Annotated in this window: 56 protein-coding genes (2 of these 56 cut by a window edge); 28 read left to right on the forward strand and 28 right to left on the reverse strand. The window is 69.1% G+C overall.

Annotated features, from left to right (window positions below):
* The 3 genes from AVR91_RS34615 to AVR91_RS34625 all read left to right on the forward strand — a co-directional run.
* Nucleotides 1-294, forward strand: the 3' portion of a protein-coding gene (locus tag AVR91_RS34615; RefSeq protein WP_063275816.1) for a cysteine synthase family protein. Its footprint begins 762 nt before the window's first position; the window shows 294 of its 1,056 coding nt (coding positions 763-1,056); its start codon lies off the left edge, out of view; it ends in the stop codon at nt 292-294.
* Nucleotides 291-1,481 carry an ATP-grasp domain-containing protein gene (locus AVR91_RS34620; RefSeq protein ID WP_063275815.1) on the forward strand — a complete coding sequence of 397 codons (1,191 nt, stop codon included), beginning with the start codon at nt 291-293 and terminating at the stop codon, nt 1,479-1,481. The genes AVR91_RS34615 and AVR91_RS34620 overlap by 4 nt, the downstream gene beginning before the upstream one ends.
* A 67-nt stretch (nt 1,482-1,548) precedes the next feature.
* Nucleotides 1,549-2,454: an SDR family NAD(P)-dependent oxidoreductase gene (locus AVR91_RS34625; protein WP_063275814.1), complete on the forward strand. Its 906-nt coding sequence runs from the start codon at nt 1,549-1,551 to the stop codon at nt 2,452-2,454.
* 239 nt (nt 2,455-2,693) lie between these two features.
* On the opposite strand, the gene AVR91_RS34630 is transcribed toward AVR91_RS34625, so the two are convergent.
* Nucleotides 2,694-3,260: a hypothetical protein gene (locus tag AVR91_RS34630; protein ID WP_063275813.1), complete on the reverse strand. Its 567-nt coding sequence runs from the start codon at nt 3,258-3,260 to the stop codon at nt 2,694-2,696.
* 64 nt (nt 3,261-3,324) lie between these two features.
* Nucleotides 3,325-3,942, reverse strand: a complete 618-nt coding sequence (locus tag AVR91_RS34635) for a TetR/AcrR family transcriptional regulator (protein WP_063275812.1) — start codon at nt 3,940-3,942, stop codon at nt 3,325-3,327.
* Between the two features lie 82 nt (nt 3,943-4,024).
* Between AVR91_RS34635 and AVR91_RS34640 the strand changes: the two genes are divergently transcribed.
* Complete coding sequence (locus AVR91_RS34640; protein WP_063275811.1) at nt 4,025-4,729, forward strand: SDR family NAD(P)-dependent oxidoreductase; 705 nt, start codon at nt 4,025-4,027, stop codon at nt 4,727-4,729.
* A gap of 99 nt (nt 4,730-4,828) precedes the next feature.
* Complete coding sequence (locus AVR91_RS34645) at nt 4,829-5,392, forward strand: dihydrofolate reductase family protein (RefSeq protein ID WP_063275810.1); 564 nt, start codon at nt 4,829-4,831, stop codon at nt 5,390-5,392.
* Between the two features lies 1 nt (nt 5,393).
* Here AVR91_RS34645 and AVR91_RS34650 read toward each other — a convergent pair whose 3' ends face one another.
* Genes AVR91_RS34650 through AVR91_RS34660 form a run of 3 tightly spaced genes read right to left on the reverse strand, consistent with a single transcriptional unit; the run spans nt 5,394 to nt 8,021 of the window.
* Nucleotides 5,394-6,065: a response regulator gene (locus AVR91_RS34650; protein ID WP_063275809.1), complete on the reverse strand. Its 672-nt coding sequence runs from the start codon at nt 6,063-6,065 to the stop codon at nt 5,394-5,396.
* Nucleotides 6,065-7,183 (reverse strand): sensor histidine kinase, encoded by a 1,119-nt coding sequence (locus AVR91_RS34655; RefSeq protein WP_143254201.1) that lies wholly within the window; start codon nt 7,181-7,183, stop codon nt 6,065-6,067. Before AVR91_RS34655 ends, AVR91_RS34650 begins: the two co-directional genes overlap by 1 nt.
* A gap of 16 nt (nt 7,184-7,199) precedes the next feature.
* The gene (locus tag AVR91_RS34660) at nt 7,200-8,021 is read right to left on the reverse strand and encodes a hypothetical protein (protein WP_063275807.1); all 822 of its coding nucleotides are present in this window, start codon (nt 8,019-8,021) and stop codon (nt 7,200-7,202) included.
* A 154-nt stretch (nt 8,022-8,175) separates the two neighbouring features.
* On the opposite strand from AVR91_RS34660, the gene AVR91_RS34665 reads away from it, so the two are divergent.
* The gene (locus tag AVR91_RS34665; RefSeq protein WP_063275806.1) at nt 8,176-9,648 is read left to right on the forward strand and encodes a multicopper oxidase domain-containing protein; all 1,473 of its coding nucleotides are present in this window, start codon (nt 8,176-8,178) and stop codon (nt 9,646-9,648) included.
* Between the two features lies 1 nt (nt 9,649).
* Here the strand turns inward: AVR91_RS34665 and AVR91_RS34670 are convergent, their stop codons facing one another.
* Genes AVR91_RS34670 through AVR91_RS34685 form a run of 4 tightly spaced genes read right to left on the reverse strand, consistent with a single transcriptional unit; the run spans nt 9,650 to nt 12,233 of the window.
* The gene (locus AVR91_RS34670) at nt 9,650-10,027 is read right to left on the reverse strand and encodes a RidA family protein (protein WP_228708132.1); all 378 of its coding nucleotides are present in this window, start codon (nt 10,025-10,027) and stop codon (nt 9,650-9,652) included.
* Between the two features lie 60 nt (nt 10,028-10,087).
* Nucleotides 10,088-11,347, reverse strand: a complete 1,260-nt coding sequence (locus AVR91_RS34675; protein ID WP_063272328.1) for a hypothetical protein — start codon at nt 11,345-11,347, stop codon at nt 10,088-10,090.
* On the reverse strand, nt 11,344-11,676 hold the full coding sequence (locus AVR91_RS34680) for a hypothetical protein (protein WP_170064578.1): 333 nt from the start codon (nt 11,674-11,676) through the stop codon (nt 11,344-11,346). The genes AVR91_RS34675 and AVR91_RS34680 overlap by 4 nt, the downstream gene beginning before the upstream one ends.
* Nucleotides 11,673-12,233: a YbaB/EbfC family nucleoid-associated protein gene (locus AVR91_RS34685; protein WP_063272326.1), complete on the reverse strand. Its 561-nt coding sequence runs from the start codon at nt 12,231-12,233 to the stop codon at nt 11,673-11,675. The genes AVR91_RS34680 and AVR91_RS34685 overlap by 4 nt, the downstream gene beginning before the upstream one ends.
* A 159-nt stretch (nt 12,234-12,392) precedes the next feature.
* Between AVR91_RS34685 and AVR91_RS34690 the strand changes: the two genes are divergently transcribed.
* Nucleotides 12,393-12,854, forward strand: coding sequence for a GNAT family N-acetyltransferase (locus AVR91_RS34690; RefSeq protein WP_063272325.1), 462 nt, complete (start codon nt 12,393-12,395; stop codon nt 12,852-12,854).
* A gap of 25 nt (nt 12,855-12,879) precedes the next feature.
* On the opposite strand, the gene AVR91_RS34695 is transcribed toward AVR91_RS34690, so the two are convergent.
* From AVR91_RS34695 to AVR91_RS34725, 7 genes are all read right to left on the reverse strand, one after another.
* On the reverse strand, nt 12,880-13,497 hold the full coding sequence (locus AVR91_RS34695; protein WP_063272324.1) for an SRPBCC family protein: 618 nt from the start codon (nt 13,495-13,497) through the stop codon (nt 12,880-12,882).
* A 337-nt stretch (nt 13,498-13,834) separates the two neighbouring features.
* Nucleotides 13,835-14,443, reverse strand: coding sequence for a response regulator transcription factor (locus tag AVR91_RS34700; protein ID WP_228709424.1), 609 nt, complete (start codon nt 14,441-14,443; stop codon nt 13,835-13,837).
* Between the two features lie 58 nt (nt 14,444-14,501).
* Complete coding sequence (locus AVR91_RS34705) at nt 14,502-14,783, reverse strand: DUF6235 family protein (RefSeq protein ID WP_063272323.1); 282 nt, start codon at nt 14,781-14,783, stop codon at nt 14,502-14,504.
* Between the two features lie 129 nt (nt 14,784-14,912).
* Entirely contained in the window at nt 14,913-17,210 is a 2,298-nt protein-coding gene (locus AVR91_RS34710; RefSeq protein ID WP_063272322.1) for an ATP-binding cassette domain-containing protein, read from the reverse strand.
* Nucleotides 17,211-17,359: 149 nt separating this feature from the next.
* The gene (locus AVR91_RS34715) at nt 17,360-17,908 is read right to left on the reverse strand and encodes a dihydrofolate reductase family protein (protein ID WP_063272321.1); all 549 of its coding nucleotides are present in this window, start codon (nt 17,906-17,908) and stop codon (nt 17,360-17,362) included.
* Between the two features lie 33 nt (nt 17,909-17,941).
* Entirely contained in the window at nt 17,942-19,183 is a 1,242-nt protein-coding gene (locus AVR91_RS34720; RefSeq protein ID WP_063272320.1) for a cytochrome P450, read from the reverse strand.
* 16 nt (nt 19,184-19,199) lie between these two features.
* Complete coding sequence (locus AVR91_RS34725; protein ID WP_063272319.1) at nt 19,200-20,348, reverse strand: MFS transporter; 1,149 nt, start codon at nt 20,346-20,348, stop codon at nt 19,200-19,202.
* A 301-nt stretch (nt 20,349-20,649) separates the two neighbouring features.
* Between AVR91_RS34725 and AVR91_RS34730 the strand changes: the two genes are divergently transcribed.
* The 3 genes from AVR91_RS34730 to AVR91_RS34740 all read left to right on the forward strand — a co-directional run bounded on the left by AVR91_RS34730 (nt 20,650) and on the right by AVR91_RS34740 (nt 23,327).
* Nucleotides 20,650-21,678: an ATP-binding cassette domain-containing protein gene (locus AVR91_RS34730; protein ID WP_063272318.1), complete on the forward strand. Its 1,029-nt coding sequence runs from the start codon at nt 20,650-20,652 to the stop codon at nt 21,676-21,678.
* Nucleotides 21,675-22,490, forward strand: a complete 816-nt coding sequence (locus tag AVR91_RS34735; RefSeq protein ID WP_063272317.1) for an ABC transporter permease — start codon at nt 21,675-21,677, stop codon at nt 22,488-22,490. The genes AVR91_RS34730 and AVR91_RS34735 overlap by 4 nt, the downstream gene beginning before the upstream one ends.
* 84 nt (nt 22,491-22,574) lie before the next feature.
* Entirely contained in the window at nt 22,575-23,327 is a 753-nt protein-coding gene (locus AVR91_RS34740; protein ID WP_063272316.1) for a class I SAM-dependent methyltransferase, read from the forward strand.
* A 344-nt stretch (nt 23,328-23,671) separates the two neighbouring features.
* On the opposite strand, the gene AVR91_RS34745 is transcribed toward AVR91_RS34740, so the two are convergent.
* The 5 genes from AVR91_RS34745 to AVR91_RS34765 form a co-directional block, all read right to left on the reverse strand.
* A complete protein-coding gene (locus tag AVR91_RS34745) occupies nt 23,672-24,106 on the reverse strand; it encodes an SgcJ/EcaC family oxidoreductase (protein ID WP_016336918.1) in 435 nt (144 codons plus the stop codon).
* 12 nt (nt 24,107-24,118) lie between these two features.
* The gene (locus AVR91_RS34750) at nt 24,119-25,288 is read right to left on the reverse strand and encodes an acyl-CoA dehydrogenase family protein (protein ID WP_063272315.1); all 1,170 of its coding nucleotides are present in this window, start codon (nt 25,286-25,288) and stop codon (nt 24,119-24,121) included.
* Nucleotides 25,289-25,364: 76 nt separating this feature from the next.
* Nucleotides 25,365-26,765, reverse strand: a complete 1,401-nt coding sequence (locus AVR91_RS34755; protein WP_083737845.1) for a cation:proton antiporter domain-containing protein — start codon at nt 26,763-26,765, stop codon at nt 25,365-25,367.
* Between the two features lie 11 nt (nt 26,766-26,776).
* Complete coding sequence (locus AVR91_RS34760; protein WP_063272314.1) at nt 26,777-28,042, reverse strand: NAD(P)/FAD-dependent oxidoreductase; 1,266 nt, start codon at nt 28,040-28,042, stop codon at nt 26,777-26,779.
* 38 nt (nt 28,043-28,080) lie between these two features.
* Nucleotides 28,081-29,469 carry an NAD(P)/FAD-dependent oxidoreductase gene (locus AVR91_RS34765; RefSeq protein ID WP_063272313.1) on the reverse strand — a complete coding sequence of 463 codons (1,389 nt, stop codon included), beginning with the start codon at nt 29,467-29,469 and terminating at the stop codon, nt 28,081-28,083.
* Between the two features lie 204 nt (nt 29,470-29,673).
* Between AVR91_RS34765 and AVR91_RS34770 the strand changes: the two genes are divergently transcribed.
* The 4 genes from AVR91_RS34770 (at nt 29,674) to AVR91_RS34785 (ending at nt 35,117) form a co-directional block, all read left to right on the forward strand.
* A complete protein-coding gene (locus tag AVR91_RS34770) occupies nt 29,674-31,068 on the forward strand; it encodes an NAD(P)/FAD-dependent oxidoreductase (RefSeq protein ID WP_063272312.1) in 1,395 nt (464 codons plus the stop codon).
* A gap of 19 nt (nt 31,069-31,087) precedes the next feature.
* Entirely contained in the window at nt 31,088-32,473 is a 1,386-nt protein-coding gene (locus AVR91_RS34775) for an FAD-dependent oxidoreductase (RefSeq protein WP_063272331.1), read from the forward strand.
* Between the two features lie 155 nt (nt 32,474-32,628).
* Nucleotides 32,629-33,603 (forward strand): alpha/beta fold hydrolase, encoded by a 975-nt coding sequence (locus AVR91_RS34780; RefSeq protein ID WP_063272330.1) that lies wholly within the window; start codon nt 32,629-32,631, stop codon nt 33,601-33,603.
* A gap of 563 nt (nt 33,604-34,166) precedes the next feature.
* The gene (locus AVR91_RS34785) at nt 34,167-35,117 is read left to right on the forward strand and encodes an NAD-dependent epimerase/dehydratase family protein (RefSeq protein ID WP_063272311.1); all 951 of its coding nucleotides are present in this window, start codon (nt 34,167-34,169) and stop codon (nt 35,115-35,117) included.
* A 143-nt stretch (nt 35,118-35,260) separates the two neighbouring features.
* Here the strand turns inward: AVR91_RS34785 and AVR91_RS34790 are convergent, their stop codons facing one another.
* The 4 genes from AVR91_RS34790 to AVR91_RS34805 all read right to left on the reverse strand — a co-directional run bounded on the left by AVR91_RS34790 (nt 35,261) and on the right by AVR91_RS34805 (nt 40,543).
* Nucleotides 35,261-35,959 carry a class I SAM-dependent methyltransferase gene (locus tag AVR91_RS34790; protein ID WP_063272310.1) on the reverse strand — a complete coding sequence of 233 codons (699 nt, stop codon included), beginning with the start codon at nt 35,957-35,959 and terminating at the stop codon, nt 35,261-35,263.
* Nucleotides 35,956-37,194, reverse strand: coding sequence for a glycosyltransferase (locus AVR91_RS34795; RefSeq protein WP_063272309.1), 1,239 nt, complete (start codon nt 37,192-37,194; stop codon nt 35,956-35,958). The genes AVR91_RS34790 and AVR91_RS34795 overlap by 4 nt, the downstream gene beginning before the upstream one ends.
* Before the next feature lie 6 nt (nt 37,195-37,200).
* Nucleotides 37,201-39,201, reverse strand: a complete 2,001-nt coding sequence (locus AVR91_RS34800) for an ArnT family glycosyltransferase (protein ID WP_063272308.1) — start codon at nt 39,199-39,201, stop codon at nt 37,201-37,203.
* A 154-nt stretch (nt 39,202-39,355) separates the two neighbouring features.
* Nucleotides 39,356-40,543, reverse strand: coding sequence for a cytochrome P450 family protein (locus tag AVR91_RS34805; RefSeq protein WP_063272307.1), 1,188 nt, complete (start codon nt 40,541-40,543; stop codon nt 39,356-39,358).
* Between the two features lie 246 nt (nt 40,544-40,789).
* Here AVR91_RS34805 and AVR91_RS34810 point away from each other — a divergent pair, with 246 nt between their 5' ends.
* Nucleotides 40,790-41,209, forward strand: coding sequence for an enediyne antibiotic chromoprotein (locus AVR91_RS34810; protein ID WP_063272306.1), 420 nt, complete (start codon nt 40,790-40,792; stop codon nt 41,207-41,209).
* A 216-nt stretch (nt 41,210-41,425) separates the two neighbouring features.
* Here AVR91_RS34810 and AVR91_RS34815 read toward each other — a convergent pair whose 3' ends face one another.
* The 3 genes from AVR91_RS34815 to AVR91_RS34825 form a co-directional block, all read right to left on the reverse strand.
* Entirely contained in the window at nt 41,426-42,520 is a 1,095-nt protein-coding gene (locus tag AVR91_RS34815; RefSeq protein WP_063272305.1) for an LLM class flavin-dependent oxidoreductase, read from the reverse strand.
* Complete coding sequence (locus tag AVR91_RS34820; RefSeq protein WP_063272304.1) at nt 42,517-43,515, reverse strand: acyl-CoA dehydrogenase family protein; 999 nt, start codon at nt 43,513-43,515, stop codon at nt 42,517-42,519. Before AVR91_RS34820 ends, AVR91_RS34815 begins: the two co-directional genes overlap by 4 nt.
* Before the next feature lie 167 nt (nt 43,516-43,682).
* Nucleotides 43,683-44,834: an acyl-CoA dehydrogenase family protein gene (locus AVR91_RS34825; protein WP_063272303.1), complete on the reverse strand. Its 1,152-nt coding sequence runs from the start codon at nt 44,832-44,834 to the stop codon at nt 43,683-43,685.
* A 167-nt stretch (nt 44,835-45,001) separates the two neighbouring features.
* Between AVR91_RS34825 and AVR91_RS34830 the strand changes: the two genes are divergently transcribed.
* The 13 genes from AVR91_RS34830 to AVR91_RS34890 all read left to right on the forward strand — a co-directional run.
* Nucleotides 45,002-46,141 carry a steroid 3-ketoacyl-CoA thiolase gene (locus AVR91_RS34830; protein WP_063272302.1) on the forward strand — a complete coding sequence of 380 codons (1,140 nt, stop codon included), beginning with the start codon at nt 45,002-45,004 and terminating at the stop codon, nt 46,139-46,141.
* A 2-nt stretch (nt 46,142-46,143) separates the two neighbouring features.
* Entirely contained in the window at nt 46,144-47,355 is a 1,212-nt protein-coding gene (locus AVR91_RS34835; RefSeq protein ID WP_063272301.1) for a CaiB/BaiF CoA transferase family protein, read from the forward strand.
* A gap of 37 nt (nt 47,356-47,392) precedes the next feature.
* Nucleotides 47,393-48,133 (forward strand): 3-oxoacyl-[acyl-carrier-protein] reductase, encoded by a 741-nt coding sequence (fabG, locus tag AVR91_RS34840; protein ID WP_063272300.1) that lies wholly within the window; start codon nt 47,393-47,395, stop codon nt 48,131-48,133.
* Entirely contained in the window at nt 48,130-48,516 is a 387-nt protein-coding gene (locus tag AVR91_RS34845) for a hotdog family protein (RefSeq protein ID WP_063272299.1), read from the forward strand. The genes fabG and AVR91_RS34845 overlap by 4 nt, the downstream gene beginning before the upstream one ends.
* Nucleotides 48,513-48,977, forward strand: a complete 465-nt coding sequence (locus AVR91_RS34850; RefSeq protein WP_063272298.1) for a 3-hydroxyacyl-ACP dehydratase FabZ family protein — start codon at nt 48,513-48,515, stop codon at nt 48,975-48,977. The genes AVR91_RS34845 and AVR91_RS34850 overlap by 4 nt, the downstream gene beginning before the upstream one ends.
* Nucleotides 48,978-49,011: 34 nt before the next feature.
* Nucleotides 49,012-49,266 (forward strand): acyl carrier protein, encoded by a 255-nt coding sequence (locus AVR91_RS34855; RefSeq protein ID WP_005155526.1) that lies wholly within the window; start codon nt 49,012-49,014, stop codon nt 49,264-49,266.
* A 3-nt stretch (nt 49,267-49,269) separates the two neighbouring features.
* Nucleotides 49,270-50,472, forward strand: coding sequence for a beta-ketoacyl-[acyl-carrier-protein] synthase family protein (locus AVR91_RS34860; RefSeq protein ID WP_063272297.1), 1,203 nt, complete (start codon nt 49,270-49,272; stop codon nt 50,470-50,472).
* Entirely contained in the window at nt 50,469-51,581 is a 1,113-nt protein-coding gene (locus AVR91_RS34865) for a beta-ketoacyl synthase N-terminal-like domain-containing protein (protein ID WP_063272296.1), read from the forward strand. Before AVR91_RS34860 ends, AVR91_RS34865 begins: the two co-directional genes overlap by 4 nt.
* Nucleotides 51,559-52,674, forward strand: coding sequence for a beta-ketoacyl synthase N-terminal-like domain-containing protein (locus AVR91_RS34870; RefSeq protein ID WP_063272295.1), 1,116 nt, complete (start codon nt 51,559-51,561; stop codon nt 52,672-52,674). Before AVR91_RS34865 ends, AVR91_RS34870 begins: the two co-directional genes overlap by 23 nt.
* On the forward strand, nt 52,671-53,525 hold the full coding sequence (locus tag AVR91_RS34875) for a beta-ketoacyl synthase N-terminal-like domain-containing protein (RefSeq protein ID WP_063272294.1): 855 nt from the start codon (nt 52,671-52,673) through the stop codon (nt 53,523-53,525). Before AVR91_RS34870 ends, AVR91_RS34875 begins: the two co-directional genes overlap by 4 nt.
* Before the next feature lie 148 nt (nt 53,526-53,673).
* A complete protein-coding gene (locus AVR91_RS34880; protein WP_063272293.1) occupies nt 53,674-54,471 on the forward strand; it encodes an alpha/beta fold hydrolase in 798 nt (265 codons plus the stop codon).
* Nucleotides 54,468-55,388, forward strand: a complete 921-nt coding sequence (locus AVR91_RS34885) for a thioesterase family protein (protein ID WP_063272292.1) — start codon at nt 54,468-54,470, stop codon at nt 55,386-55,388. Before AVR91_RS34880 ends, AVR91_RS34885 begins: the two co-directional genes overlap by 4 nt.
* Nucleotides 55,385-55,538, forward strand: the start of a protein-coding gene (locus AVR91_RS34890) for a 2-hydroxychromene-2-carboxylate isomerase (protein ID WP_063272291.1). The gene runs 479 nt beyond the window's last position; 154 of the gene's 633 nt are visible here — the first part of the coding sequence; its start codon is at nt 55,385-55,387; the stop codon falls past the right edge of the window. Before AVR91_RS34885 ends, AVR91_RS34890 begins: the two co-directional genes overlap by 4 nt.

The raw sequence follows: 55,538 nt of genomic DNA on the forward strand, positions 1-55,538 counted from the left end.
CGTGAGCACGCCGTGTTCGCCGGGTTGTCCACCGGCGCCGCGTATCTCGTCGCGGGCTGGGAGGCGGCGCGGAATCCGGACCGGACGCATGTGGTGATCGGCGCCGACACCGGGCACCGTTACACGGCAAGGGTTTTCTCCCGGCATCGGGAGGCGGTCGACCCGGCTTCGCTCGCGCCGCGCGAGATCGCGTCGCTGGACGACCTCGCCCTGCCGTGGGCCACGATGGACTGGCGGCGCCGCCGCTTCGGGAAACCCTCGCTGCCGTTGTACCGGAAGGAGCGGGCGTCGTGACCGTCGTCCTGTTGGAAGCACTCACCTTCGGCCTGGGCAGGCTGGCCGACGCGGCGGCGGAGGCCGGGCGGAAACTGGTTCTGTTCACCGGAAACCGCGACATCTACCGCTACGAACTCGGCACGCTCGGGCCGGACAGGGTCGAGGTCGTCGACATCGACACCACCGACATCGATGCCTGCGAAACCGCGTTGCGCGCCATCCCGGACCTCGCCGGGATCATCAACTCGACGGACACCTGGGCGCTGCCGGGCGCGGAACTCACCGCCCGGCTCGGCCTGCCCGGTCCGGACGCGGCCGCCGTCCGGGTGCTGCGGGACAAGGGCGCGGTGCGTGATCTGCTGTACGAACACGGGCTCACCCGCGGCAGGCCGGTGCCCGTCATGGTCGCCGAGGAGCTCGGATTTCCCTTGGTGGTCAAGGACTCTTCGGGAACGTCGTCACGTGGGGTGTGGCTCGTCCGCGATCAGGCCGAACTCGACCGGGCGAGGCTGGAGGCGAAGGAAACGCCGCTCAAGGGGCACCTGATCGCCGAACCGTACTTCGCCGGACCGCTCTACAGCGCGGAAACCGTGACCTGGCAGGGAAGGACGCGGCTGCTCGGGATCCTCTCCCGCCAGCTCTCGCCCGAACCCGTCCGGCGAGAGGAGGCCGCGGCGTTCCCGGTGGCCTTCCCCGAAGCGGAGTACGCCGGGCTCGCCGACTGGATCGGCCGCGTGCTCAAGGCCGCCGGACACGAGCAGGGCTTCGCGCACACCGAATTCGTGCTCACCGCCGACGGCCCGGAGGTCGTCGAGATCAACATCCGGATCGGCGGGGCGATGCTCGGCGAGGCGTTGTGCCGGTCGTTGGACACCAACGTCTATTCCGCGATGATCGCCATGGCGGTGGGCGAGGAACCCGCCCTGCTCACCCAGAAGATCGGGGGAGGGCCGGGGATCGGGTTCGTCCTGGTGTACCCGGCCGAGGAAGGCGTGCTGAAGGGCTGGTCGGGGCTCGACAGGCTGCCCGGCCTGCCCGGCGCGCCGGAGTGGTACCCGACGGCGAGCCCCGGTAACGAGATCCGGCATCTCACCGATCAGCGTTCGTGCACCGGGATCGTCCTCGCCGAAGGGCCGACGGCGGAACTGGCGCTGCATCGCGCGCTCGCCGCGGCGGGCGGGATCAGGCCGGAACTCGATTCTTGAGAGGTCTCTCAGATGGATAGTCCTACTTTCTGTTTTGGAAAGTATGACTATCCATCTGGAGGGAACTGTGGGCGAAGCAGTGGGCAGGCGCGCGGTGCTCGGGGGCGCGGCGGCGGCCGGTGTCGCGATGCTGGCGGCGAACACGGCCACGGCGGGGGAAGACCGGCGGCGGTTCGCGGGTAAGGTCGTGATCGTCACCGGGGCGACGTCGGGGATCGGCCGCGAGACGGCCATCGCCTTCGCCGCGGCCGGGGCCAAGGTCGGTTTCTGTGGCAGGCGGGAAGAACTCGGCCGCGGGGTCGAACGGGAGATCCGCCGCGCGGGCGGGGAGGCGACCTATTTCCGGGCGGACGTCCGGGTTCCCGAACAGGTGCAGGCCTTCGTGGACGGCGTCGCTCGCCGGTACGGAGGGCTCGACATCGCGTTCAACAACGCCGGGATCCACCTCGGCAAGCCGCTGCACGAGATCTCCGTCGACGAATGGGAGGACGTGCAGCGCACCAACGCGCGGGGCGTGTTCCTCTCGATCAAGTACGAGGTGCCGCATCTGCTGAAGGCGGGCGGCGGGGTGATCGTCTGCACCGCTTCGGCGCAGGCCGACCAGACCAGGCCGGGGCACGCCGCCTACACGTCGAGCAAACGCGCCGTGCAGGGTCTCGTGCGCGCGGCGGCGTTGGACTACGGCGCGAAGGGCATCCGGGTGCTGTCGATCGATCCGGGGACGACCGACACCCGGCTGGTACGGCCGCCGGGTATTCCGGACGATTTGTGGGCACGGTTCAAGAAGGCTTGGGGGCCGTTGAACGTCCATGGCCTGCCGCGGATGGGGGAGGCCGGTGAGATCGCTTCGGCGGTCCTTGCTTTGGCGTCGTCGGATTTCGGCTACCTGACCGGGACTTCGGTTCTCGTCGACGGTGGGTTGAACGCCGGGCGGCCGATGGTGATGCCGCCCGGTTTCACTCCGCCCGCCTGAATGGTGCGGTGAGGCAAAGGTGGCGCGCCTTCGGTTCTATTGAGGGGTAAGGCAAAGGTGGCACGTTGCGAAAGCCACTTTCGCAACGTTGAAGGTTGCGAAAGTGGCTTTCGCAACACGTCGCCGACGCGGCCTGATGAGCCACATGGGTCCGGAGATGTGTCGCGAAAGCCACTTTCGCGACGTCTGATGTCCCGAAAGAAGCTTTCGCGACACGAGCGCGAACGGGCCCGGAAAGCCTAAGCGGGCGCGCACTTCTTGGCCTCCGCGGCGGCGGCCATCAGCTCCTGCGTGTCGATTTTGAGCGCCGGCATGAGGTCGGGGGTTTCCGTGATCGGTTTCTGCGTGGCGTCCATCGCCTTGATCGCCGCGTCCATGGCGGCGTCGTTCCCCGACTTCTCCAACTGCCGTTTGCCCGCGGTCGCCGCGTCCCTGGCGGCGGCGTATTGGTCCACAAGGGACTTCCTTACCGCGTCGCCGCCGGGAATCGGCGACGGGGGCAGCGCGGTCAGTTCGTCGACGACCTTGCCCGCGAATCCCGCGCGGATCCCGAGTTCTTCCTTCAGTGCGCCGCGGGTGACTTCCGTGCCCGATCGTTGCTTACTCGCGTAGTCGTTGGAAGCCTTCATGTAGCCGTACACCGCGCCGCATACTCCGTCGAGCCAGGCGACGGTCTTGGCGTCCGGCCCGGCGGGCGCCGAGGACGACGGGGTGGCGGTGACCGTCGCGGGAGCCGGCGGTGGCTCCCCGGAACAGGCCGTCGTCACGAACAGGGTCAGGGCGATGAGCAAGAGTTTCGTCTTCATGGTTTCCCCTCCGGGGTGTACACGCGCCGGAGGGGCGGAGGGTTGCCTTGGTGGTCACCGCCACTCAGTCGCAGCCGCCCATGACGCGGGCCAGTTCGGCGGGCCTCAGCGGGGGCTCCGGCAGCGGGTTCGCGGCGGGCGCTCGCATCCCGTCGAACAGCAGCGCGAGGTGGCGGCGCCACACCTCCGGCCGGACGGTCGCGGTCGCTTCCACGGTGCGCGCGATGCCCCAGGTCACGAAGGCCATGTCCTCGAGGGTGAAGTCGTCGCGCAGGGTGCCGCTCTCCTTGGCGCGTTCGACGATCCGGGTCATGAGTTCGTAGCCGCGTTCGAGATCTTCGGCCTGCGGTGGCCGCGTCGAAGCCAGTTCGTTGTAGCCGCGGTCGGCGGCCTGCAGTTCGCAGACCCGTTCGACGAACGACGTCAAGCCGATCCAGGCGTCGTCGAGGGAGAGCACGTGTTCGGCCAGTTTCGCGACGGTCTCGGTCCGGTCGGCGAACACGGCGTTCACCAGATCCGCCCGCTGCGGGAAGTGGTTGTACAGCGTGCCGATGCTGACGCCCGCGGTCTTGGCGATCTCTTCGAGCGCGACGTCGAGGCCGCGCTCGGCGTAGAGCCCCCGGGCCGCCTCGATCAGCAGGTCGCGGTTGCGCTGAGCGTCCTTCCGCAGGGGTTTGGTCATGACGGCATCGTAGTCAAGTTGAAGGCATCCTCAAGTTACGGGTATAAGTTGAGGAAGACCTCAACTTAACTCTGGAGGACAGATGACCAAGACACTCGCGATCTTCGGCGCCGGGCCGGTGCTGGGACTTTCGCTCGCCCGCCGGTTCGGCCGCGAGGGCTTCCGGATCGCCCTCGTCGCGCGCACCACCGAGAACCTCGACGCGCTCGTCGCCGAACTCGACCGCGACGGCATCGAGGCGAGCGGGTTCGTCGCCGACGTCTACGAGCCGGTCCAGATCGCGTCCGCCGTCACCGCCATCGGCCGGATCGACGCGGTCGCGTTCAACCCCGGCGGCGGGACCATGGGCGAGGGCATCGTGCCGGTGCTCGACGTGGCTCCGGAGAACCTCCGGCTCATCCTCGACCGGTTCCTGGTGTCCGCGGTGGCACTCGTGCGGGCCGTCCTGCCGGATATGACCGAGCGCGGCGAGGGCGCGATCCTGTTCACCGCCGGGCAATCCGGTCTGTACCCGGCGCCGTTCCTCGGCAACGTCGGGATGGCGCAGGCAGCGCTGCGGAACTACTTCCACAACCTGAACGCGGTGCTCGCGGAGAAGGGGATCTACGCCGGGGCCGTCAACGTCGGCGCGCTCATCGAGGGCAGCGTGCCGCACCGGGCACTCACGGCGAGCCCGATGGACTTCGAGCCTGAAGTGATCCACCCGGACGTCTTCGCCGACGCCTTCTGGAAGCTCTACGCGACGCGCGAAGCTCCCGAAGCACTGGTGGGGTCTTTCGGGAGGTGACCGTCATCCCCACGGGGTACGGCCGGATGTACCACTGTGGACGGATGTGTGCGCCCGCCCCCGTGCCCACAATCGGGGAAACGGACAAGGGAGGCCCCGGTGGGGAAGACGATCGTCGACATCAGCCCGTCGCTGGACGGATACGTGGCGGGCGAAGGCGTCGGTGTGGACGCGCCGTTCGGGACCGCGGGACAGCGGCTCACCGCGTGGAGCATGGAGGATCCGGACGACGTCGACAAGGCGGCGGCCCGGGTGATGTTCGAGAACACCGGCGCGTTCGTCATCGGCAGGACGCTGTTCGACGTGGGGATCGGGCTGTGGGGCGAGGACGGGACCTGGGGGATGCCGGTGTACGTCGTCACTCATCGGCCGGGACCCGATCTGGTGAAGGGACCGACCCGGTTCTCTTTCGTCACCGGGGTCGAGGAGGCGCTCCGGCGGGCACACGAAACGGCGGCCGGGCGTGACGTCGTGATCGCGGGCGGGGCTTCGGTCGTCCAGCAGGCGCTCGCCGGTGGCCACGTCGACGAACTGCGGCTGCACGTCGTGCCGGAGATGGTCGGCGGCGGCACCCGCTTGTTCGAAGGCGCGAGCCCCGCGTCCCTCGTCCAGGTGAGCGCGGCCGCGGGCAGGGGCGCGGTCCATGTGACCTACCGGGTCTAGTTCACCGGCCGGGCTCGGGTGGGCTGACCAGGCCGTGCTGATAGGCCATGGCGACCAGCTGAGCCCGGTCGCGCGCGCCGAGTTTGCTCAGCGCGCGGCTGACGTGGGTCTTGGTCGTCGCCATGCTGATGAACAACCGGTCGGTGATCTCCGCGTTGCTCAGCCCCTCGGCGACGAGCGCGACGATTTCCCGTTCCCGCACGGTGAGTTCGGCGAACACCGTGTCGTCCACCGTCGCCCGCGCGGGGGTGACGAGCCGCGCGATCAGCCTGCGGGTCAGCCCGGGGGCCAGCAGTTCCTCACCACCCGCCACCACCCGGATGCCGTGCAGGAGCTGGGCGGGCGCGGTGTTCTTGAGCAGGAAACCGCTCGCGCCCGCGGTGATGCCCGCGACCGCGTACTCCTCGGTGTCGAAAGTGGTGAGGATCAGGACGCGGACCGCCGACAGCTCCGGGTTCGCGGTGATGCGCCGGATGCCCTCGATCCCGTCGGTGCCGGGCATCTGCACGTCCATCAGGACCACATCGGGGCGGAGGCGCTCGGCGAGGGCGGCCGCGGTGGCTCCGTCTCCGGCCTCGCCGACGACCTCCATGTCGTCCTCGGATTCCACCAGCACCCGGAAACCCGCCCGGACCAGGGACTGGTCGTCGGCGATGAGAACCCGGACGGGCATCAGTGGTCCTCCGCACGAGTGGGGAGCGTGACGGTGACCTCGAAGGTCTCACCGGTCCGCGAAGCGTGCAGGGTCCCGCCCAAAGCCTCGGCCCGCGAGCGCAGTCCGGTGATCCCGTTGCCACCGGTGGGAGATGGGGCGCTTTCGCCCGCTCCGTCGTTGCGAACCCCGATCTCCAGCACGTCGTCACCATAGAGCAGACAGACCCGGATCGACGTCGGCCGCGCGTGCCGCCGCGCGTTGGTCAGCGCTTCCTGCACGGTCCGGAACGCGGCCAGGTCCACCCTCGGCGGCAAGGAGCGGCGTTCGCCCCGCACCACCAGTTCCACCTGGACACCGGTCGCCCTCGTCACGTCCAGCAGGGTCTCCAGCCGGGCGAGGCCGCCACGGTCGGCCGCGGTCCCGTCGACGCGAAGCATGCCGAGCAGCGCTTGGACCTCGGCGAGCCCCTCGTCGCTGATCGTCTTGATGGTGCGCAGCGCGGCCGCGCCCTGGTCCGGGTTCCGTTCCAGCACATGGGTCGCGACGCCGGCCTGCACGCTGATCGTCACCATGGTGTGGCCGACCACGTCGTGCAGTTCGCGGGCGATCTCCAGCCGCTGTTCGGTTTCCCGCAACCGCAGCCGCAGTGCCTCTTCCCGCGCGCCCTTGGCGTACGCGCGGTGGTAGTGGACGGCGGAACCGAGCGCCACCGCGGCCAGTTCCAGCGAAAGCGCGTTCACCGCCCGGTCGTCGAACCACGCCACGCCGAGGGTGCCGTGCACCACGACGGTGGACACCGCGGCGGTGACCGCCCAGGCCGCCGCGCCGAGCCGCCAGCCGCGTTCGGCCGCGACGGTGTAGCAGGCGATGAGCGCCGCCACGGTGATCAGCCTGCCGGGGAAGTCGAGGACGAACCACGCCGCGACGACCGCGTTGACGGCCACCAGCACCCCGAACGGGAAGATCCGGCGTGCGGTGATCAGCGCGGCCAGCAGGACGATCAGGACGGCACCGGCCGGGCCGAGCGTTCCTTCCGGTCCGCTCGGCCCGATCCGCGTCACCGCCGAGACGGCCACGAGCGCCGCGACGCCGATCCCGGTCGCGGTCTCGGCGGTCGTGGGTCGTCTCACGCTCATCAGGACCTCTGTGATGTCAGGCAACGCGCACCAGGGCACGTGCGCCGCGCAGCGCCAGCGGTTCCCCGGTGCGCAGGTCGCGCACCCAGGTGACCAGCGCGTACTCGCCGGGAGGGAGCGCCGTGGTGAGTATCGCCGAACGCCACGGCGACAGCGGCACGACCCCCGTCGGCCTGCCGGTGAACGGGCTCGGCCCGGTGCGGGAGAAGAAGGCGTCGAGGTCGGCGAGCGCGGTCCCCGGCCGCACCGGCAGCAGCATGGCTTCGGTGAACTGGCCGGACGCGTTGAGCACGAACACCGGCGCACCGGACGTGAGGGAACGCGGCGCGAGGAATCCGTCGTCGGTCGCGATGATCGCCGCCGTCGCCTTGGCCGCTTTCGGCGACGTCCCCGGGCCGATCCGCAGCGGCCGGATCCGTGAGAGGAAGTCCGGCTCGGCGACGTCACGGAAATCCACCAGGTGGTAGTCACCCGGGGACACGGCGATCTCGGCCGCCGCCGGGACGGCGCCCACGGCGACACCGCCGAACATCTCGGCGTCGGCGGTGACGGCCCTGCCACCCGCCATCGCGTCGGCGGGGTCGTCAGACATCGCCTGTTTCAGGTGCGCCGTATAGGTTTCGAGTGCGACTCCCGGGCGCAGCCGCACCAGGCCCACCCACGCGCCCGCCGGATCTTCCGACCGCACCGACAGGGTGAGGACGCCCGCGCGGACGATCGACGGTGCGGTGAAACCCGCTTGGGTGACGGTGAGATCCAGTCCGCCCGGCTCGGCCAGCGCGGGTGAACCGGTCAGGAAAGCGGCGACGGCGATCGCCGTCGTGACGAGTTTTCTCATGGTGGCGACTCTGGCCGAGCCCGCCCCGGCGCGCGTCCGCCCTCGACGGGCAAAGGGGCTACCGCACCGGGATGACGTACCGCGCCGGTCGGATATCCCGGATTACCGTTCCCGGCCGACGCGCCGGGCGCCCGCTCGCCGAGATCATCGCGTCATGGACCGACGTTCCTTCTTGAAGCTCGGCGCGCTCGTGGCCGCCGGTACCGTCGTCGCGGGCTGTTCGGCGGAAACGGCCCATCGGCCGGGAGCGTTCGCCAACCGCCTGCGGGTGCCGCCACTGCTGTCGCCGGATCCGGACGCCTCCGGTATCCGCCGGTTCGAGCTCACCCTCCGCCCGGGAAGCACCGAACTGATCCCGGGCCTGCGGGCGAGCACGTGGGGCATCAACGGCGACCACCTCGGCCCGACGCTCCGCATGCGCCGCGGCGACCGGGTGGCGATGGCCGTCACCAACCGGATCGGTGAGCCGACCACGCTGCACTGGCACGGGATGCGCCTGCCGGCGCGGATGGACGGCGGTCCACATCAGACGATCGCTCCGGGCGCGACCTGGCGTCCGGAATGGACGATCGACCAGCCCGCCGCCACCGGCTGGTACCACCCGCATCCGCACGAACAGACCGCCCGCCACGTCTATCGCGGCCTGGCGGGGATGATCCAGATCGTGGACCCCGAGGCGGACGCGGCCGGTCTGCCGTCGGACTACGGCGTGGACGACATCCCCCTGATCCTCCAGGACAAGCGGCTCGACTCGGACGGACAGCTCGTGGAGGACTTCGGCGGCACCTTCGGGTTGATCGGCGACACGATCCTGGTCAACGGCACGTTCGATCCGTTCGCCGAGGTGCCCGCCGGCCGGATCCGGTTCCGGGTGCTGAACGCGTCGAACGCCCGGATCTACTTCCTCGAATTCGCCGACGGCCGCGAGTTCCACGTGATCGGCACCGACGGCGGCCTCCTGCCCGGCCCGGCGGCCGTCCGGCGGGCGGTGCTCAGCCCCGGCGAACGGCTGGAGATCGTCGCCTCCTTCGCTCCCGGGGAGCAGGTGGTGCTCCGGAGCGTCGGCGAGCGGACCGACGCGGCGACGGACATCGAGGAGGGCGACTTCGATCTGCTCAAGATCATCGCGGCGGGACCGCGACGGGACGCGTCACCGTTGCCCGCGCGGCTCTCCTCGGCCGCCTTGCCCGAGGCACCACCGGGCGCCCGCGTCCGGCGCATGACGCTGACCGGTTCGGAGATCAACGGCAAGGACATGGACATGACGCGGATCGACGAGGTCGTCCCGGCGGGCGCGCGCGAGATCTGGGAGATCCACAACACGACCTACACGCACAACTTCCACATCCACGAGGTCGCGTTCCGCGTTCTCGAGATCAACGGCGCGCCGCCGCCCGCCTATCTGAGCGGCCCCAAGGACACCGTCTACGTGCCGAAGGAGGCCACCGTGAAACTCGCCGTCGAATTCGGGCGCCACGCGGATCCGGCGGCGCCCTACATGTACCACTGCCACATCCTGCGCCACGAGGACAAAGGGATGATGGGCCAGTTCGTCATCGTCGCCCCCGGCACCGAAGACAGCGTGTCACGGCTGCTTCCGATGCCGGGCCACGACCACGGCGGATGAGCTACTTCTCGATGGCGTAGGCCTCGATCTCGACCTTCATCTTCGGGTCGAGCAACGCCGACACCTCGACCATGGTGGCCGCGGGCAGCACGTCGCCGAAGGCTTCCCGGTGCGCCCGCGCCACCAGGTCGGCGTCCTTGATGTCGGTGACGTAGGTGACCGTGCGGACCACCGCGACCATGCTCGAGCCGGCGTCCCGCAGCGCCGCCTCGATGATCGAAAGCACGGCCACCGCCTGCTCGTACGCGTCACCCGAGCGGGCGGGCTCGCGCGCCGTGGTCCCGGAAACGTGGATGTGCTCGCCGACGCGCACCGCCCGGCTGTAGCCGAAGACCGTCTCGTAGTCGCCGCCGGAGGAGATGTTCACCCGTTCAGTCATGACCCGAACGAAATCACAGGCGGCCCTGTCCCGGAACACCGGTACAGGGCCGCCTGCCCCTTACTGCTCTTCCTTGTCCTCCGGCGGTGTCTCTTTCGCGGCGGGCGGGATGGCCTTCGTCAACTCGACGACGGTCTTCCCCGCCATGCCCGAGGCGCCGTAGGTCGGGTCGCTGAGGATTTTGAGCCCGGCTTCGAGCTTTCCGAGCGCGTCCGCCGCCTTGGGGAACCTCGTTTTCAGATCGCCGATCGGGAAGCTGCTCCAGTAGTCGTACCGCTCCAAGATCTTCTTGGCGTCGGGATGCCCCTCCAACTCCTTCGCCAGCTTCTCGCGCACCACCCTCGGGGGTATGTCGCCGAGCTTCTCCGGTTTGGGCTTCGGAGCGTCGGGCGTCGCGTCCGGAGTGCTGTCGCCCGGCTTCGGGGGCGGGCCTTCGATCGGCTTCTTGCCACCGGGCATCGGTGTCCCGCCACCGGGTTTCGGCTTGGGCAGGGTGATCTTGCCGCCGCCGAGGGTCAGCTTGACGACGTCGTCGGCCGCGCCGCGGGTCTTCGCCAGGATCTTGAGCATCTCGGCGAGCTTCTTGGCGACGTCGGCGATCTGCTTGGCGATCTTGGCGATCGCCACCGCGACCGTGCTCATGATGGAGGTGATCGCCGCGATGATCGAACCGCCGAAGGTGACCGGCGCCAGTGCCACCGCGACGATCGCCGCCTTGAGGATGCCTGCCAGCGTCATGGCGATGATGTCGCGGACGATGCCGCGGACCGCGCCGATGACGGCGCCGGCGATCCCCATCTGCTTGCCCGCGAATTCGATGTATCCGGCGAGCGCGTCGATCTGGGCGGCGACGCCTTCCATGTCGGCGCGGAAGGTGTCGGCGGCCTCGCCCGTCCACTTCTCCGTGAACTTGGCGGTGGCGGCGGCGTGGTCCTTCGCCCACTCCCGCACCTCCGCGCCCTCTTTGTAGATCGCCGTCTTGGCCGCCTCGATGCCCTTCGGGTCTCCCAGCAGGAAGTCCAACGGCCAGCGGAAGATGACGATGTGCTCGATCAGCCAGCCGATCCCGGCGGTGAGCAGCGATCCGATCGGATCGGCGACCATGCCGAGGATCTCGATCGCCATCCCCGCCGAGGCCAGTCCGATGCTGAGGCTGTCCCCTTCGTCGACGGCCTTCTTCAGCGAGAACGCGGAATCGAAGAAGCCCGCGCCCGTGGTGTCGCCGCTGCCCGCGAGGAAGCTGTTCTTCTCGTCCTTGAAGTCGCCGGCCTTGGTGCCGGTGTTGTTCCCGAAATCGTTGCGGTGGTACTCGTCGCTCACTTGACCTTCACCTCGTCGATCCCCTTGCCGGCTTCGGTGATCAGCCTCTCGGTCTCCTCCTCGTTGGCGTTGTACCGCTTCGCCGCCTCGCGCACCCTGTCCGAGAACTCCTGCACGTTCTCCGAGTACTTGTTCAGCTGGTCCCGCGCCTTCCCGCAGTGCATGCTCGCGCCGGCGCCGTAGATCTGGCCGCCGAAGATGCCGAAGATGCCGGGGTCCGCCACGCAACTGCCCACCATGTCGGCGCTCTTGCGCAGCGCGTCCTCGAGTCTGCCGAGGTGACCGGTGAACTCGGTCATGTCCTCCGTCTTGACACCGAATCCGGTCACCAGGGGCTCATTTCATCGTCGTCGGGGGAGGCCGGTCGCCGGGTTCGCGGCGCCGGTGGGTTCGGCGGCCGCACGGGGCGGCCGGGCTGCGGCGGGCCCGCCTGCGGAGGTGGCGGCGGCCGGTACCCCGCCTGAGGACGCGGCGGCTCGTTGTGCGCCTCGGGGGCCCACTTGTCCTGTTCCGGCTCGTCCGGCGTCTCGTCCTCGACCTTGGGCAGGAACGTGCGGACCAACTGGGCGGCCTCGTCTTCGCCGTTGATCTCGGTGTAGGACTCGGTGACCTTCTCGACGGTCTTGCGCTGGGCCTGGCGCACCGTCTGCATGACCAGCGAGGAGAGCCGCGCGGGCCCCAGCGAGGTGGCCCGGTTGCCGAACTCGATGGCGCTCAGCGAACCGTTGGCCTCGACCGTCACCGTCACCGAGCCGTCGGGGGAGGTCACCGTGGACGCCGAGGCGGTGAACGCGGCCGTCAGTGCTTGGGCCTTTTCCTCGAGTTTCCTGGCCTCTCGCTCCAGAAGGAGTGCGAAGTCCTCACCTGCGTCGAAATTGGGTTGCATGCGTCGCCTTGGCTCGATGGGCTGGGTCGCGATTCGGGGAAATTGCGAGAGGTCGCGAGGTGGATCGCCCGTATCGTTACCACCGGACGTGCACCGGGACAAGCCGGATGATCAGAGAGTGCCCGAAAGTGCCTCCGGGGTGGCGGATCGGGGCAGGCGATGGAAAACGGGCCGGTCGTGCGGGACGCGGATCGCGACGACGTCATGGCCATCTGCCGCTTCGGCGAGGAGCACGTCCGCGAGCACTACGCTCCGTTGATCGGCGAGGCAGAGGCCGCGCGGCAGGTGCGGATGTGGTGGAACACGACGAACATCGCCGGGGCCGTCGCCCGCGGTGCGGTCGTGGTCGCCGACGACAGCGGGCGCCTGGCCGGCGTCGGGCAGGGCGGTCTCGACGGCGATGAGCAAGTGATCCGCAAGCTGTACACGCTTCCTCGGCATCGCGGATTGGGCTCGCGATTGCTCGAAGTCCTCATCGGACGGTTGCCCGCAGACGTCGGGCGGGTGTACGCCGAGCATCTTTTGGCGGACGAATCCGCGGGACTCTTCTTCGAGCGCGAGGGTTTCACGGTGGAACGGATCGAGCCGGGTGGCGTCGTTCGGCGGGTCCGGGGCAAGTGAGCCCGGCCCCGCCCGGACGTCCCCGCTACCGGTGCTCGGCGGCCTTCTCGAGGTCCTTAAGCCAGATTTCGAGTCCCTGCCCGAGCATCTCGGTGGAGCCGGGCACGTCCTTGTCGACCTGAGGGCCGGTGTGGCTCTCCTCGGTGCGGACGATGACGCCACCGGGCACCTTGACGAAGTTCCAGACGTGGACGCCGTCGATGTGCATGCCGCCGGGGCCGTCGAGCGGTCCTGTCCAGCGGATGCATTTACCGGGCTGGAGTTGCCGGACGGTGGAAACGATGGTCACGTCGCCGGGCGGGTACGGCATGCCGGGCGGGACGGGGATGGTCCACTGGAACCGGGAATGCTTGCGCAGCGGGCCGTCGTCCAGCCGCTTCATGGTGACGGGGATGACCGGGTTCTGCCAGGACGGCCACGCCTCCACGTCGGTCTGCAGATTCCAGATCGTGCGCAGCGGCGCCTTGATGAAGGTCTCGGTCCGGTAGTGCACCTTGGCCGATCGGTCGATGCCTTTTCCTTGGCAGGTAAGCGAAGTCGGTTTGGTGTGGTGGGCGGGGGCGGCCTGGGCCGGTGCCGTTGCCCCGAGGACGCCCGCGATGGCCAGCGGGATGGTGAGCAGGGCCGCGCGCTTGCCGAACATGGTGCTTCTCCTTCGCCTGTTGTTATCACTTGTTGCGATAGTTAGAGGTTATAGCGGTGCCGCTGCGAGCGTCAAGGAGAAGGTGAGAACCTCTAATCGAACGGGCAGATGTCCGTGAAGGGCCCCTTGAGGGACCCTGGGTCCCTCAAGGGGCCCTTCACGGACCGCGGGATCGGGGCGACGCCGACTGTGTGGATTTTGGGGCGTTGGATGACCAGAAACCCACACAGTCCTGGCGTGACAGGTCCGGTCACGAGGGGGTGTGTGGAAATAGAGACATTGAACGTCCCTATTTCCACACACCACACACACGCGTGCTCGCTACCTCAACGAGACGTCACAGCCATTCCGCATCGGTCGCGATACGGATCGCGTGCACCCGGTTGCGGGCGTTGAGCTTCGTGACGATCGCCGCCAGATGGTTCCGGACCGTGCCCGGCGACAGGAACAGTTCGGCCGCGATGTCGGCGACGGTGCGCCCGCGCGCGGTCACCCGGAGGATCTCGATCTCGCGGGTGGTCAGCGGGCAGTCGTCGGTTTCCCAGGCGGCGAGCGCCAATTCGCTGTCGATCACCCGGCGGCCGATCGCGACCGACCGCACCGCGTCGGCCAGTTCGTCCGACGGCGCGTCCTTGAGCAGGAAGCCGTTGACCTTCGCGTCCAGCGCGCGCCGGACCGTGCCGGGGCGGCCGAGGCTGGTGAGGATCAGTGTATGGCAGCCGGGCAGGCTTTCGCGGATCTCCATGGCCGCGGTCAAACCGTCCTTGCCCGGCAGGTCTATGTCGAGGATCGCGATATCGGGCCGGACGGATTTCGCCGTCGGAAGGATCTGGTCACCCGCGGCGACTTGGGCGACCACTTCGATATCGGATTCCATGTTCAGCAGGGCGGCGAGCGCCCCGCGAACCATGTGCATGTCTTCGGCAAGCAGCACTTTGATCACCACGAAGCACCTCGCACCCCAGTTCAGTGGCTCCGTCGTCATCCTACGGGATTCACAGTGCTCAGAGCACATCCAGTTCTCGCGGCCACTCGACGGGTTCCCTGCTGAGCCCGAGCAACTCGAATTCCGAACGCGCCCAATCGATCCGCACCCGGATCGCCAGCGCGGGCGCGACGGTCAACAGGAAACGGCCGGGACCGCCGCCGACTTTGAAAACACCGTAGGTCAGGAAAGCGGATCCGTCGCAGACGGCGAACAACGCGGTGAAAACCGTCGCGCGTTCGCTTTCCGGAATCGGATCCAGGCATTCCAGCCCGCCGGTCAGTACCAGCCGCACCGCCATCCGCGCCTCCTCGCCGCACCGGCTTCCAGCTTGGCCGCCGCCGAGGGCGCGGGGCGTCTCGAATCCTGCGCCGAACGCGATGAAGGGGACGCCCCGCCTGGGACGTCCCCTTCATCGAAGAGCCTGCTGTCAGCCGGCCTGTTGGTAGCGCTTGAGGTACTCGCCGGTCAGCGAGCTTTCCGCGGTCAGGAGTTTCTCGGGCGGGCCGGTGAAGACGATCTCGCCGCCGTTCTTGCCGCCGCCGGGCCCGAGGTCGATGATCCAGTCCGCCTGTTCGATCACCGCCAGGTTGTGCTCGATCACCACCACCGTGTTGCCCGCGTCGACCATGCCGTTGAGCAGGCCCAGCAGCATGTCGATGTCGGTCATGTGCAGGCCGGTGGTCGGCTCGTCGAGGATGTAGACGTTGCCGCCGCCGGAAAGCCGGTCCGCCAGCTTGATCCGCTGACGTTCACCGCCGGACAGCGTGCTCAGCGCTTGACCCAGCCCGAGATACCCGAGCCCGGTCTCGATCAGCGCGTTCACCTTCGCCAGTACCGGGGCCTCGATGAAGTACTCCGCCGCCTGTTCCGCGGACAGCTCCAGCACGTCGGCGATCGACTTGCCCCGCAGCTTGTGCGCGAGCACCTCGTCCTTGAACCGCCGCCCGTCACAGCTTTCACAGTGCGTGGTGATCGGGTCCATATAGGACACTTCGGTGATCAGCACACCGCGGCCCTGACATTCCTCGCAAGCGCCCTGCGAGTTGAAGCTGAACAGCGCCGCGTTCGCGCCGCTCGCCTTCGCGAAGAGCTTGCGCACCGGGTCCATCAGGCCGAGGTAAGTCGCCGGAGTCGAGCGGGACGACGCCGCGATCGGCGTCTGGTCCACGAAGATCGCGTCCGGATGCGCCTCGCGGAAGACACCGGAGATCAACGAGCTCTTGCCCGAACCCGCGACGCCGGTGACGGCGGTGAGCACACCGGTCGGGATGTCGACCGACACGTTCTTCAGGTTGTGCAGCGAAGCCCGCTTGATCGACAGCTTTCCCTTGGCCCGCCGAGGATCCTCCTTGACGACACCCGATCGCGCCAGCCCGGTCCCGGTCAACGTCTTGCCGGCGCGCAGCTGCCGGTACGTCCCCTGGAACACGACCTCGCCGCCGTGCACGCCCGCGCGCGGCCCGATCTCGACGATGTGATCGGCGATCTCGATGACGTCCGGGTCGTGTTCGACCACGAGGATCGTGTTCCCCTTGTCCCGCAACGCCCGCAGCAGATCGTTGAGCCGTCCGACATCGCGGGGGTGCAGGCCGACACTGGGCTCGTCGAAGATGTAGGTCAGCCCGGTGAGGTCGCTGCCCAGGTGCTTGACCAGCTTGAGCCGTTGCCCCTCACCGCCGGACAGCGACGTCGTCGCCCGGTCCAGCGAAAGGTAGCCGAGGCCGATCGCCTCGATGCGTTCGAGCGCGGCCAGCACGCCCTGCGCCATCGCGGCGGTCTGCTTGTCCTTGATGGACTTGATCAGCTCGATCAGATCGGTGATCTGCAGCTCGCACCACTGCGCGATGTTCTTGCCCGCCAGCTTGGTCGCCAGCGCCGCCTCGCTCAGCCGTCCGCCGCGGCAGGCCGGGCAAGGTCCCTCGGTGATGAACTTCTCCGCCTGGGCGCGGGTCTTCTCGCTCATCGACCCGGTGTCACGTTTGAGATGGCGGCGGGTGAAGTTCGCGACCAGGCCCTCGAACGTCAGGGTCTGCGTCTTGCCGTTCTTGAAGGTGAGCTGGACCTTGCCCTCCTTGCCGTGCAGAAGGGTGTCCATCTCCTTCGCGGTGTACTTGTTGAGCTTCTTGGCCGGGTTGATGGCGTCGTGGTTGGCGTAGAACTGCCAGCCGGGGCTGCCGACCGGATAGCCCGGCACCAGGATCGCGCCCTCGTCGAGCGACTTCGTCATGTCGAGCATCAGCTCGGGGTCCGGGCGCAGCGCGCGGCCGATCCCCTCGCAGTCGGGGCACATCCCGTTGGGGTCGTTGAACGAATACAGCGAAGGATTGCCCGCGCTGGGCTTTCCCTGACGCGAGAACAACACCCGCAGCAGCGGATGGATGTCGGCGACCGTGCCGACCGTCGAGCGCGCGTTCCCGCCGAGCGGACGCTGGTCGACGATCACCGGGGTGGTCAGGTTCTCGATGCCGTCCACATGCGGGCGTTCGTGTTTGGGCAGCTGGTTGCGGATGAACCAGGGGAAGGTGGCGTTCAGCTGACGCTGCGCCTCGACGGCGATCGTGTCGAACACGACGGAGGACTTCCCGGAACCCGAAACCCCGACGAAAACCGTGATCTGGTTCTTCGGGAGTTCGAGTGAGACGTCCTTCAGGTTGTTCTCGTGAGCGCCGGTGACGCGGATTCCCTCACCCGCCGGTTGCTTGGTCTTGCGGGCTGCGGCAGTCACAGAATTTCCTTTCCTCGCCGGTGCGCGTGCATGATCGCGCCTGCTCACCAGTATCGCAGCGCCGCCGAATGCCCGGTAGTCGATTCGTGTGTGATCGGGCCATGATCTCGTCACGACGGAACAATGAAATTTTCACGGTTCCGGTGAATTCAGGAGCGGGTGTAGACGGCGCCGATGACGCCGGTTTTCAGCGCGTTCGCGCGGGTGAGCTTCAGCGGGATCTCCTTGCCCGTGCCGTCGAACAGTTTCATGCCCTCGCCTGCCACCAGCGGCATGATGTTGAGCGCCAGTTCGTCCAGGAGTCCTTCGGCGAGCAGCCATTGGACGAGCTTCGGGCTGCCGGGCACCCGGATCGTCTTGCCGGGGCCTTCCTTCAGCCGGGTGATCTCACCGGCGATGTCACCGGTGATCAGGCTCGTGTCCGGCCAGGTCAGCGAGGCTTCGTCCAACGTCGAAGAAACGACGTATTTGTGCGTGCCGTTGAGGAACGCCGCCATCGGATTGCTGTCACCCTGCGGCTTCCACATCTCTTCGAAGGCGAGGTACGTGTCCTTGCCCATCAGAATGGCGTCCGAAGCGGCGAGGCTCTCGGCGATGCCTTCGCTCATCTCGTCGGACCAGTACTGCCCCATCCAGCGGTCGGGCCGTTCGGCCACCCCGTCCAGGGACATGAACAATCCCGCGGCGATTTCCCGCATGACGAACTCCTTCGTTTTCCTCCAGGCCTGTGTTCAGGCCGCGGGCCGATCTTCCCACCGCCGCGCGCGACGCTCCAAAGGATCGAGCACGCCGGAAGAAGTCCAGCGGACCGGCAGCGCGGACAATGCGCGCATCGTCGGGGAGACGGTCCATTCCAGGGAATCTTCGGGTACGGCGAGGCAGAGTTCCGGCGCACGACGGGAAAGCGCGCGCAGCGCCGACTGGATCTCGACCCGCGCGAGGTGGGCGCCGAGGCAATGGTGCGTCCCGTGCCCGAACGACAGATGCCTGCCGTTCCTGTCCATCGCGAACCGGTCCGGATCGGCGAAGACGTCTTCGTCGCGGTTGACCACCGGCAGGAGCGCGGTCATCAGATCGCCGGGCTCGATCCGGGTGCCCGCGATGGTGACCTCCTCCGTCGCGACCCGTGTCATGCTGAAGTTCACCGCGGGGCTGTACCGGAGCGTTTCCTCGACGGCCGCGTCCAGCAGCGCCGGGTCCGCGTCCAGCGAGGCCAGCAGGCCCGGCCGGGAGATCAGGCAGAACACCGCGTTGGCGATCTGCGCGGCCGCCAGCGCGTGCCCGTCGAAGAACAGCGACGCCGCCAGCCCGGTCAGTTCCGTTTCGTCGAGCGCGCCAGAGCGGTGTGCCTCGATGAGTTCGGCCATCAGCCCGGACGGCGGGTCCTCGGTGTCGGTGAGCATCATCGCGACCTCGTCGTGCAACAGCAGTTCGCCTTGGTAGACGGCGGATCGCGGGGAGCCCGGCTTGCCGAGCCGCGCGTTCGCGCGTTTGCGGAGGGCTTCGCGCCGCGACGGCGGCACACCCAGCAGCTCGGCCTGCGCGGTGAAGGTCAGCGGTGCGCAGAAGTCGGCGATCAGATCCGCGGTGGGATCCGTGTCGATCAGCCTGCCGAGCAGCCCGACGGCGGTGGTTTCGACGTAGTCGCGCAGCTGCTCCGCACGGCGGGCGGAGAACGCACCGCCGATCAGCTTCCGGATCCGGGTGTGCCTCGGCGGGTCCAGGTCGGTCACCGACATCCGGGTGGCCGGCCCGCGCGGATGGGTCGTCTCGGCCAGCACGGCCCGGCTGAAGCGCTTGTCGCGCAGGAAATCGCGCGTTTCGGAATAGCCGCTCACCAGCCATTCACGGCGTCCGTCGCGCTGCCGTGAACCGAACGGGCAGCCGTCGGGGATGTCGTCCCCGACGAGCTGCCGCCGCTGCCGCCCTTCGGCGAAGTCCGAGCCTCCGCGACCCCCTGTTACGTCGCCCATCGGGTCCATCCTCCGATCATTGGTTCCGTGCGGGCACGCGCAGCGCGAGCAGGCAGACCGCGACCGAGGCCACGGACAACGCCGCGATGGCGACCCGCAGGTCGGTGTGCCCGGCGATCTGGCCGACCACGGCCGGGCCGAGCAAGAGGCCGACACTGGCCAGTGACGCCGCCGAGCCGATCACCGCGCCGCGGTCCTCCGCGGTCGCGCCGCGGCCGATCAGCCCGTAGACGGTGGGCGTCGACACCGAGATCGCACCGCCCACCACGGCGGTGCCGAGCAGGCCGTGCACCGGCGCGTCGGCCATCGACAGCATCAGCACGCCCACCCCGGAAAGCGCGCCGGAAGTGAGCAGTACCAGGCGATCCGACGCGCGGCCGGACAGCCAGTGCCCGCCGAACCGGCCCAGTGCCATACCGGCGGCGAAGATGCCGGGCGCGGCCGCCGAGATCCCGACCGGCGCGCGGGTGACGTCGGCCAGGAACACCGCGCTCCATTGCTGGACGCCGCTTTCCACGACCATGGCCAGCGCCGCCAGCAGGCACAGCAGCAGGACCGCCGGGCCGAGCCGCAGCCGCCGTCCCGGTTCGCGGCCCTGGCGCACCAGCCGTCCCGGCACGGAATTCCTCGCCACGATCGCGCCGAACACGACCAGTGCCGAAAGCGTCAGCGCGATCACTTCGGCGGGTACTCCCGCGGTCCGGGCCGCCCCGGTGCCGAGGCTGCACGTCAACAGGCCGATGCTGAACAACGCGTGCGCGCGGTTCATCACGCGGGGCCCGTCGCCCGCTTCGGCGGACGCCGCCAGCGCGACCACGACGACATTGCAGGCACCCGAACCGAATCCGAACAATCCCAGGGTCAGGAACAAGGCCGGAACGGATCCGGCCAAAGCCGGTGTCGGCGCGATGAGCGCGAATCCGGCGAAGGTCGAGACCGCCACCGGGCGGCCGAACCGGTCGAGCAGGCGGCCGACAGCGAACATCGCCGGCATCGCCGCGAGCGCGCCGATCAGCAATGCGGCGCCCAATTGCGCTTCACCGGCGCCGGTGGCGTGGCGGACGTCCGGCAGCATCGAAAGGTACGGACCCCACAAAGCGCCGTACGCGGCGAATCCCGCGAAGACCGTGCTGGCCCGCGGAGCTGCGGTGATGACGGCGACCATGAGGCGTGCGCTCCCTTCCGTGCTGGTCAGCGGAATTTCGCCGAGAGGCGGACATTCGCAGGTTAGCAGCGGTATTCGGGAACGGGCCACGATTATTTACCGCATTTATGGAGAAGGACTCCGGAGCGTCCCGTCGGTATTCTCGGCGAAGGTGCGGTTTTTTCACGATGGGACAATCATCCCAAAAATGAAGAATTCATACCCGGAAGGTTAACCATTCACTGCTCCCACGCCGCACTTCCTCGCATGATGTAACCGCACGAGAGTGTCTCCGTTGTGAGGAACAGGAAGGTAGTGCGTCATGTTGCAGAACGTCGAACCCGCGACCGCGTCGAGGGCCGGCCCGGGGCCGCGGGGGACCGAGACTGAATTCGCGATCCACGCCGAAGGGCTGGTGAAACGGTTCGGCGAGACGACCGCGCTCGACGGGGTCGACTTGACCGTCCGCTCGGGCACCGTGCTCGGGGTGCTCGGCCCGAACGGCGCCGGGAAGACCACCACGGTCCGGGTCCTGTCCACGCTGGTGACACCGGACGAGGGCCACGCCACCGTGGCCGGGTACGACATCGAGAAGGACGCCCACCAGGTGCGGCAGCTGATCGGCTTGACCGGTCAGTACGCGTCGGTCGACGAAAGCCTGACCGGTGTCGAAAACCTGCTGCTGATCGGACGGCTGCTCGGCCTCTCGCGGCGGGCGGCCAAGGCCCGCGCGCACGAGCTCCTGGAGCGGTTTTCCCTCACCGAGGCGGGTGGCCGGGCGGCGAAGGGTTACTCGGGCGGTATGCGCCGTCGGCTCGACCTGGCCGCCAGCCTGGTCGGGGACGCGCGACTGCTGTTCCTGGACGAGCCGACCACCGGTCTCGACCCGCGCAGCAGGCTCGAACTGTGGGACGTCGTACGCGGCCTGGTCGCCGACGGCGTCACGGTGCTGCTGACCACGCAGTACCTGGAGGAGGCCGACGCGCTCGCCGACGAGATCGTGGTCGTCGACCACGGCAAGGTGATCGCCAAGGGCACCCCGGACGAGCTCAAGGCCAGCACCGGCGCCCAGCGCCTGACGGTGCGCGGCGCCCAGGCCGGCGACCTCGAGAAGGTCGTGCGGCTGGTCGGCGAGATCGCCGGCGCGACGCCGGACGTCTCGGGCCAGGTCGTCAGCGTCCCGGTCACCGACCCGGCGGCCCTGCCCGGCGCGGTCCGGCGGCTGGAGGAGGCGGGCATCGTCATCGGCGAGCTGTCCCTGCGCAGCTCCAGCCTGGACGAGGTGTTCCTGAGCCTCACCGGGCGCCCGGCCGAGGAGCCCGCCGAAGAGACCGAGGAGGAGATCCGATGACCGCCGCGACCACGACGCTGCCACCGCGGCAGTTGTCGGCCAGGGTCGGGTTCTTCCAGGGCATCTCGCAGATGTTCACGCTGGCCTGGCGCAGCACCGTTTCGGTCAAGCACGAGCCGAAGCAGCTGGCCGACATCAGTTTCCAGCCGATCATCTTCACGCTGCTGTTCACCTTCGTGTTCGGTGGCGCGATCTCCGGTGACCGGAGCGCGTACCTGCAGTTCATGATCCCCGGCATGCTGGTGATGAGCATGCTGTTCGCGACCATCAACGTCGGCATCGGCCTCAACACCGACCTGTCGCAGGGCGTGTTCGACCGGTTCCGTTCGCTGCCGATCGCGCGCTGGGCGCCGCTGGCCGGCCGGATCATCGGCGACCAGTTCAAGCAGGTCTGGTCCGTGCTGCTGGTGGTCGGTGTCGGGCTGCTGCTCGGCTTCCGGCCGGAGAAGGGCTTCCTCGGCGTGCTCGCGGCCGGGTTGCTGCTGCTGGTGTTCGCGATCGCGTTCTCCTGGGTGCCCACCCTGGTGGGTGTCGCCGCCGACCAGGCGGAGAAGGTCCAGGTGTTCGCGTTCGCGGTGATCCTGCCGCTGAACTTCGTCAGCGGGGTGTTCGCGCCGGTCGAGACGATGCCGTCCTGGCTGCAGGCGTTCGCCGAGGTCAGCCCGGTGGCGATCCTGCTCGAAGCGTGCCGCGGACTGATGAACGGTGGCGACGACGTCACCTCGGCGGTGATCTGGTCCCTGGTCTGGGCGGCCGTGATCGCGATCGTGTTCGGGGCGCTTTCGGTCCGTGCCCTGAAGAAGCGGATCTGACCAACCGCCGCTCGATCACCGGAGCCGTGACGCGTGCGCGCGCCACGGCTCCGGTGTTTCGGGGGCCCTGTCCGGGGAGCGCCGATGGACGAGCTGGACTACAACACCTGCAACGCCACCTTTCGCAGCCTCACCGACCAGCAGCGGCTGATGGTCGAGGAGACGTCGAGGCTGATCGGTGCGGACGCCGATCTCGAACTGACGTCGTACGGCTGCGGGTTCGGCATGTTCGAACTGGAGCTCATCGCGCGCGTGCCGCGGAGAACCGTGTGGTTCCAGGGCGTCGACACCAACGGCGAAGCGGTCGAACGACTGCGCGCGACGCTGGCGGAGCTCCCGAAGGTCCGCGGCCATCGTGTCCTGACGGCGAGCATGGCCGACGTCGCCGACCTCCGGATCACGCCGACCGAGTACGGCCTGTTCGTCCAGTCGCTGTGCTACCTCGGCGCGGACGAGGGCATGGCGGTGCTGAAGGAGGCGCGCAACCGGCACCGGCGGCTGGTCGTCGCGGTGCCGCCGCTGAACCGGCTGAACGAGCCTTTCGCGGAATCCCTCGCGCGGCAAGGCATCGAGCGTCCGTTGTTCGCGCGGACACTGGCGGAGGAACTGACGCGGTTCGGCGTCGATTTCCGGTCCGTCACGGTGGGCGCGGAGATCACGGTGCCGGTTTCCGAGCCGGCGCACCGTCTTCGGGAGTTCCTGACCTTCGCGCGGCATCAGCCCTGGCGCGGCGGGACCGGGCGGGCGGAGCTGCTCGACGCGGTCGCCGGGCTGGGTGCGGTTTCCGCGGGGTGCGTGCGGATTCCGCATCCGGTGGAGGTTTTCAGCATCGGCTAGGTGACGGACATGTCGCGAAAGCCACTTTCGGGACATCAGATGTCCCGAAAGTGGCTTTCGCGACATGTCGCTGCTCGCGACCCACCGGACGGTGCGGAGGTGTTGCGAAAGTGGCTTTCGCAACCATCAACGTTGCGAAAGCCACTTTCACAACACCTCCTCGACCGGCCATCCGTGGTGGTGAAGGCCTCCTTCCCTACTTTCACGGTAGGGAAGGAGGCCTTCACGGACTCGCCTTGCGCAACCACGCCCACCGCACACCCGAAACGCCACCCACGCCCCCCCGGACAGGGCGGAACCCGGGCCCTGAGGAGGGGAGGCCCGGGTTCCGAATGGGGGAGGGATCAGACAGTGCCCGGCTTCGGCAGCTGCTGCTTCGCCGGAGTGTTCTGATAGGACGCCAGCTGCCACGCGCCGTCCCGCTTGACGACGGTCCACGAGGCACGGATCGACTGGGAGTCCGCGACCTCGGTCTCGCCGGGGCCGAGCACCCCGCCCTGAGTGATCAGGACGCCGGAGTCCGGGGTGAAGAAGCGGATCTCCAGCGGACGCCCGGTGACCTGCGTGCCCTTGTAGTTGCCCGCGAAGGATTCCACCAGGAACGCCCGGATGTCGTCGCGGCCCTTCTTGAACACACCGGGAAGGATCATCGTGCCGTCCTCGGTGAAGACGCCGGCGAAGGCGTCGGCGTCGTGGTAGGCCCACGCGGCGATCACCTTCTGGGTCAGCGCCGCGATCGCCGCCTGGTCGGCGGCGGTGCCGGTTTCGGTCGTGGTCATCGGAGGATCCTCCTAGATGTAGAGGGTGTTGGGCTCGAGCCCGCAGAGCACGCGGCCGTACAGCTCGGTGTTGGTGTTGGGGTGCATCAGCGCGTGGAGGTTGACCGCGGCGACGTCCCGGGCGATGCGCTGGATCGGGATGCCGTGGTAGATCGACGAGCCACCGGAGGCGGACGCGAGGATGTCGATGCCCTCCTTGGCACGGCGGACCACGGCACCGAGGTCGGCCCTCGCGATCGCGCGTTCCTCGAGTTTCCACGGGGTGCCGTCCTCGGTCTTCGTGTCGACCAAAGTGGACAGACGGTGCGCGTGGAACCCGGCCTCGTCGATCTTCAGCGCCGCTTCGGCCACCTGATGGTGCGTGATCGGGGCCTCGCGCTGGGAATCGTAGGCGGTGTAGGTGATCTTGCGGTCCGGCAGACGCTTGAGGAAGGTGTCCTGCGCGCTCCGCGCCATCCCGACCAGCGTGCCCACCGAAGACGCCGAGGCGACCGGGAGCAGCGGCGCCCGGTAGATCGAGGACGAAGCCCCGCCCTGGCCTTCCAGCACCGCCGGCAACGGGAGCACCCGCTCCGCGGGGATGAAGACGTCCTGTGCCACGGTCGAAACGCTGCCGGTGCCGCGCAGGCCCGAGGTGTCCCAGTCGTCCACGATCAGCAGATCCGAGATCGGCACCAGCGCTATGATCGGATACGGCTCCCCCTCCGGCGGCACGAGGATCGCGATGATCTCCTGCCACTGCGCGTGCAGGGCCCCGCTGATGAAGCCCCACTTGCCGTTCACCACGACCCCGCCGTCGACCGGCGCGGCCATCGCGGACGGGCTCAGCGTGCCGCAGACGCGCACGTCCGGGGTGGCGAACACCTCGTCCTGCACCGCCTCCGGGAACTGGCAGGCCATCCAGGTCGGGATCCAGTACACCGAGGCCACCCAGGAGGTCGAGCCGTCGGCCCTGCCGATCTCGGTGGCGACGTCGACCAGGGTGCGGGTGTCGGCCTCGTAGCCGCCGTAACGCTTGGGGCGGCGCAGCTTGAAGACGCCGGCCTCGGCCAGTGCTTCGATGGATTCCTCGTGCACCCGCCGGTTCTGTTCCTGCCAGGCCGAGTGCTTCTTCAGTGCGGGTGCCAGTTCGGCCACGCGGCGAACCAGTTCCTCCCGCGTCGGAACATCGGTGCTCGACACCTTGACCTCCTAGATCGTCGACTGGTCCAGCTTCGCAGCGGGCGGACGCCGGGTCGTCTTCCCGTTTGCCGGTGCGTCAGGCTGCCGCACGTTCGGAGGTGCGGCCGGGGAAATCCACCACGTTCCGGCCGTCGCGGCGGGCGAACCAGGTCGCCAGCGGTGCCGCCATCGCGGTCGAGACCAGCGCCATGATCACCAGCATGGTGAACAGCGTCGGGGACAGCACGCCGAGGTCGAGCCCGATGTTGAGCACCACCAGTTCGGTCAAGCCGCGGCAGTTCATCAGCGCGCCCACCTGCAGCGACCGGTTCCAGTTCTCGCCGACCGCCCGCGCGGCCAGCGCCGAGCCACCGAACTTGCCGGCGACGGCCACGAGCAGGATCGCGCCGCACCAGAGCCACGCGCCGCCACCGGAAAGCAGGCCGAGGTCGGTGCGCAATCCGCTGTAGGCGAAGAACAACGGCAGCATCAACGCCGTCGTCAGCCCGCCCGCCTTGTCGTGCAGCCAGGTCGCCATCGGGTTGTCCCGGGGGAACACCACGCCGAACACGAACGCGCCGAACATCGCGTGCACGCCGATCCACTCGGTCGCCATGGCGCACAGCAGCACGCCGACCACCGAAAGCGGTGCGACCCGGTGCAGCCGCGCCGCCGAAGCCCCGGCCACGAACTTCCGCAGCAGCGGCCGGACCACCAGGCCGAGCAACGTGACGAACGCGGCGGTGAGCACGACCGTCAGCACCACCCCGACCAGCGACGACGCCGTGGTCAGCGCGATCACCAGCGCCAGCAGGCTCCACGCGGTCACGTCGTCGACCACGGCGCAGGTCAGCGCCACCACGCCGATCTCGCTGCGGAAGAGCCCGATCTCGTGCAGGATCCGCACCAGCACCGGCAACGCCGTGATGCTCATCGACACCCCGAAGAACAGTGCGAACGGCAGGAATCCGCCGCCTGTCCCGAACCGGGTGTACGCGAGCATCGCGAGCCCGACGCCGAGCAGGAACGGGAGTGCGATGCTGACGTGACTGACGACCAGCGCGAGCCGCCCGCGGCCGCGCAGCAGCCTGGTGTTCAGCTCCAGCCCGGCGAGGAACACGAAGAAGATCACGCCGAGCTGCGCCACCACGTTCAGTTGCGGTACCACCGCCTTCGGGAGCAGCACGGCCGCGCCCGAGGGCCACAACGCGCCGAGCACCGACGGGCCGAGCAGGATGCCCGCGGTGATCTCGCCGATCACCGCGGGCTGCCCGATCCGCTGGGCGAGCCACCCCACCACCTTGCAAGCGCCGATCACCACGGTGATCGCCAGCAGCAGCTGCACCAGCGAAGGTCCGGTCGCCTCCTTCGCGGCGGCCGTCCCGGCGCCGCCTTCGCCCTGCCCCAGCAGGACGATCACGGCCACGACGGGGATCACGACCAGTCCTAGGTAGACCAGCAGCGCCCGGCGGCCGGGACGGCGTTCGATCTCCACCATGTCCCTTCCGCTCAGGGTTCGGTGACGTTCGCGACCAGGTCGTCGAGGTTGATCTTCAACAGCGGGTGCTTGCCCGACAGCCCGGAGATCAGCGTGACGAAGTCGGTGCTGGGGGCGTGGAGCTGCTCCGGGTCGACGATTTCCTGCGCGAGGTCGTAGTAGTACTCCTTGTACTTCGTCCGGTCGTAGAACCGCTCGACGAAGTTGCGGATCTCGTCGAAGAAGGCACGGTAGTTCCCGGCGTACCGGTCGAGCGCCTTCTCCTCGATGGCCGGGTGGTCGAGGATCCGGTTGACCACTTTGGACAGTGAGCTGCCTGCCAGCGTGGCCAGCGCGACGCCGGTCGAGAATAGCGGGTCGACGAACGCGGCCGCGTCACCGACGAGCACCCAGCCGTCGCCGTAGAAGGTTTCGTTGGTGTAGGACCAGTCCCGCGCCGTCCGATACCCGGCGTGCTGCCGGGCGTTGGCCAGCAGCCCCTTGAGCCGGGTGGTCTTGTCCCGCTCGCGTAGGAAGAGCTGCTCCAGCGACTGGTCGTCGGCGTTCGCGAGATCGGACTTGGTCACGTAGCCGACGCTCATCGTGCCCTTGTCGATCGGGATGCCCCAGAACCAGCCGTCGGCGGTGCCTTCGATGAGGATGTTGGTCCACTCGTCGCCGGGAAGCCGGTCGCAGTTGTCGTAGTAGGTCCAGACCGCGACATTGCGGAGCTCGTTGTGCCAGGTGATGTCGCTGAACTTCCGGCCGATCACCCGTGACTGGCCGGACGCGTCGACGACCAGCGAGGCACTGGCCTCGTAGTCGCCTGCCGAGCCACGCAGGGTGAACCGGACGCCGGTGACGCGGCCGGTGTCGGACTGGATCACGTCCTTGACCGTCGTCTCCTCCACGACGTACGCGCCGAGCTCACGGGCGCGGTCGAGGATCAGCGTGTCCAGGTCTGCGCGGCGCGTGTGGTAGGCGTAGGTGCCTTCCGAGGCCTTCATGAACGAGAAGTTCCATGGCACGTCCCGGTTTCCCCACACCAGGCTGCCGCCGTACTTGCGCTCGAAGCCGCGGGCCTCCATGCGGTCGAGCAGGTCCAGCTCCTGCAACGGGCGCATGCCGACCGGGATCAGGGATTCGCCGATGTGGTAGCGGGGAAAGCGTTCGCGTTCGAGGACCAGGACCGTACGCCCCTCCTTCGCGAGGAGACCGGCGCAGGTCGCGCCCGCCGGGCCGCCGCCGATGACGATGACGTCGAACCGCTCGGGCATACCGTGGAGCGTGGCTGACATGAGAAACCCTTCCTGGGCCGATGGAGGAGTGGAGGCGCTCACGCGCGCCGGATGCCGATGTGCGGCTCGTAGCTCAGGTACAGCCCGTTGATCGCCTTTTCGGGCTTCTCCGGAGCCTGCTTGTGCTCGTGGACGCGGTTGAGGTTGTCCAGCGGGTTGTGCTTGCCGCTCTCCTCGCCGAGCAGGTGGCCCTGGATCCGGCGGTAGACCTCTTCGGTGTCCTCGAGGTCGGCGATACCGGTGACGAACCGGTCGAACGCCGCCTGCACGTCCATCCCTTCCCAGTCCTTTTCGGACAGTTGCTGTGCGCGGAAGAAGTGGTGCTCCTTGCCGCGGTAGCTCTCGTAGAAGGTGGACACCAGCACCAGCAGCCGCTCGTAGGCGCGGCGGTAGACGACTTCGTAGAAGTCCCAGGCCTCGCGTTCGCCGATCTCGCCACGGATGACACTGCTGATCGCGGCGGTGCCGATCAGGGCGCTGTAGGTGCCCAGGTGCACACCGGTCGACAACAGCGGGTCGAGGAAGCAGGCGGCGTCGCCGGCGAGCAGGAAACCGGGGCCCTGGAACCGATCGGCCGCGTACGAATAGTCCTGCTCGACCTTGACCTCGGTGACCTGCTCGGCCTCGACGAGCAGCTGCTGTATCGCCGGGCAGTCGCCGATCGCCTTGTGGTACACCGGGTCCACGCCGCCGAGTTCGTTGCGCGCGGCGTTGAAGGAGTCCCTTCCGGTGACCAGCCCGACGCTCATCGTGCCGTCGGGCAGCGGGATCCCCCAGAACCACCCGTCGCCGACCGAGGCGACGGTGATCGCACCGCTCGGCCCGCGGTCGAGCTGCTTCGCGTCCTTCCAGTACGACCAGGCGGCGACGTTGCGGAAGACGTTGTGGAACTTGCGGTTCTTCAGGTACTTGGTGGCCATCACGCCGCCGCGGCCGGAGGCGTCGACGAGGTAGTCGAACTCGATCCGCCCGCTGTTGGCCGGGTTCTTCGCCTCGGCCCAGTGCGCCGCGACGGGGCGGTCGCCGTCGAAGTCGAGCTTCTTCACCGCGATGCCCTCGGTGACGTCGACACCGACCTCGCGCGCGTGGTCGAGGAGGATCTTGTCGAAGTCGGCGCGGATGACCTGCCACGCGCTGGTGCTGCCGTCGCGGCCGTGCGGCCGGAAGCGCACCTCCCATTCCTCGGGACCCCAGAAGTAGTAGGCGCCGCCCTTGGGCTGGAACCCGGCCGCGGCGATCTTGTCCCAGACCCCGAGCCGCTCCAGGATCGGACGGCACGAAGGCAGCAGCGATTCGCCGATGTGATAGCGCGGGAAGTGGTCCCGCTCGAGAAGAGTGACCTCGAAGCCCTCTTTGGCCAGAAGCCCGGCCGCGGTGGAGCCCGCCGGTCCACCGCCGATCACGAGGATCTGGGTCGTTGCGCGCATGACACCTCTCCAACTACGCCGACAGCCGGAATTACCTGCCCGAAGCTAACAACCGCGAATGGAGATCCACTCAAGAACCGGTTGCCCTGTAACGCTTTCCCGAAAAAGCAGTCGAAGAGACGCTGCCGGCCGGAAGGCGGACGACGATTCTTCCCGTGTCGGACTCCGACTGCCCGGCCGAAGACCTAATGGAGGAATCCCGCGATGGGCGAATACCTTGGCGAACGCGCCGTCGTGCTCGGCGGCGGCATGGCCGGCCTGCTGACCGCCCGCGTACTTTCGGAACGCTACCGCTCCGTCGTGATCGTCGAGCGTGACACGATCGTCGGCGTCACCGGAACCCGCCGCGGTGTGCCGCAGGCGCATCACGCGCACGCGCTGCTCGCACGCGGCCAGCAGATCCTCGAAGACCTCTTCCCCGGCCTCCAGGCCGAGCTGACCGCCGACGGCATCCCCAGCGGTGACCTCTCCGGCAGCCTGCGCTGGTACTTCAACGGGAAACGCCTGCAGCAGAAGGAATCCGGCCTGCTCAGCGTGTCCGCGACCCGCCCGGAGCTCGAAGAGCACGTCCGCGGCCGCGTCGTCGCGCTACCGAACGTCGAGGTTCGCGAACGCACGGTGATCCAGTCGCTGGTCGCGACCGGCGACCACGCGCGGGTCACCGGTGTCCGCGTGACCGGTGAGGACGCCGAGCCCGAGACGCTGCTCGCCGACCTCATCGTCGACGCCACCGGCCGCGGCAGCCGTTCGTCGGTGTGGCTGGAGGAACTCGGCTACGAGCGCCCGGCCGAGGAGAAGATCAAGATCGACCTCGCCTACACCTCGCGGCTGTTCGAGCTGGACACCGACCCGTTCGGCGACGACCTGGCGATCAACCCGGTCGCCTCGCCCGCCAACCCGCGTGGCGCGTTCTTCGTGAACCTGCCGGGGAACGTGGCCTTGCTGTCGCAGACCGGACTGCTCGGTGATCACCCGCCGCGCGACGCCAAGGGTTTCCTCGAATTCGCCAAGACACTCGACGCGCCCGAGATCCATCGGGCCGTGCGCAACGCGAAGCCGATCAGCGAGATCGCCAGCTTCAGGGTGCCCGCCAGTGTCCGCCGCCGGTTCGACAAGCTGCGCCGCTTCCCCGAGGGCCTGCTCGTGATCGGGGACGGCGTCTGCGCGTTCAACCCCGTGTACGGCCAGGGCATGACCGTCGCGGCCATGGAGGCCGCGCAACTGGCCACGCATCTCGACGCGGGCGGCGTGCGCCCGCTGCGGTTCTTCAAGGAGATCAGCCCGATCATCGACGTGCCGTGGGACATCTCGGCGGGCGGCGACCTCGCCTTCCCCGGTGTCGAGGGCCCGCGGCCGCTGAAGGTCAAGATGGGCAACGCCTACATGGCGAAGCTGCACTCCGCGGCGACCGTCGACGGCCGGTTCACCGAGGCGTTCTTCCGGGCCGCGGGCCTGGTCGACCCGCCGACCGCGCTGATGCGGCCGAGCCTGGTGGTCGGTGTGCTGCGCACCGCGCGGCGCGTCAAGGCGGCGGCGCCGCTCACCCCCACGGCCACGATCGGTCAGGCACCGCCCGCGTCCGACGACCTCGCGGCCTGAGCACCAAGGAGCCATGGTCATGAACGAACCCGTCGGCAAACGCGCGGTGGTGATCGGCGGCAGCGTCGCCGGCACCCTGGCGGCGAGAGTGCTTTCCGAGTTCTATCGCGAGGTCGTGGTCGTCGACCGCGACGAGGTGCTGGGCGTGGACAAACCACGGCGCGGTACCCCGCACACCTGGCACGCGCACGGACTGCACGCGCGCGGCTACTTCATCCTCGAAGAGCTCTTCCCGAACCTGCTCGGCGAACTGCGGGACTCCGGGATCCCGGTCGGCGATCTGGCGCGGATGAAGTGGTACTTCAACGGGAAGCAGGTGAAACCGGCCGACAGCGGGCTGCCGTCGATCACCGCGCTGCGCCCGGTGCTGGAGCATCATCTGCGCATGCGCACCGCGGCACTGCCGAACGTCACCTACCGCGAACGCACCGACGTCCACGGCCTGCTCGCCACGCGTGCGGGCAACCGGATCGTCGGGGTCCGCGTGCAGGCGCGCGACGGTTCGGCGGAGGAACGGCTCGGCGCGGACCTGGTCGTCGACGCCTCCGGACGCGGTTCGCGGACGCCGGTGTGGCTGGAGGAACTGGGCTTCGAACGGCCGTCCGAGGAACGCGTGAAGATCGGGCTGGCCTACACCACCCGGATGTTCCGCAAACGGCCGGAGATGTTCGACGGCTGGCAGTCGATCAACCCGGTCGCCTCGCCCGAGCATCCGCGGGGCGCGTTCTTCGGGCAAGTGAACGAAAACGAGTGCATCCTTTCGCTCACCGGGATCCTCGGCGACCACCCGCCGACCGACGCGCGCGGCTATCTCGACTACGTGAAGTCGTTGCCCGCACCGGAGATCTACGAAGCGGTGAAGGACGCCCAGCCGTTGATCGAGCCGGTGACGTTCAAATTCCCGGCGAGTTCGCGGCGGCGTTACGAACGGCTCAAGCGGTTCCCGGAACGGCTTTTCGTGCTCGGTGACGCGTTCTGCAGCTTCAACCCGGTGTACGGCCAGGGCATGACGGTCGCGTCGATGGAGGCCATGGCGCTGCGAGCGCATCTTTCGCGACGGTCCGAACCGGACTCGCGGCGGTTCCTGCGCGAGATCGGCAAGGTCGTCGACAACCCGTGGGAGATCTCGACCAGCGGTGACCTCGACTTCCCCGGCGCGGAAGGGAAGCGGACACTGAAGGTCAAGATGGGCAACGCGTACATGGCGAAACTCCAGTACGCGGCGACGATCGATCCGGACGTCACGGCGGCGTTCATGCGGGTGGCCGGGCTGGTCGATCCGCCCACCGCGCTGATGAAACCGGGCCTGATGCTGAAGGTGCTGCGGGCCAGCCGGCGGCGTCCCGCCCCTCGGGCGACGGTGACCGAGCTGCCGCGGGCCGACCGGGAATCGCGCGCCGCCTGAATAACCTCGTGAGCGGTAAGGACGGTTCTAACCGTCCTTACCGCTCACGAGGTTTCTTTTTCTTTCCTCCGCAAACAGCGAGATGCGTCGGCCTGCTCTTCCGGCTGATCATTGAGGTGTCAATGACCATTTCCCTGGCGGTGGGAGAGAAATTCATGCGCAAGTTCAAGAGGGTCATGACCGCGCTGGCCGCGGTCGCGGCGGTGGTACTGCTGGGGGGAACGGCGACGGGGGCGGCGGCGAACACGGGGTGGAGACATTCGGACGCGGCGCTCGCCCGCTCCCTGCCGGGCGGGTTCCAGAGCTCCCACGCCGACGTCAACGGTGTCCGTCTGCATTACGTGGCCGGTGGTTCCGGCAGCCCGGTGGTGCTGCTTCCCGGCTGGCCGCAGACCTGGTGGGCGTTCCACAAGGTGATGCCGGCGCTGGCCGAGCGCCATCGCGTGATCGCCGTCGACCTGCGGGGGATGGGCGGATCGTCGAAACCGCAGTCCGGCTACGACAAGGAGACGCTGGCCGCCGACATCCACGCGCTGCTCGCCAAGCTCGGGTACGCCAAGGCGGATCTGGTCGGCCACGACATCGGCGCGATGGTCGCGCACAGCTATGGGATCAAGTACCCGCAGGCGGTCGGGAAACTGGCGCTGATGGACGTGGTCGCGCCTGACAAGAGCCTCTACCAGTTGCCCCTGCTGCCCAGCGCGCCCGGCCAGTTCTCGCCGTGGTGGTGGACGTTCAACCAGCTGCAAGGCCTGCCGGAACAGCTCGTCTCGGGGCGCTCGCGGTACGTCGTGGACACGATGATCGACCAGCTCTCGGTGGTGCCGTCGGCGGTGGACGACTTCGACCGGAGCGTCTACGCGCGGGCCTACTACACGCGTGAGGCCGTCCGGGCCGGGAACGGCTGGTACCGGACGCTCAACCAGGACATCGCGGCAGGCTCGGCGTACGGGAAGCTGACCATGCCGGTGCTGGGCCTCGCCGGGGAGTTCAACCACCGGTACTTCGTCCAGGTGATGCCGTCGAAGGCGGTGGATCCGCAGGTGGTCAAGATCGCCGGGGCGGGGCATTACCTTTCCGAGGAACAGCCCGCTCAGGTCATCGGCGCGCTGACGAAGTTCCTGGGCTGAGACCGAATGCCACGTGGCTTACGTCGACCTTGGACGGGTCTTGATCGCAAGTGGTGGAGGTCGCCGCAGGTCAAGCGCTCGGTTGCCCTGGCCAACGGGGGGCCACCCATGCCCAAGCGTCCACTGTGGACACATTTCGACGACTACATGTCCGATTAAAGACGAAACAGGCGATTCCATCGAGGGGTCGTGAGTGGTAATGGTCGTTCTAACCCTCATCGCCACTCACGACCCCCTCGGTCAGCTACACAAAGCGCCCAAACCGGACGCCATGATCCGGACTGGCATCCCTTTGTGGACGGTCGCACCCCGGGTCCGCTACCGATCACCTCATCCAGCTTGATCGAATAGGCCGGCAACCGCTGAAGGTCGCCAGTAAAGATCAACTTCAAGCTACGTGGCATTGCGTTCTAGTTCTCATTAGCCCTCACGACCCCCTCGCGCAGCTGTGCAAAGCACTGCCTTTCGGGGCAGTATTGGAGGCGTCCGGGAAGAGCCGCCGATGGGATTCTGCGAAAAGGAAAGTCCTGGAATTCCCAGCCTATCGGGAAAAGGTGGCTAAAATGAAGGTTGGTGTTACCGGTGGCACCGGGTTCATCGGGCGTTACGTCTGCGAGGAGCTCGCCGCACGAGGGCATACGCCGGTCGTGTTCGACCATCGTGGCGAGGGGGACGGCGGGCCGTGGGAGGTCATGCTGGGCGACATCCGCGACGCGACGGCGCTGACCGAGCTCGCCGCGCATTGCGACGGGATCATCCACCTGGCGGCCGTGCTGGGCACCCAGGAGACGATCACCAATCCGCGGCCCGCGGTGGAGACCAACGTCATGGGCGGCCTGAACTTCCTCGAGGCCGTCGCCCAGTACGACCTGCCCGGCGTGTACATCTGCGTCGGCAACCACTGGATGAACAACAGCTATTCGATTTCGAAGACGACGGTCGAGCGGTTCGTCCGCATGTTCAACGCCGACCGCGGCACCCGCGTGAACTGCGTCCGCGCGGTGAACGCCTACGGCCCGCGTCAGAAGGCCGCGCCGCCGTTCGCCGCGGGGAAGGTCCGCAAGATCACCCCGGCGCTGATCTGCCGGGCGCTGTCCGGGATGCCGGTGGAGCTCTACGGCGGCGGACGGCAGATCTCGGACATGGTGTGGGTCGGCGACGTCGCCCGCACCCTGGTGGCCTCCCTGGAGGCCGCCGCCGAGGGGCAGGTGCTGGAGAACACCGTCGAGATCGGGCCCGCCGAGTCGGTCACCATCCGCGAGGTGGCGGAGCTGGTGCTCGACCTGTGCGAGCAGCGCGGTCACTCGCGGGTGGGCATCACCGACCTGCCGATGCGGCCCGGTGAGACACCGAACACGCCGGTCACGGCGGACGTCTCGACCCTGCTCACGGTCGGCATCGAGCCGGATTCCCTTGTCACGCTGGGAGAAGGCATGGCGAAGACGGTGGACTGGTACCTCGAGCACCGCGGTACCGCCTGGGACGTCCCCGGGCCCGGTCTGCGCGCTGCCTGAGCGGTCGCGCCTTTGATGCGAAAGCCACTTTCGCAACGTTGAACGTTGCGAAAGTGGCTTTCGCAACGTCCAGGACCCTGAAGCGCGTGAAGGCCCCCTTCCCTCGGCTCAGCCGAGGGAAGAGGGCCTTCACGCGCAAGCCGTCAGGGCTTGTGCGCCTTCAGGATCAGAGAGACACCGCGCCGCGAGCGAATCGGCAGGTAACGCTCGGCCGTGACGATCGCGGTCAGGGCCCGGTTGACCAGCCAGGGCGTGTGCTCGTTGAGTTCGTTGCCGCGCGCCGTGCGCCGCCGCAACGCCACCACCGGCCGCAGCAGGACGTTCCAGCTCCACAGCTCCTCGACGACGAAGCCGGCGTCCTCCATGACCTTCCGCAGCGAAGCCCGGTCGTACCGCCGCACGTGGTGCACCGCGACGTCGTGCGCCGACCACAGGTCCATTCCGGACGGGACGCTGATCAGCGCGGAGCCGCCGGGCCGCAGCACCCGGAACAGCTCCGCGGCGGCCTGATCGTCCTCCTGGATGTGTTCGAGGATCTCGAACGCCACCACCAGATCGAACGACGAGGACGGCAGCGGCAGGTCACGGGCGTCGGCGTGGATCGCGTCGAGACCGCGTGAGCGCGCGATCTCGACGGCGTTCTCGTCGTAGTCCGTGGCGACGACGTCCCAGCCGCGCGAGCGCAGCACCCGCGTGTTGCCGCCGCCCGCCGCGCCGATGTCGAGCGCGCGGCCGGGCGGCCCGAGCCGCTTCAGTTCGTCGGCGAGCAGGTGCCGCTTTTCCCGGAACCACCAGTGGCGGTCCTCCATCTCGGTGATCCGGGCGACGTCCTCCGTCTTCACCGGCTCTCCTTCCGATGCCGGGCGAAGACCCAGCGGTCGAGGGCCACGAACCGCAGCAGCGTCATCAGCCCGTAGGCGACGATGAGCACGAACAACTCCACGACCGGCCCCGAGCCGGGGGCGATCAGATGCAGCCCGGTCACGGCCAGCGTGGTCAGCAGATACGTGGTGGCGAACAGGATCGCGGCCCGGGTGTGCAGGCCGAGCCGGTGCCCGCCGCCACGGTTGAACGTCCAGCGCCGGTTCGCCTCGGTGTTGGCCACCCCGACGAGCACCAGCGCGACCAGGTTCGCCCCCGCCGACGTCAGCGGGACACGCAACGGGAGATACAGAAGCGTGTACAGCACTGTCGAGATCACGCCGATCACCGCGAACCCGAGGAACTTCGCCAGGGTCGCGGCCCGCGGCTCGGCCAGCACGGCGTCCGGATGGGTGGCGCGCAACTGCGGGATCTCCGGCACGTCCACCCGTCCTTTCCCGGCGGCGATCGCCCGGCCCACGCGGACCAGGCCCTTCAGGTTCCCCATCGCGGTCTGGGTGACCTTGACCCGCGAATCGACGTCCTCGACCCAGTCCAGCGGCACCTCGTGCACCCGCAGGCCGTTGTGCTCGGCCAGCATCAGCATCTCGGTGTCGAAGAACCAGTGGTCGTCCTCGACCGCCTCCAGCAGCCCGGCGACCGCGTCGCGCCGGGCCGCCTTGAAGCCGGCGGACGTGTCGGTGCTGCGCAGCCCGAACACATGCCGCGTGATCGCGTTGTAGGTACGGGACACGATCTCGCGTTTGAGGCTGCGGCGGATCCGCGAGCCGCGGCCGAGCCGGGTCCCGATGGTGATCTCGCAGTGCCCGCTGACCAGCGGTGCGATCAGGGGGAGCAGGCTCTCCAAACCGGTCGAGAGATCGACGTCCATGTACGCGACGATGTCGGCGGTACTCGACCCCCACGTCGCCTTGATCGCCGCGCCCCGGCCGCGGACCGGGATCCGCCGCGCGGAGATACGCGGATTGCGCTCGGCCAGTTCGGTGGCGATCTCCCAGGTCCGGTCGGTACTGCCGTTGTCGGCGATGGTGATCGACCAGGGGAACGGGAAATCGTCGCCGAGGTACGCGCTCAGCGTGGTGATGCAGCCCAGCAGGGCGCGTTCCTCGTTGAGCACCGGGATCACGATCTCGACGGTCGCCGTCGTGCGGCTTCCCGGAACGACGCGGGGTGCCGCGGTGAGTTCAGCCGTCATGGGGCATCACGCTCCCGGCTTGCAGTCGAACAGGGCGGAGGTGAAGCCCATCCACGGGTTGGCGGTGTAGGCGGGCGGCGGGATCCGCACGCAGTTGCGCACCACCCAGTCCTTGCGCGCCAGCGCGGTCGGGCTGTCGTAAGCGAACCCGCCGAACAGGACGTACCTCAGCTGTCCACTGTGGATGGCGTCGGCGAGGCCGTCGGCGGTCGGCATCGGCATGGTGCCGACGAAACCGCCCATCGGCATCACGGACAGGCCCGCCCGAATGTAGGGCGAGGCACCGGTGCCGCCGACCGTCGCCAGATCGAAACGCTCGCCGCGCTTGTTGGCCTTGAGGAAGCCGAGAAGCTTCGGGTCGGCGTCGGACGGCATCATCTGGAACATGATCGGCGGGGGCAGCGGCATGGCCTGTCCGCCTGCCGCGCCGGGCTTCGGGCCGCCCGCCATCAGCTTGGTCAGGTCGATGCCGGTCGAGAGCGCGTTCGGGTTCGGTCCCGCGAGGGGATTGAAGTTCTGGAACATCGCCGTGCGCGGATCCGTCGGCGGCTGGAAGGTGGGCGCCGCCCAGGCGACCGGCCCGGCCAGCAGCGCGACCCCGGCGACGGCGCCGGTCACGACCGCGAACTTCCCGGTGCGGCGCACGAGCACCAGCACCGCGGCGGCGACGGCGGCGATCGCGACGACGGGACGCAGCCACGGCACGTAGTCGCTGGAGCGGCTCATCAGCACGAACGCCCAGGCACCGGTGGCGAGCAGGCCGACCGGCAGGGCCCACGCGAAGCGGCGATCCGTCCAGGCGAGATGCAGGCCTGCCGCGGCGATCGCGGCGATGGCGGGCGCCAGGATGCTCGTGTAGTACGGGTGGATGCTCTGCGAGAAGCTGAGCGCACCGGCGAAGAGGACGAGCCAGCCACCCCACAGCAGCCAGCCCGCGCGCGCCTTGTCGGTGCGCGGCGCGCGGCCCGCGGCGACCAGGCCGACGACCAGCAGCAGCACGGCCAGCGGCAGCAGCCACGAGATCTGGCCGCCGATCAGGTCGTTGAACAGCCGGAAGACGCCGGTGTCGCCGCCCTGGTCGACCGGCGTGACCTTGCCGTCGGGCAGGACGGGCAGCTCGGCCGACTTCCCGGCCTTCGCGGCGTCCGCACGGTCGAAGAGGTTGTAGGACCAGACCATCTGCCACACCGAGTTCGAAGTGCTGCCGTCCATGTACGGGCGGGAACCCGCGGGGGTCAGCCCGACGATCAGCATCCAGATCGACGACACCGCGGCGGTGACCGCTCCGGCGCCGAGCAGGTGCAGCACCCGCCGTCCCGGCGAGGCCGGCGCGGCGACGAGGTAGACGATCCCGAGCACCGGGAGGATGGCCAGTGCCATGGCGAGCTTGATGTGGAAGCCGACGCCGACGAGTGCGGCGGTGAGCAGCAGCCAGCGCGGGGACGCCTTTTCCAGCGCGCGCCAGAAGGCGTAGGTCGCGACGAGCAGCGTCAGGATCAGCGTCGAGTCGGGCAGGTTGACCCGGGTGCCCGCGACCGTGATCGGGGTCGCGGCGAGCAGCACCGCGGCCAGCGCGGCGGGCGCGTGCCCGGCCCAGCGGCGCACGAGCACGAACAGCACGTACACCGAGAGGGCCCCGGCGATGACGCCGGGCAGCAGCAGCGCCCAGGTCTCGTAACCGAAGACACGGACGGAAAGCGCCTGGAGCCAGAGCGCGCCGGGTGCCTTGTCGACACTCATGAACCCGGCGGGATCGTAGGCCCCGTAAAGGAAGTTGTGCCAGTTCGCGGACATGCTGCGCACCGCGGCGGCGTACGCGTAGTGCGCGGCGTTCCCGCCGATACCCCACCCGTAGGCGACGCCGGCGACGAGCGCGCTCAGGACGGCGATGCGCTTGGCGGCCAGTGCCGACAGCCCCGTCTTGGTCTTCTTCTTCGGCGTCCGCGCGGGCGGGGTGGCGCCCCGTGGCGGGGCGCTCGTGACCGGGGTGCCTAGGTCTTGGGACACGTTCTACTCCCTTCCCAGGAATAGGAGATGACGCGGCTCACGGACGTGAGATACGCACCGCGAATTCGTGATCGTCTCAAAAAGTGTCGCACCACGGTTTCGCGCGCGTCTTATCCCAGCCTGCTGGTTTACCTGTCCGGTCCTTTGAGGACGGTCATCGGCGAAGGCGGACGGGAAGGGATTCGAGTCCGTGCATCACCATGCTGACGCGCCAGCGGAGACTCTCGGCGGGTACGGCCGCGCGCAGTTCCGGGAATCGAGTGAGCAGGGCCGAGAGCGCGATACCGCCTTCGAGCCGGGCCATCGGCGCGCCGAGGCAGTGGTGGATGCCGTGTCCGAACGCGAGCTGCGGATTGTCCGCGCGGTCGAGTTCCAAGGCGTCCGCGCCGGGGAAACGGGCGGGGTCGCGGTTGGCCGCCAGCAGCGACACGATGACCAGCGAACCGGCCGGGATCGTCACACCGCCGAGCTCGATTTCCTCGTTGGCGTAACGCATCGCCGCGTGCACAGGGCTCTCGTAACGCAGGAATTCCTCGACCGCGGCGGGCATCCCGTCCGGGTTCGCGCGCAACGCGGCGAGCTGTGCCGGGTTCTCGAGCAGGGCGAGGGTGGCGTTGCCGATGAGGTGGACGGTGGTCTCGTGCCCGGCGATGAGCAGGAGGAAGACCATAGACGTCAGCTCGTGTTCGGTGAGCCGGTCTTCGCCGTCGTGCACCGTGACGAGCGCCGAAAGCAGGTCGGTGCCGGGGTTCGCGCGTTTCTCGGCGAGGAGTTTCCTGACATAGCGCAGCATTTCGGCGGCGGCCGCGTCGAGTTCGTCGACGGGCAGCGCGCTGGCGGTGAGGATCTCGGTCCAGCCGTGGAAGGCGCCCGCCTCATCTTCTGGCACGCCGAGCATCTCCGTGAGGATGCGGATCGGCAGCGGAAGGGCGAGTGCCTTGATCAGGTCGACCTCGTCGAAATCGGCGACGGCGTCGAGGAGTTCGGCCGTGATGGCCTCGATTCTGGGGCGCAGCTGGGCGATCCGGCGCACGGTGAACGCGGCGGACACCAGCTTCCTGAGCCTGGTGTGGTCCGGCGGATCGAGGTTCAGCATATGCGTGTTCATGCCGAGCCGGACGTCCTCGGACAGCCCGCGCCGGTCGCCGACGGCGCCCGTGCGCCCGCTCAGCCCGGGATGCGCGAGCGCCTGGCGGACCTCGGCGTAGCCGCTCACCAGCCAGCCGGCGGTGCCGGAGGAGAGGGTGATCCCGCGGACCGGGCCGCTTTCGCGCAATGCGGCGTAGGCGGCGTGCCTTTCTGGCGCGCCCCCGAACAGGAAATCGGAGCTGGAAGAGGTCACCGAATCAGGTTCCCGTGCGCGCCGCCGTGCCTTCTTCTCCTGACTTGCCCGCCACTTATGAATAACGCACGAAGCGCGCGAGTTTATTGCACCTTTTTTCTTACGGCCTACTCGAAAACTGCTCGAAGAAATGATTGACGATCTACGTCCGGTGATCGTAACGTTGTTACCAGGACGCCGGGGGGCAACGGAACCCGCGCCTGGTGAAGTCGGAAAATTCCCAGCAATGAATCGGAGTTGATTACTGTGTCCGCAAAGCTTGCCGCCAAGTTCGCCGGTTCCGCCATCGCCGCCCTCGGCCTGATGGCCGTCGTCGCGCCGGGTGCCTCGGCCGCCGCGGCCGTGACGGTCACGCCGTCGTCGGGGCTCTCGGACGGTGCGGTGGTCCAGGTGACCGGAACCGGGCTGACGCCGGGCACGACCTATCGTGTCGGCGAATGCGCCCAGGACGCGTCGGGCCAGTTCCCTTGCAGCCCTTCGCAGCAGTCGCTGGTCGCTGACGCGGCCGGCAAGATCTCGGCCTCGGTCACCGTGCAGAAGAACTTCAACGGCGTGCTGCCCGACGGCAGCAGCTACGGCGCGGTGGACTGCACGGCCATCACCTGCGTCGTCGGCCTCGGTGACGCCGCCGGCAACGGCGGCGGCGTGATCATCAGCTTCAGCTGACGCTGACGCTGACGCGAAAGCGGCGATGAAGGAATTGGGACGTCGCGTGTCCCAATTCCTTCATCGCCGGGTAAGCCTACTTCAGATGTCGCAATCGCGGAACTCGCGTGTTTCCCGCTGGAACTCGCGTGATTGGAGACGGAACACACGAGTTCCGCCGCCAATCACGCGAGTTCCGGCTTCAATCACGCGAATCACGCCGACGAGCACGGAACCTCAGAGCGTTTCCGCCAGCAGCCCTCGCTTACGCAGTAGCGGCATGACGCCTTCCCCGAAGGTATATGCCTCTTCGAGATGCGGCTGAGCGGAAAGGATCAGGTGATCCAGGCCGAGCGCGTGGTACTCCTCGATCCGCTCGGCCACTTCCTCGTGGCTGCCCACCAGCGCCGTGCCGACGCCGGGGCGCACCAGACCGTAGCCCGCCCAGACGTTGGGGTGGATCTCCAGCGAGTCGGTGCGGCCGGCGTGCAGGGCCGCCATCCGCCGCTGGCCCTCGGATTCGGTGGCGGCGAAGCGTTCCTGCGCCTGCCGGATCCGGGCCGGGTCCATCCCGGCGAGCAGCTGGTCGGCCACCTTCCAGGCTTCGGCGGAGGTGTCGCGGCTGATCACGTGGAATCGCGTGCCGAAGCGCAGCGAACGTCCCAGTGCTTCCGCGCGTTCCCGCGACCGGGCGAGGTGCGAGGCCATCGCCGACGGAGTTTCGCCCCACATCAGCAGCACGTCCGCCTGCACGGCCGCGACCTCCAGCGCGGCCGACGAAGAACCGCCGAGGAACAGGGTCGGCCGCACCGGATGCGGCCGCGCGACCATCCCGGCCTTCAACGTGTAATGCGTGCCCGAGAAGTCGAATCGCGAACCCGGCCAAGCCTGCCGGAAGACGTCCATGAACTCGCCGGTGCGCGCGTACCGCTGGTCGTGGTCGAGCCAGTCGCCGTAGCGGCGTTGCTCGTCGGGGTCCCCGCCGGTCACGATGTTCAGCAGCAGCCGCGAATCGGAGACGCGCTGGAAGGTCGCCGCGGTCTGCGCGGCCAGCAGCGGCGAGATGAACCCCGGGCGCAGCGCGATCATGAACTTCACCGACCGCGTCGCACCCACGAGCGCCGAGGCGACGACCCACGGGTCCTCGCAGAACAATCCGAACGGCGTGAGCATCCCGGTGAACCCGAACCGGTCCGCGGCGAGCGCGACCTGCGTCAGGTATTCGAGGTCCGGCTCGCGGCGGGCGCCGGGGGCCGCGACGCCGTCGGCGGTCTTCGCGATCTCCCGTCCGTCGCCGTGTGACGGCAGGAACCAGTGCAGTTGCAGGCTCATGAGTGCTCTCCGAACAGTGAGTGCGCGATCGCTTCCAAACCTCCCGAGGCGAGTTCCGCCTCCAGCCACAGCGCGCGCCGGAACCAGCGGTGCAGCGGGAACTCCCAGGTGACGCCCATTCCGCCGCAGACCTGGATCGCCGTCTCGCAGACGGAGACCGCAGCGCGGCTCGCGGCGTGGGCGGCGCACGCGACCGCCTCGGTGCTGGGGGTGACAGCGGCGCGGTAGGCCAGCGAACGCGCGAGCTCGACCTCGGCGTAACCGTCGGCGAGCTGCTGGCTCACCGCCTGGAACGACCCGATGGGGCGATCGAACTGCGACCGCGTCTTCGCGTGGTCGACGGCGATCGCCAGCGCCCGGTCGGCGACGCCGATGGCCTCACCCGCGAGCAGCGTGGTCGCCCGGCTCCGGATCGCGGCGAGCAGCGGCGTGGCGGCAGCCGGCCCGGCCAGCAGCCTGCCCGCGGCACCGGCCAGCGCGACGTCCGACGTCGCCCGGAGCGGATCGACGCCGTCGCGCGCGGAAACCGAAACAGCAGCGGGGTCGACGCCGAACAGTGCCACCCCGGCCGGAGTGCGAGCCGCGACCACGAGCTCGGCGGCGACGTCGGCGTGCAGGACGGCCTGCACCGCGCCGTCCAGCCGCCAGCCGTCGTCGCGGCGGGTCGCGCGGCAGGTACCGGAGCCGTCGGCGAGCGTCGCCGGGCCGGGGAGTCCGACTCCCGCGGCGCGGTACACCGGCAAGGTGAGCCCGGCCGTGGCGAACCAGGGCACCGGATGCAGGACGCGCCCGCCTTCCTCGGCCAGCAGGACGAGTTCGGCCAGGCCGAGGTCCGGATCCAGCCAGCCCTGCCGGACCAGCTCCGGCCAGGCGGCGAGATCCTGCCCGCCCTCGTCGGCCAGCGACGCGATCCGCTCGAAGCCGTACGTGTCCTCGAGGTAGGTGCGGGCAGCGGCCTTGAGCCCGGTTTGATCCTCGGTCAACGCGAAGTCCATCGGTCGCCCCTCCCTGTATCGGTGAACCCGCGTCCGCGATCGACGTCGGCAGGGCGCGGCTCGGTCTTCCACCTCACGAGGTGCCACCGCGATAGCGGGGTCTTCGGCCGGGCGGGTTCACGCGTTTGGTCACTTCTCTCGTCCATCTTCAGCTCCGCCAACTGGCTCTAACGTGATTTCGGCAGGCCCAGGACCCGCTCCGCGACGATGACGCGAAGGATCTCCGACGTCCCGCCCTCGATGCTGTTGGCCCGGCTGCGCAACCGCTGGTGCTGCCAATAGCCGCCCCAGAAGGCGTCGGTCCTGTCGGCCGCCGCGCCCGCGCCGAGCAGCCGCAGCGCGAGCGCGCTCACCCGCTGGTTCGCCTGCGACCAGCGCAGTTTCAGGATCGAGCTCTCCGGTCCCGGTTCGCCGGTCCGTTCCATCGCGGCCAGCGCGCGGTAGCCGGTGAACCGCAGGCCCTGCAGGTCGACGTACAGCTCGGCGATCTCGGCACGGACGCCGGGGTCGGCGCCGCAAGCCTTGGCGGTCTTGACCAGCCTGTCGAGCTGCACGGACAGCCGTGCGGTGAGGGTGATGCCGAACGTGCCGCGTTCGTGCGCGAGCGTGGTCAGCGCGACCCGCCAGCCCTGTCCTGGCTCGCCGAGTACGCAGTGGTCGGGGATTTCCACGCCGCTCAACAGGATCTGGTTGAAGTCGGTGTCGCCGGAAAGCTGACGCAGCGGCCGCACCTCGACGCCGGGTGCGCGCATGTCGAGCAGGAAACAGGTCAGGCCGCGGTGTTTGGCCGCGTCCGGATCGGTGCGGGCGAGCAGCAGGCAGTGATCGGCCAAATGGGCGTAGGAGGACCAGACCTTTTCACCGTCGACGACGTAGCCGCCCTCGACTCGGCGGGCCCGGGTGCGCACCGAGGCGAGATCCGAGCCGGCGTCCGGCTCGGAGAAGCCCTGGCAGAAGATCGTTTCCCCGGAAAGGACCCGGGGGAGGTGCTCGGCCTTCTGCGCGTCCGTTCCATAGTGGACGATCGCGGGACCGACCATGCCGAGCCCGATCACCCCGGCGTGGTCCGGAGCCTCGGCCATCGCGCTCTCCTCGGCGTAGATGGCTTGGTACGACGGGGAAAGGCCGCGTCCGCCGTGTTCGGCGGGCCAGGTCAGACCGGCGTATCCGGCCGCGTGCAACGCCTTGCTCCAGGCGCGCAGTTCGTCGGCGGACCACGCGCGCGGCGCGCTCGGCGTGGCTTCGGGTAACTGTTCGGCGAGCCAGGCTTTCAGGCCCGCCCGGAATGCCGCTTGATCTTCGCTGTCGTCCAGCCGCATGTACGCACCATAGCCAGCGCCGATGATCGTGAGGGGGTGCGCGAACCATTCCCGCAACTACGGAGAACCCCCGGTCGGCACCGCAATCCGAGAGACGTTCCTCCGTCGTGGGCCGCACCACGATGGGGAAGCCGGGCACCGCGTCCGGTGGAGAGGCAGGTACCCGCGTGGCCGCGCTGAACGACCGGACCCCGGTCATCGTCTCCGCCGTCCGCACCCCGCTCGGCAAACGCGGCGGGGTGCTCGCCGGGCTCAAGGCCGTCGAGCTGATGCGGCACGTCCAGCTGGAGGTCATCGCCCGCGCCGGCATCGAACCCGGCGACGTCGAGCAGATCATCGGCGGCTGCGTGACCCAGTCCGGCGAGCAGAGCCTTAATGTCACCCGTAATGCCTGGCTCAACTCCGGGCACGACCCGGCCGTCGGTTGCTCCACAGTGGACGTTTCCTGTGGCTCGGCCCAGCAGGCCAACCACCTGATCTCCGCGCTGATCGCCGCGGACGCCATCGACACCGGGATCGCCTGCGGCGTCGAGTCGATGAGCCGGGTGCCGATCGGGACGAACCTCTATCAGGGGCCCGGGCACTACAAGACTTCCGACTACCCGTGGGAAGACCCGCCGAAGGCGCAGTTCGGCGGTGCCGAGCGGATCGCCGCGCGGGAGGGCATCGGGCGCGCGGACGCCGACGACTACGGCCTCCTTTCCCAGCAGCGGGCGGCGCGAGCGTGGGAAGAAGGCAGGTTCGATCGCGAGGTCTCCCCAGTCGGTTCGGTCACCCGCGACGAAGGCGTCCGCGACACCACGCTCGAAGGGCTCGCCGCGTTGCGCCCCAACGTCGAGGGCGCCGTCCACACCGCCGGATCGACTTCGCAGATCTCCGATGGCGCTGCCGCCATCCTTTGGATGTCGTACGGGAAGGCCCGCGCACTGGGCCTGACCCCGAGGGCGCGGCTGGTCGGCCAGGTCGTCACCGGCGCCGATCCGTACTACCTGCTCGACGGGCCCGTGGTCGCCACCGAACGGGTACTGCGCAAGACCGGGCGCCGACTGTCCGATGTGGACATCTGCGAGGTCAACGAGGCGTTCGCCGGGGTGGTGCTGAACTGGGCCAAGGCGCACGGCGCGGACATCGACCGCGTCAACGTCAACGGCGGCGCCATCGCGCTCGGCCACCCCCTCGGCGCGACCGGGACCCGGCTGCTGGTGACGGCGCTGCACGAACTCGAACGCACCGACACCTCGACCGCGCTGATCACCATGTGCTGCGGCGGTTCGCTCGGCACCGCCTCACTGCTGGAAAGGCTTTGACCATGCGCGAAGAAGACTTCTTCCGCCGGGCGCGCGCCGGTTCGGTCGGTCCGCTGGAAGGCGTGCGCGTCCTGGACGTGACGAAGGTCTGGTCCGGCCCGCTCGCCACCTGTGTCATGGCGGACATGGGGGCAGACGTCGTCCGCATCGAGCTCGCCGACGGCCACGACGGTGAGGTGCCGCCGAACATCCCCGGCACCGGCCTGTCGTGGTTCCGGGAAACCGTGCACCGCAACAAACGCAGCGCGGGGCTGGATCTGCGTGACGACGTCGACCACGCCCGGTTCCTGGAACTGGTGGCGTACGCGGACATCGTGGTCGAGAACTACAAGCCCGGCACGCTCGACGGCTGGGGAGCCGGATACGAGGCCTGCCGCGCGGTACGCGAGGACATCGTTTTCGTGTCGGTTTCCGGCTTCGGCCAGTACGGCCCGAAGTCGCATCTGCCGGCCTACGATCCCGCGATACAGGCCGCGGCCGGCTGGATGTCGCTCAACGGTCTGCCGGAAGGCCCGCCGGTGCGCGCGCCGACGTTCCTCGCCGACGAACTGGCCGGCCTGCACGCGGCGATCGGCGGCCTCGCCGCGCTGGCGCACCGAAACAGGACCGGTGAGGGACAGCACGTCGACGTGTCCATGGTGGACTGTCTGCTCGCCAGCAGCAGCGGCTTGCCGACGCTCGCCGCGACGGGTGCACCGCCACAGCGGTTCGGCAACGAGACGGACTTCGTCGTCCCGGCCAACGTCTACGCGTGTGCCGACGGCCATTTGTACCTCGCCGTCGCGATCAACCGGCATTGGCGCGCGCTCGCCGAGATCATCGGCAGACCGGAGCTCGGCCGCGCGGAGGGGTTCGGCACGGCGCCCGAACGGCTGGCCAACCGGGACGCGGTCAACGCGATCGTCGCGGGCTGGTGCGCGGGGCGTCCGCTGGCCGAGGCGCTCGAAGTGCTGAACGGACGCGGCCTGGTCGCGGCGCCGGTCCGCACGCTCACCGAAGCCGTCGCCGACGAGCACGTCAAGGCGCGGGCGATGTTGCAGGAAACCGTGCTGAGCAACGGATCCGTCGCGCCGATCGTCGGGCCCGCGGTGAAGTTCTCCCGTACGCCGACGAAGGTCCGTCGTGGTGCGCCGCGGCCGGGCGCGGATACCGAAGAAGTGCTTTCGGAGCTCGCGGCAAACGATGAGAAGAATAGTTTGCGCCGCGCTTCATAAAATGAAAACAAAGTGTGCTGGAAAACGAGGAGGCGTCGTGGCGGAGCACCACCGGGCCCTGATCACCGGGGCTTCACGAGGGATCGGCCGGGCCGTGGCGCTGCGGCTGGCCCAGGAGGGCTACGCCGTCGCCGGCTGTTTTTCGAAAGCGAGCGCGGCGTCGGCGGAAACCGAAGAGGACATCACCGCGATCGGAGTTCCTTCCTATTTCGCGGAATGCGATGTCACCGATTCCGAAGCCGTCGAGCGATTCGTGAAGGACGCCGAAGAGAAGCTCGGCACGATCGATCTGCTGGTCAACAACGCCGGTATCACCAAGGACAGCCCGCTGGTGCTCGCCAACGCCGAGGACTGGCACGCGGTACTCGACACGAACCTCACCGGAACCTGGAACTTCTGCCGTGCCATGGCCTTCCGGTTCATGAAGAACCGCGGCGGCGTCGTGGTCAACATGTCCTCCGTCGCCGGCGTCTACGGCCACGCGGGCCAGACCGCCTACTCCGCCAGCAAGGCCGGGATCATCGGCTTCAGCAAATCGCTGGCCAAGGAGGTCGCCGGGCACGGCGTCCGGGTCAACGTCGTCGCGCCGGGCTTCATCGAGACGGACATGACCGGCGCCCTCGGCGACAAGCAGCGCGCCAAGGCGCTGACCCAGATCCCGGTCAAGCGGTTCGGTACCGGGGAGGACGTCGCCGAACTGGTCGCGTTCCTGGTCTCCGACCGCGCCTCCTACATCACCGGACAGGTGCTGCAGGTCGACGGGGGGATCACGCTGTGACCGGGCTTCCCGACTACGCCGCGCCGTTGCGGGCGGTCGATCTGCTGGACGTCCGTGCGTGCGGGGACGACCTCGAACTGGTCGCCCAGATCACCGTGGACGGCAAGGAACCCAACCTGCGCGGGCATTTCCCCGGCCAGGCCGTGTACCCCGGCATCTTCGTCATCGAGACGCTGGAACAGGCGATGCGCGAGGCCGCGAACGCCCGGCTGCGCACCGTCCGGTCCGTCCGCTTCCTCGCCCCGGTGCTCGACGGCGACCGCATGGTCCTCACGGCCATCGCGAAGCGCACCGAGGACGGCTGGGACGTCACCGGGAAGGCCGCGCTCGGCGAGACGACGACGGCGAAGATCCGGGCCACCTTCGAAAAGGAGGCGGAATGACCGAGCACCACGACATCCGGGTCCTGCTCCCGCAGCGGTATCCGCTGCTGCTGGTGGACCGCGTGCTGGAGCTGGTCCCCGGCGAGTCGATCGTGACGATCAAGGCGGTCACCGGCACCGAGCCGTGCTACGCGGGGATTCCCGACGGCGCGCCGGCGAGCCGGTACGACTACCCGAAGTCGCTGATGATCGAGTCGTTCGGGCAGAGCGCCGCGCTGCTCTGGCTCGACGGCCGTGCGCCGGTCGAGGACGACGACACGACGTTGATGTTCATCGGTGCCCGTGACTATCGGTTCACGGGTGCCGCCCGCCCTGGTGACGTGCTCCGCCACGAGGTCCGCCTGGAGTCGGTGCTGGCCGACACGGCCTTCGCCACCGGCCGGACCTGGGCCGGGGATCGGCTGATCGCCACCGTCACCACCCTGACCGCGACGCGGCGCCCTGTGCGGGCCGCGGCGTGAGAACCGCACGGGACAACGAAACCGGAGGATCGTCATGACGCAGACCGACACCCAGCTCGAGGAGCTCCGCGAGCTGGTCGCCGAGGTGCTCGAGCTCGAGCCCGAGGAACTCGAGGACAACGGGGACTTCATCGACGACTACGAGGCCGACTCCCTGCGCGCCATCGAGATCCTCGCCCGGATCGACAAGCAGTACAAGATCGAGATCCCGCAGGCCGAACTGCCCGAGCTGCGCACGCTCAAGGCGGTCAACGACGCCCTGATCCGGCACTCCGTCAAGAAGGGATGAACCGTGGCCCGCGTTGTCGTTACCGGGGTCGGCCCGGTGTCGAGCATCGGGATCGGGATCGCCGCGTTCGCCGAGGCGCTCCGCACCGGCCGATCCGGGATCTCGCCCATCACCAGCTTCGACCCGGCCGGGTTCCCGCACCGGAACGCGGGCGAGGTCCAGACCTTCGATCCGGGTGCCCGGCTCCGCCGGGTCGACCCGGCGAGCTGGGGCCGGTCCAGCCAGTTCGCGGCCAGTGCCGCGCGGCTGGCGGTGGCCGACGCCCGGCTCGACCTGACGTCGGTGACGCCAGGGCGTGCCCACGCGATCATGGGCACCACCAGCGGTGAGTCCGCGGTCGCGGAGGCGCTCACCGAACAGATCATCGACGGCGGATTCGCCGCGCAGGACCCGGCCCTGCTGACCCAGCTGCCCGCCAACCGGTTGGCGAACGCGGTCAGCGAGGAACTGGAGCTCGCCGGGGAGTCGCTGACCATCGCGACCGCCTGCTCGGCGAGCAACTACGCGATCGGCTACGCCTACGACCTGCTGGCCGGCGGCGAGGCCGACGTCGTCTTCGCCGGCGGCGCCGATTCGGTGTGCCGCTGGGCGCACGCCGGGTTCTACCGGCTCGGCGCGCTGGCGAAGGACGCCTGCACCCCGTTCGACAAGGACCGCGCCGGCATCCTGACCGGCGAGGGCGGCGCCGTGCTGGCGCTGGAGACCTTGGAGCACGCCACGAAACGGGGCGCCACGATCTACGCGGAACTGCTCGGGTACGGCGTCAACTGCGACGCCATCCACCCGGTCACGCCGGACGCGCCGACGGTCGCGGAATGCATGCGCATCGCGCACCGCAATTCCGGGATCTCACCGTCCGATGTGGACTACATCTGCGCGCACGGCACAGGCACGCAGGTGAACGACCTGGTCGAGAGCAAGGCGGTGCTCGAAGTGTTCGGCGAGCGTCCGCCGCCGATCAGCTCGATCAAGTCGATGCTCGGCCACACCATGGGCGCGGCCTGCGGGTTCGGCGCGATCGCCTCGACCATCGCGATCGACCGCGGTTTCCTGCCGCCCACGGTCAACTGGACCACCGAAGACCCGGAGCTGGGTGTCGACCCGGTGCCGAACGCGGCCAGGGCGGCGAACGTGCGGGTGGTCCAGAACGACGGTTTCGCCTTCGGTGGCAACAACGCCATCGTGATGTTGGGAGCGCCAGAATGAGCGGTGTGGTGGTGACCGGCTGGAGCGCGCTGACCTCCGCGGGCGTCGGCGTGGACGCGCTGGCGAAGCGGCTCGAGCTGGCCGAGGCCGGTCAAGTCCAGAAGGGCCAGGAGATCGGCGATCTCTACGAGGAGCCCTTACCCGCGGCGAAAGGGCACTTCCTGCCGAGCTTCAGCCCGCGGGAACATCTGGGACGCAAGGGAACCAGCACCTACGACCGGGCCACCGGACTCGCCGTGGTGTGCTGCCAGGAGGCACTGCGTGAGGCCGGGGTCACCCTCGACGACGAGGTCCGGCCGCGGATCGGTGTGGTGCTCGGGACCTCGCTGGGCAGCTTCAAGTCCACCAGCGACTACACGCGCGAGACCCTCGTGCAGGAGAAGCCGTATCTGGTCAACCCGATGCTGTTCCCGAACACGGTGATGAACTGCGCCGCCGGGCAGGTCGCCATCCGGTTCGGCCTGCGCGGGGTCAACACCACCATCGCGGGCGGCACGCTCGGTTTCCTCAACGCCCTGCGCTACGCCGGCAACGCCATCGACCGTGGCCACGTCGACGTCGTGGTCGCAGGCGCGGTGGAGGAGTTCACGCCGCACCGCGCGTGGTCGACGCATCTGACCGGGGCCACCGAGGTCGTCGCCGCCGGTGAGGCGGCCGGAATGTTCGTGCTGGCCAAGGAAAACACGCCGGAATGGGCGGGTACGCGGCAGCGCGCCGGTGTCCTCGCGGTCGCCACGGCGTACGGGCCGGGCGGTGGTGACGCCGCCGAGACCGCGCTCGCCGGATGCGTGCACCGGGTGCTGGCGAAGGCGGGCGCGGATCCGTCCGAAGTGTCCACTGTGTACACAGGTGAGGCCGACGACGGCGACCGGCGTGAGTACGGCCCGATCGTCCGAGCACTCGGCCACCGTCCGAAACGGGTCATGGTCAAGCGGCTGTTCGGCGAATGCGACGCGGCTTCGGGTGCGGTGGCGCTCGGTGTCCTGCTTGCCGAAGAGCGCGATGGTCGGCCCGGCGGACTGTGCCTGCTCACCGCGCGGGGCGCGGACGGCGCTGTCGGCGCCGCCATCGTGAGGAGGTACGCCGATGGCGGTCCTGATCGCGGGTAGCGCGGTGCGCACCTGCCTCGGTTCGGGAGCGGAGACGTTCGAGGGCCTGCTTCGCGGCGCCTGCGGCGTCTCACCGCTCCGGTACGGCGATCCGGAAAAGCTGAATGTCGCCTATGGCTACCACGCCGACCTGGCCGACGAGCCGTTCCGCGCGGGACGGCTCCTCGCCGAGTGTCTGAAGGAAGCCGTCGCACAGTCCGGTGTGGACACCGCCGCCCAGCGGGTCGCCGTCCTCGTCGGTACGGGCCTTCGTGAACTGTCCGCGGTGGAACGGCTGGCGCTCACCGGGGAGACCGTGGCCGCCGATCGGCTGGACTTCGCCGACGTCGTGGCCGGAGCACTGCCCGGCGTCACGGACGTGACCACGGTCGTCAACGCGTGCAGCGCGGGCGGCCACGTGCTCGCGCTCGCACAGGATCTGCTGGAACTGGGCGAATGCGATGCCGTCGTGGTGGCCGCCGCCGACGCGATGACGCGGTCGATGCTCGCCATGGTCGGCCGGGTCGCCGAGGAACCGACCGAGCGGGTGCGCCCGTTCGATCGCGACCGCACCGGCGTGCTCCTCGGCGAGGGCGCGGCGGTGCTCGTCGTCGTGCCCGGGACCTGGGACGGCCCGGCGCTCGGCAAGGTCACCGCGACCGGCCTCTCCTGCGACGCCTACCACGCCACGGCGCCGGACATCGAGGGCATCGCCCGCGCGATGTCCGACGCCTACACGCGTGCGGGCCGCATACCGTCCGATGTGGACGTGGTGGTCGCGCACGCCACCGGCACCGCGCTCAACGACCCGGTCGAATGCGACGCGCTGCGCAAGGTCGTCCTCGGTGGCGGCGGGAATCCGCTCGTCACCGCGGTCAAGGGCGCCACGGGGCACACCTCCGGCAGTGCCGCACTGGTCAACGTGGACGTCGCGCTGCGGATCTTCGCCTCCGGCGAGATTCCCGCGGTCACCGGTCTTTCCGAGCCGCTCGACGAGGCGACCGGACTGCGCCTGGTCATCGGCGAGGCGGTCGCCGCCCGGCCGGAACTGGTGCAGGTCAACGCGTTCGGCTTCGGCGGGGTCAACGCCGTCACACTGCTGGAGCGGGTATGACCGGCCGCGCGGGGGAGACCCGCCTGCTCCTCACGGGCTGGAGCCTGCATCTGCCGAGGATCGAGGAGTTCGACGGCGCGCCGCCGGAGAAGGCCGCCACCGTCCTCGGACGGAAAGGCCTGCTGTACAAGGAACCCTCGACCCGCTTGGCGTTGTGTGCGGTCCATCGTGCCCTTGGCTGGGAGCCGGGGCAGCGGGCCGCCGGGCCGATCGAAACCGGCACCGCGGTGGTCGCGTGCAGCAACCTCGGCAACGTCGAGACGGTCGCGAAGGTCACGCGCGCGGTCGAGGCGGAAGGCGGCCGGGCGGTGAGCGTGCTCGACGCGCCCAACGTCTCACCGAACGTCGTGGCCAGCACGGTCGCGCTGTGGTTCGGTTTCGGCGGCCCGAACCTGATGCTGTGCTCCGGCAGCACGGCCGGGCACGCCGGCCTGCGGATGGCGAGCCTGCTGCTGCGCTCCGGCCGGGCGACGCGGGTGGTACTCGTCGGGGCCGAGCCCGACGACGAGATCGCCTCGATCCTGCACGACGGACCGCTGCGCGCGGGGAGCGCGTGCGCGATCCTCGAGCCCTGGCGCGAAAACTCCGGGCACGTCGTCGTCGACGTCGCCCCAAGCGAGGCCGTGCAGCGAACAGTCGGCCCGGGTGGCTTCGACGTCAAGGAACGGTGGGGCGACTTCTACGGCGCGCACGGGGTCGTGGAGCTCGCGCTCGCCGCCCACCTCGCCGTCACGGAAGGCGAAGGCCGCGTGGGCATCGGCCCGCGGCGTCCGGACGGCGGGCCGTCGGTCACCGTCACCGGGCTTGTTGGCGGAGCTGGGATGGATTCGCGAACAGGACCGAGCGCGTGAACCCGCCCCGGCCGAAGGCCCCGCCATCGCGGTGGCAGGACGCCCTGGTCGCCGTCGTGACATGGATGGTCAAGCAGCGTCCTGCCGACGTGATCGCGGACGCGGGTTCACCAACAGACACCGAGCAGAGCGATGAGATGGGGTTCCGGTGAACGGTTCGGCGGTGAAGGCGCACACGATCGCGCCCGGCAGGCCCGGTGCGCCGCTGGTGCTGTTCGCGCACGGGATGGAAGGCCACTGGAAGAGCTGGACGCCGCTGGCCGCGCACCTCGATCAGGGCTACCGGATCGTTTCGCTGGAGCTGCCGTGGAAGGCGGGCAACGACTTCCGCTGGCGCAACCGCTCCTTCGGCAAGTGGCTCGGCGACGGGCTGGAGATGGTCGGCGCCACCCCGGACGTCCTCGTGGCGCATTCGTTCGGCGCCAACGCCGCATTGGAGCTGATGTGCGCGCTCGACCCGCGCGTCGGTTCGTCGGTGGCGTTGTTCTGCCCCTTCTATCGCCTGCCCCGCTACGAGGTGACCTGGCGGATGTTCGAACGCTCGCGCGAGACGTTCACCGCCCACGTCGGCGAGGGCGTCCGCGCCCGGCTCGGCAAACGGGCGGCCTCGCTGGACCCCGAGGTCGTCGACGGCATGGTCAAGATCGCGCTGAACCGCGCCGGCCCGCTCGGCTTCGCGGCGGTGTTCGACCGCTACGCCGCGAGCGCCGACCTCCAGCTCGGCAACGTCGAGATCCCGACGAAGGTGCTGGTGGGCGGCCTGGACCCGACGCTGCCCGCCGAGTCCGCGCGCGTCCTCGCCGACGGCATGCCGGGCGCGACGCTGCACACGCTCGACCGCGGTGACCACTTCTTCCACGTCCGCTACGCCCGGTACGCCGCGGCCGAGGTGACCGGCCTCGTCGAAGACGTCCGGACCCTTCCGAAGGTAGGTGAACTCCGATGACCGCAGTCCTGCGGCCAAGCCGGACCGTCACGCACGGCCGCCCCGCGTTCGAGGGCGCCAACATCCGCACCTGGATCGGTTTCAAGCACTTCATGTACCTGGTCGAGCAGGGTGTCCTGCAGTGGCTGCGCGACCAGGGCACGAGTGCGCGCGACCTCTTCCTGGAGCACGGTCTCGGCGCGGAGATCGTCGACTGCTCGGTGCAGTTGCCCGCGGTGCTGGAACTCGACGACGAGGTCGAGGTCGAGGTCACGCCCGGGCGCGGCGACAAGCTGAACGTCCAGCTCTCGGTGGTCCGTGGCGGCGAGAAGGTCACCGTGCTGCGCGGCAAGGTCACCGTCGCGCTCGTCCGCGAGCGGGCCGCCGACAGCCGGGCCGCCGCTCCGGAGGGCTTGGCGCACCTGGAAATCCCGGCGCTGGAGTCCACTGTGGAGAGGATCGCGATCCCCGACGGCGAGACCGCCGAATCGGTGCTGACCGCCTCGCCGGGCGCGTTCCTGTGGTCATGGCGTGCCCCGTACTTCTACTGCCACTACTCCGACCGCGTCCAGCACTCCGGGTTCGTCCGGACGCTGGAGGAGGTCGTCGACCGGTACCTGGCCGACCGCGGTATCTCCGTCGGCCGCATGCTGTCCGAACGCGCCTGGATCCCGGTCGTCTCCCGCGCCCGCGTGCGGCTGCTGGAGGACGCGCGGATGGAGGAGACGGTGCACACCGTCTTCACCGTCACCGACATCCTGCGCGGCGTCATGTTCGACGGCCGCATGGACTGCTATGTCCAACGTGGACAGGAGCTCGTCCCGGTCGCCACCGCCCAGATCCTGCACGGCTACGCCATCGCGGCCGGGCCGGGCGCGGGCGGCATGGCCGAACTGGACGAGGGTGTCGTGCACGCGCTGATCGGGGACCGGACGTGAGCCGGCCCGCCAAGCTGTACTTCTCGCTGCGCAGCCCGTACAGCTGGCTCGCGATCAACAAGCTGCGCGACGAGGTACCCGGCGCCCTCGAACAGCTGGAGTGCTACCCGTACTGGGATCCGGACACGGTGACCGGCGCCGGCCTCGACG

The organism is Amycolatopsis keratiniphila subsp. keratiniphila (assembly GCF_001620365.2).
Taxonomy (GTDB): Bacteria; Actinomycetota; Actinomycetes; order Mycobacteriales; family Pseudonocardiaceae; genus Amycolatopsis; species Amycolatopsis keratiniphila.

What these genes read in the sequence shown, in the direction of transcription:
- AVR91_RS34630 (WP_063275813.1), bottom strand. Translation starts at nt 3,260, where the DNA reads ATGAAGACGAAACTCTTGCTCATCGCCCTGACCCTGTTCGTGACGACG.
- AVR91_RS34635 (WP_063275812.1), bottom strand. Translation starts at nt 3,942, where the DNA reads ATGACCAAACCCCTGCGGAAGGACGCTCAGCGCAACCGCGACCTGCTG.
- AVR91_RS34640 (WP_063275811.1), top strand. Translation starts at nt 4,025, where the DNA reads ATGACCAAGACACTCGCGATCTTCGGCGCCGGGCCGGTGCTGGGACTT.
- AVR91_RS34650 (WP_063275809.1), bottom strand. Translation starts at nt 6,065, where the DNA reads ATGCCCGTCCGGGTTCTCATCGCCGACGACCAGTCCCTGGTCCGGGCG.
- AVR91_RS34655 (WP_143254201.1), bottom strand. Translation starts at nt 7,183, where the DNA reads ATGAGCGTGAGACGACCCACGACCGCCGAGACCGCGACCGGGATCGGC.
- AVR91_RS34660 (WP_063275807.1), bottom strand. Translation starts at nt 8,021, where the DNA reads ATGAGAAAACTCGTCACGACGGCGATCGCCGTCGCCGCTTTCCTGACC.
- AVR91_RS34665 (WP_063275806.1), top strand. Translation starts at nt 8,176, where the DNA reads ATGGACCGACGTTCCTTCTTGAAGCTCGGCGCGCTCGTGGCCGCCGGT.
- AVR91_RS34670 (WP_228708132.1), bottom strand. Translation starts at nt 10,027, where the DNA reads ATGACTGAACGGGTGAACATCTCCTCCGGCGGCGACTACGAGACGGTC.
- AVR91_RS34685 (WP_063272326.1), bottom strand. Translation starts at nt 12,233, where the DNA reads ATGCAACCCAATTTCGACGCAGGTGAGGACTTCGCACTCCTTCTGGAG.
- AVR91_RS34690 (WP_063272325.1), top strand. Translation starts at nt 12,393, where the DNA reads ATGGAAAACGGGCCGGTCGTGCGGGACGCGGATCGCGACGACGTCATG.
- AVR91_RS34695 (WP_063272324.1), bottom strand. Translation starts at nt 13,497, where the DNA reads ATGTTCGGCAAGCGCGCGGCCCTGCTCACCATCCCGCTGGCCATCGCG.
- AVR91_RS34705 (WP_063272323.1), bottom strand. Translation starts at nt 14,783, where the DNA reads ATGGCGGTGCGGCTGGTACTGACCGGCGGGCTGGAATGCCTGGATCCG.
- AVR91_RS34715 (WP_063272321.1), bottom strand. Translation starts at nt 17,908, where the DNA reads ATGCGGGAAATCGCCGCGGGATTGTTCATGTCCCTGGACGGGGTGGCC.
- AVR91_RS34720 (WP_063272320.1), bottom strand. Translation starts at nt 19,183, where the DNA reads ATGGGCGACGTAACAGGGGGTCGCGGAGGCTCGGACTTCGCCGAAGGG.
- AVR91_RS34725 (WP_063272319.1), bottom strand. Translation starts at nt 20,348, where the DNA reads ATGGTCGCCGTCATCACCGCAGCTCCGCGGGCCAGCACGGTCTTCGCG.
- AVR91_RS34730 (WP_063272318.1), top strand. Translation starts at nt 20,650, where the DNA reads ATGTTGCAGAACGTCGAACCCGCGACCGCGTCGAGGGCCGGCCCGGGG.
- AVR91_RS34735 (WP_063272317.1), top strand. Translation starts at nt 21,675, where the DNA reads ATGACCGCCGCGACCACGACGCTGCCACCGCGGCAGTTGTCGGCCAGG.
- AVR91_RS34740 (WP_063272316.1), top strand. Translation starts at nt 22,575, where the DNA reads ATGGACGAGCTGGACTACAACACCTGCAACGCCACCTTTCGCAGCCTC.
- AVR91_RS34745 (WP_016336918.1), bottom strand. Translation starts at nt 24,106, where the DNA reads ATGACCACGACCGAAACCGGCACCGCCGCCGACCAGGCGGCGATCGCG.
- AVR91_RS34755 (WP_083737845.1), bottom strand. Translation starts at nt 26,765, where the DNA reads ATGGTGGAGATCGAACGCCGTCCCGGCCGCCGGGCGCTGCTGGTCTAC.
- AVR91_RS34760 (WP_063272314.1), bottom strand. Translation starts at nt 28,042, where the DNA reads ATGTCAGCCACGCTCCACGGTATGCCCGAGCGGTTCGACGTCATCGTC.
- AVR91_RS34765 (WP_063272313.1), bottom strand. Translation starts at nt 29,469, where the DNA reads ATGCGCGCAACGACCCAGATCCTCGTGATCGGCGGTGGACCGGCGGGC.
- AVR91_RS34770 (WP_063272312.1), top strand. Translation starts at nt 29,674, where the DNA reads ATGGGCGAATACCTTGGCGAACGCGCCGTCGTGCTCGGCGGCGGCATG.
- AVR91_RS34775 (WP_063272331.1), top strand. Translation starts at nt 31,088, where the DNA reads ATGAACGAACCCGTCGGCAAACGCGCGGTGGTGATCGGCGGCAGCGTC.
- AVR91_RS34780 (WP_063272330.1), top strand. Translation starts at nt 32,629, where the DNA reads ATGCGCAAGTTCAAGAGGGTCATGACCGCGCTGGCCGCGGTCGCGGCG.
- AVR91_RS34785 (WP_063272311.1), top strand. Translation starts at nt 34,167, where the DNA reads ATGAAGGTTGGTGTTACCGGTGGCACCGGGTTCATCGGGCGTTACGTC.
- AVR91_RS34795 (WP_063272309.1), bottom strand. Translation starts at nt 37,194, where the DNA reads ATGACGGCTGAACTCACCGCGGCACCCCGCGTCGTTCCGGGAAGCCGC.
- AVR91_RS34815 (WP_063272305.1), bottom strand. Translation starts at nt 42,520, where the DNA reads ATGAGCCTGCAACTGCACTGGTTCCTGCCGTCACACGGCGACGGACGG.
- AVR91_RS34820 (WP_063272304.1), bottom strand. Translation starts at nt 43,515, where the DNA reads ATGGACTTCGCGTTGACCGAGGATCAAACCGGGCTCAAGGCCGCTGCC.
- AVR91_RS34825 (WP_063272303.1), bottom strand. Translation starts at nt 44,834, where the DNA reads ATGCGGCTGGACGACAGCGAAGATCAAGCGGCATTCCGGGCGGGCCTG.
- AVR91_RS34835 (WP_063272301.1), top strand. Translation starts at nt 46,144, where the DNA reads ATGCGCGAAGAAGACTTCTTCCGCCGGGCGCGCGCCGGTTCGGTCGGT.
- AVR91_RS34850 (WP_063272298.1), top strand. Translation starts at nt 48,513, where the DNA reads ATGACCGAGCACCACGACATCCGGGTCCTGCTCCCGCAGCGGTATCCG.
- AVR91_RS34855 (WP_005155526.1), top strand. Translation starts at nt 49,012, where the DNA reads ATGACGCAGACCGACACCCAGCTCGAGGAGCTCCGCGAGCTGGTCGCC.
- AVR91_RS34865 (WP_063272296.1), top strand. Translation starts at nt 50,469, where the DNA reads ATGAGCGGTGTGGTGGTGACCGGCTGGAGCGCGCTGACCTCCGCGGGC.
- AVR91_RS34870 (WP_063272295.1), top strand. Translation starts at nt 51,559, where the DNA reads ATGGCGGTCCTGATCGCGGGTAGCGCGGTGCGCACCTGCCTCGGTTCG.
- AVR91_RS34875 (WP_063272294.1), top strand. Translation starts at nt 52,671, where the DNA reads ATGACCGGCCGCGCGGGGGAGACCCGCCTGCTCCTCACGGGCTGGAGC.
- AVR91_RS34885 (WP_063272292.1), top strand. Translation starts at nt 54,468, where the DNA reads ATGACCGCAGTCCTGCGGCCAAGCCGGACCGTCACGCACGGCCGCCCC.